Raw genomic sequence first — 57,671 nt, 5'->3', positions numbered from 1 at the left:
CACGCCGCTCTGGCCGCCCTGCCGGAGGCACGGCAGGGGCTGCGGGCCTACGGATGGCGGAGCGTCGCAGCCCTCCTTGGACATCTGTGCCCCACCGTCGATGCCGGCTCGGCCCTTCTGGGGCTCCTCGACGACCGTGTTCCGCCCGACACCGTGGCCGCCGAACGGAAGAGCGCGGCGATGGCCGTTTCCCTGCTGCTCTGGAGCACCTTCGGGCACCCTCAGCGGGAACTCCGCTGGCGTGCGGCGCATTCCACTCGCGAACTACTGGGCGCCTCCTCTGCTGCTGACGCCGAGTCGCTTGTAGCGGACCTCATACGACGCTTGGACGACAATGAGCCGGGAACCTTCCGGGACGCGAGCCTGCAGTTCTACAGCTTCTCGGCGATCGCCGCACTTCTTGCGGCACTTGAGCGGGTGGCAGTGGAGCGTCCCAATATTCTTGCCGCGCACTTCCGTGAGTTCATGCGCGTCGCTACTGATCGAGTGTTCCCGCATGCACAGATCCGTGAACTGGCGCGTCGCATTGGCCTGGCGGTTGCGGCAGCAGCCAATGCCGATCCCACGCAGGTCGAGATGCTTCGCCTGGCCAACCAGCCCTCCAGTTGGTTCGTGGACTACGGACGCAGTTACGCGCGACGCGACAGAACCTCCCGCAACGGTCGCTACGACTTCGATTCCATGGACACCATCCCCTATTGGTACGGGCCACTGGCCGAGGTCTTCGACGTCGAGGTGGACGTCATCGCCGAGACCGCCGAGGAATTCATCATCGACCGATGGGGTTTGAGCACGGACGATTGGTGGACCGATGTCCGAGAGCTGCGCGACGAGCGCTCCTACGAACGCACCGGTCACAGGCACGGAAGCATTCCTCGCGAGGAGAGTCTCCGGCTCTACATCGAGTATCACGCCATGATGGCCACAGCCGGGCACCTCGCTGACGAAGGCCGTCCGGTCCGTGCCGGAACCCTGGCACATGAACAAGATGATTCCTGGGAGGACTGGCTGCTACCACACCTCCCGGCCCCGACCGGCTGGCTCGCAGACCTCGGGACACCGGTCCCGGCCGATCCGGAGTTTCTTCTGCCCCGGGCGCGGTCCGTCACCTGGGATACTGCATCGCTCGCTGACTTCGATCGTGCCCTCGGGCTAACCATCGACGACCGGGTAGGCGGTGTATCGGACATGATCCGTGTGGCGGCGAGTGTACGTCTCCAGGATTCCGGCACCCTCGAGACGGTGAGCGTGGCTTCGGCCCTTGTGGATCCTCGCCATTCCGCCGACCTACAGCGCGCCCTCGCCTCGGCCTCCAATCCGACAGACTGGAAGCTGCCCGACGAAGAAGAGGAAGAATTCGAAGTCGACGAAGGTGCCTTTCACCTCAGCGGATGGATCCTGCGTCCTTACGAGCCCGCGGAATACCTTGACCGGCACGATGTATATGCCTACGAGCTGCGTCGTGAAATTCCCCTGCCAGGGAAGGCATTCAGGATTCAGAGCCGCACGGCAGTCGACGCCGCCCATCTAACGCTGACAGCGCACGACGGAGGCATCGTGGCGCAGGCTCAGCAATGGGCTGACCCTGACCCGGGACGTGACCCAGAATCTACGCTCGTCTCATCTGGCTACCGTGTCCACGTCAGGCGGGACGGATTGCTGCAGTATCTCGCTGCCACAGGAAAAAGCCTGATCACGGAGGTTCAGATTGCACGGCGCCGAACTGGACAACGACGAGACGGGTACCGGATCCCCGTCAGCCGCATCTATCTCCTCGACGCCACCGGAGACCTCGCCGCCAGTGGACTCCGTCGCTGAGCTGGGCGAACGCATCCTGGCCGAGTTCGGCGACGAGCACACCAACAACACCCTGGTCCGGTGGCTCGCACACTACACAGCTCGCCTCGTGACGGAAGCCGATCAGGCGCGTGAGCGGAACGCGCCGGACGCCGCAGCCCGCGCTGCTGAGGCACGGGACGCGATCCTGCGACTCTGGCAGGCCCGGTCCTCGTGGCCCTCCGGATGGCCGCCCCCATACGCGGCGAAACTGGCTGCGACCCTCGATGCGCTACCTGAACCGGGAAACGACAGCTGGTCGCGGCCTACCGTGCGAGCGCGGCTGCACGAGATTCACCACAACGTCTTGGCCATCCTGGTCGACCTCACGACTAACGACGGCCCGGAAGACGAGGCAGAGTGGCTGAACAGGTTCGGCCGCGATCTCACCGAGCAGGAGTCGGCTGTCTTGCGGTATGCGGCCCACTTGCCAAGAAGAGCAGCAGCCCTCCAGCGGAGAGATAAGGTGGAGAACTCCGCTGACGCCGATATCGATGTCGACGAACCCGGCACGGCCGCTGTTATCGAAATGCTTGCCGAACTTGCGGAGGCATATCGAAACACCATCACCGACCTCCTGGGGGCGGTTGTAAAGGCTGCCACCTCACCAGATGACGGCGATCAGGAAGAGACCGCTTCCCCAGGAGAGATGCCCACGTAGGAGGGCCAGTCCTGTCCCTTGAGGGCGACCTCGGTGGCACGGATGCTGGCGGTGCGTCCGAGCCGTAGGCGATGACGCGGGCGTCGGCGCGTTCGGTCACGGCCGTGAAATGGGGCGCGTTGAGGACGGTGAGCCCCGTGGTGGGAAGGGCTTCGGCGATCCCGCCCTTAGCTTGGGCGACCTTGTCCTGCGTGCCGGACTCGGCGATGCGGGCGGTGTCGAAGTCGGGGCTACGGGTGCAAGAATTCAGAGCAGGCGATTAGAAGGCGCCTGCTCTATCCACTGAGCTACGGGGCTGACCTGCGAAAACGCAGCTTCCTTGCGCTGTCCCCCAGGGCGCGGGGGACACATGGGGGAATCGTAGATCCCTGATGGCCGGGGGACGCGTGCGTTCTCCGGGCGGGCCGTACGTAGGGTCTCACACGACCTTCACGCCTCCGAAGCTCCCCGCGGAAACAAACCTGCACCTGATCGGCGTTGGTGATCACCGAGCCGAGGAGGGGAAGGTGGCTGGCCTGAAGCTGTTCCACGCGACGAATGGCGGCGTGACCGAGGTCCCGCCGCGCCTTGCTGAGGTCGAGGCGGACGTGCAGAACCTCATCGAGGCGCACATGGAGACAATGCTGGGCGTGCGGTTCCTGGCGAGCGAGTACGTCATCGACTGTGTTGCTGGCGGGCGGATCGACTCACTGGGAGTCGACGAGAATTTCGCACCCGTGGTCGTCGAGTACAAGCGCGGCACTGATCCGGGGGTGATTCACCAGGGTCTCTACTACATGGCGTGGCTCATGGCCCACAAGGACGCGTTCCGGAACCTGGTCCGCGACCGATTCGGGGCGTCGGCCGCGTCCCAGATCCTGTGGAGCGCACCCAGGCTGATCTGTGTCGCTGGCGACTTCACCCGCTACGACGCGCACGCCGTGAGTGAGCACCGGCGCTCGATCGACCTGGTCCGCTACCGGTACTTCGGCAACGACCTCATCGGCCTTGAGACGGTGGCTTCCGTCAACGGGCATTCGGCTACGGGCAGGCGGATTCGCCGGCGCGGGGCCGGGGTGAGGTCTGCCTGTGTACAGGGCGGAGCCCTGGCGGAGCTGGCAGAGGCGGTCGACGAGGTGCTGCTCGGCCTTGGGGAGGGGATCACCCGGGTCCAGCGCAAGCACTACGCGGCTTATCAGCGACTGCGGAACTTCGCCTGCGTCTGTCCGCCCCAGCAGACCAAGCTCCTCGTCTACCTCAAGGCCGACCCGAAGGCGGTCGACATCGTCCCCGGTCTTACCCGGGACGTGACGGGGCTCGGTCACCACGGCACAGGTGACCTGGAGGTGCAGCTGCGTACGGAGCGGGACCTGGAGCGTGCCCAGGACCTGTTCCGCCTCAGCTACGCCGCGGCGTAAGGCTTCAAAGCCGAGAGGACGGCAAGGCGAGTTATTCGGTTGTGAGTGGTGGTCGTCTACTTCCCTTGCGCATTGGTGGTCACGGATTTGGCGGTGGACTACCAATGATGCTGCGGAGGCCCGGTTTCGGTAACCGGGCCTCCGCAGCTATATTGCGCGTCCGGCACGGCAGTACGGCGTGACGAGGGGCTCGGATTCCGGGCTCCAGCGAGGCTGGCCAGGGTGCCCGGTTGCGTGCGGTGCACCGTCGGTGATCAGTTACGCGACTTCAGCGCGGTCCACTATGCTGCCGATCTCCCCGAACGCGTCAGGAAGCAGGGCGCTTTGTTCTGGTCGTCTGCTTCCACTCCGCCGCCGACCGTCACTCAGTAGGGTTCCTGACCCAGCTTGGTGCGCTTGATCAGGACAAGCTCTTTGGTCGCGGTACGGCAAGCACCAGGGCGGAGTGCCGATATTCGGCGACAGGACCCGGCGGACCCAGCAAGAAGCAGACCGTGACCAGGGTGTGCCGCATCCGTGCGGACCATTGCCCCAACGGCCGAGGCCCCTCAAGCGCCGGAGACGGCGTGCCAGTTCGTCCAGCAAAGGGGGGCGTGCTGCGAAAAGACGAGGCGGACCGCACGGCTTCTGCGGCAGACTGGCCCGCCCTGCGCTGGGTGTATCGCTCCCACGCCGTCGAGATCATTTGGAGGAAGGCTATTGACTGAGTCCGATCACCCAGCGGCCCGGTGGAAGAGCGAACCGATGACGACGCGGCTCATCGCCGCTGTACTCGTCTCGGATCCCGACAACGGCAGACTCCTCATCTTGCGCCGGAGCAGTCACCTGGATTTCGCGCCCGGCGAGTGGGATGTTCCCAGCGGCAAGGGCGAGCCCTGGGAACCGATCACCGCGACTGCGGTACGGGAACTGAAGGAGGAGACGGGCGTTGTGGTTGCCGAGGCGGACCTGCGTCTTGTCCACGTAGTCCATGGCTCCTGGGGAGCGGAGGTCCCGGGGATGTTCATGGCCCTGATCTTCCATACCGACCGGTGGAGCGGAACTCCCCACAATGCGGAACCGCACAAGCACGACACCATCGCCTGGGTGCCACCGGACGACCTTCCGCAGCCCTTCACGCACACGACCCTGGTCGCCGTGCAGCGGTACCTGGACGGGGGCCCGATCCTTTCGTTCGACGGTTGGCCAGAGGCCGCATGACGGTCAGTGCGGGCGGCTGCCGTGGGGGCCTTGCCCGACGTCGCCAAGCTCAGCAATGAGCCGGAGGCGTACGCCTCCCGCAGGAACCGCGTCTACCTGCGCCGCCGCGGGATCCGCTGCACCATCCCGGACAAGGCCGACCAGGCCCGCAACCGCCAGAAGCTCGGCTCCCGCCGGCGGCTGGTGTGATGAGGCAGGGAGAACTGCACGTCGCCTGTGAAGCCGGATGCACAGCTGAGGGTGCTGAGTTCCGCAGTGCCCTCACCGAGTTCCGCTTCTGTTCGGCACTGCCTGAACCGACGTTCGGCCCCACCGGCCGGGCCCTGCTGCGTAGCCTGATCAGCACCCTGTACCTCCGGCCAGAGGACTGATGATGCACCGTGAGCCGATGGGCTACGACCTGTTCGGCGACCCGTACTTCGAGGACGACGTTGCTGTGCCGGAGCCCGAGCAACTGCGCGAGTTCACCCCTCAGACGCTGCCCAAGCGCTTTCGGACGTGGCAGCAGATCCGCGACGTTGGCCTGGAGCCGGTAGGTCCACCTGTTGGACTCCTGTCCTGGACGCCGTCGGGTGCCTGCGCTCCGAAGACCGCCAAGGTCTACGACATCTCCAAGGCCAGGGAGGCCAGCCCCCGCGAACCCGACCTACTTGAGCTCTTCGAGGAAGCCGAAGAGCAGGAACCGTCGGCCGCAGCTGGCGGAGTCGGACGAGTGCATCCGGTGATCAGTCAGGGTGTCCTGGCCTTGGCTGCGTGGTCGGAGTGGGTGCCGTTGGTCGGCGCTGAGGTACCGCGGTTGCCGGGCGTCTACCTTGCCAGGCGGGGCCAGAACGGCCCGATTGTCTACGTTGGCATGTCGGGTGAGCGCCAGGGCGAGGGGCTGCGGGGCCGGATACGGCGGTACACCAGTGGAAAGGCATTGGCCTCTGGGCTCGGCGAGGCGGTCTTCGACCGGGCGCTGGCCGACTTGGACTGGTTGCGCGAGCGCCTTGCGGAAGTCGAGAGCGGTCAGCCGATGCGGGCGACCGCGTGGGGCAAGGCTGCCTTGACGTGGGCCGACCTGTATGTCTGCTGGGCTATCACCGCAGATGGCGAGGCCGCCCGCCTCCTGGAGGAACAGGTCCTAGCGCTGGAGAGCGTCGACTGGTGGAATCGCGCCCGCTGACTGTCCGGACCAACAAGCAGCCAGGAGCACGCACCTCGTCCCTAGCGGCCGCGGTGCGCATGTTCATCTGGGACGGGCAGCGGGAGATCCCGTAACGGGCTGGCTGGGCGCGGGAGATGGCCGTCTCCCGCGCTGTGTAGGGAGGGTCCTTGCCGCTGGCTGCCCCGGCTGAGCGGGGAACTGGCTGTCAGGCGGTTGCTGCTTCGCTGAGTCGCCGTTGGACCTCCTCGATGAAGAACAGAGGCGCGGTCGCGCCCCGGTAGGGATGGGAGTAGTGGCAGTGGCCTGTCTCCTCATCAAACTGGAAGTGCGCCGTCCACGTTCCCCTGCCGGAGTTGGATCGGATCTTTGCTTCCACGGTGAAGCCGCTCGTGGAGACGTTCATGATCTTCCCCACGCTTTCTGCGGCAGCGCGTACGATGGTGGCGAACTCAAGCTCCGCAGGTGTCGGGACCCTGGTATCGAGTGACTCGGCGGTCTCGATGTCCTCGGTGGCGTAGTCCTTCCGGGCGAGCTTGATGAGTAGGCCGCCGACCGTGACGACGGCCACGGCGCCGATGCCGAGGAGGATCTTCTTCTTGGACAGGGGCTTGGCGGTCTCGACGGAGGCGGCGTTTTCGCCGTCCTCGTCGGGGATGCTCGGTTCGGGCACGGCGGCCTCCCTTTCCGGTTCAGAAGATCTGCCGCCAGAGTAGTTGGCTCGGTTCTCGTGTAGCTACGGCCAGGTATCGTCTGCGGGTATCCAACGTCCTGGTCAGGGGCCGGGGCGTCTGTCGCGGTAAATGCCGGATTGCCGCGGCGGAGCCCCTGCCGTGATCATCGCGACCTGCGGCGGGCTCTCCGGCCGCCGCAGACGAGGTGTACGCATATCCCGACGGCCTCCTCGGCCTGATTGCCGGGCTACTCGTCAACGACGTGCCCAAGCGCCCCATCACCCTGCGCTGAAGCGAGCGGCACACCTCTTCGGAGATCCGGGCCACCTGCCCGACCGTCGCGCCCTCCTGCCGGCTTCAGGCGTAACCCGGGCAGACCCCTCGGCCTCGTCACGTGGACGACCCGCCACGCCCGCAATCGTGGCGAGAGCAGAGTCACCCGAGGTCAGCTGGGAGGTGCGACTCCGCGTAAGCCGGGTCGCCGGATCGGGTGTCAGTTAAAGTTCAGTGCTGTCGCATGCTGGCCTGTCCGTGGATCAGGGGACGCCGATGACACAGCAGCTTTGGAGCAGCCAGAGGCATCAGACCGCGATCGGCCGAGTTGGCCTGTCGCTGCCGGCTCGTCGCGCCGTCGGCGACCTCCAGCTGGAACCCGACACGGGAGTACTGGACTACGGGTGCGGACGTGGCGGCGATGTACGGGCACTGCAGCACCTCGGCCTCGATGCCGCGGGGTGGGACCCGGTCCACTTCCCGGACGGGCGGCGTGAGCCGGCCGAGGTGGTCCTTCTCACCTACGTCCTGAACGTCATTGAGAATCCCGCCGAACGACGCGAGACGCTCCTACAAGCCTGGGATTTCGCTAAATCGGTGCTGGTCGTGTCCGCGCGGTTGAGGTGGGAGCGCAACCAGATCAAAGGCGCGGAGTACGGCGACGGCATTCTCACGCAGCGCCGCACCTTCCAGCGCCTCTACGCCGCTGGCGAGCTCCGCGACTACGTCGAGGAGGCCACCGGCGTCCGCTGCGTGTCGGCGGCACCCGGCATCGTTTACGCGTTCAAGGACGATGCGGCCCGCCTGAGTTACCTCGCCCGACAGGTCGCTCCTGACGGGGGGTGGCTGGCGTCCGAGGACACCGCCTCGGCGATCAGCTCAGTCGTCGCTCATTTCGAACAGCGCGGCAGGATGCCTCAGCTGGAGGAAATGCCGCAGCCCATCATCAGCCTCCTTGGCCACCTGCGCCCCGCTGAACTCAAGCGCCTTGCCGAGCAGGAAGCCGACCCCGCGAAGGTAGAACGAAGCGCCGAGCGCGGAGCCCTCGACACACTGCAGTTCCTCGCGCTGGAGCTGTTTCACGGCCGAGGCCCGGTCAGCAGTCTGCCCCTGCCGGTTCAACTGGACATCCGTGCCTTCTTCCCGTCGTACACCGAGGCGTGCCACCGAGCGGATCGGCTGCTGTTCAAACTGCGCGACGACGCATACGTCCGCCGGGCGATGAACGGATCGATCGCCGGCAAGTTCACCGCGACCGCCCTGTACGTTCACCGCCGCGCACTCCACCGGATCCCGGCCGTGCTGCGCCTGTACGAGCAGTGCGCGAGCATTGCCGCCGGCCGTCCTGGCGAGTGGTCCGTCGTCAAGCTCCGCCACCAGGGCCGCGGCGTCAGCTGGCTCGACTACCCCGAGTTCGACACGGATCCCCATCCGCGAATCGCGGCCTCGTACGCCGTCGACCTGAAGACCCTCAAGTCCTCCTTCACCTCGTACGCGGACTCCACCAACCGTCCCCTGCTGCACCGCAAGCACGAGTTCCTTGCCGAGGATGATCCCGACGCACCCAAGTACCGGCGGCTCACCCAAGCCGAAGTCCGTGCCGGTCTTTACGAGAGCCCGCACCTGATCGGCACGGAAGAGGGATGGGAGCGCGAACTCGTTCGCTGCGGGCGGGAGTTGCGAGGCCACCGGCTCGTGCGGCGCACCACCAGCACCTGAGCCTGGCTCCGGCTCTTGGCACCGCGGTGATTGTCAGTGCCGTGTGCCACGCTCCACCCATGACCACCACCCGGCTGGAGGGCTCCTGCCTGCCCTCATACCGAACGCTGTCCACCCTCGCGCTGTCTGAGCCCGAGGACCATGTCCGTGAACTCACCGACTGGGTGGAGCATGCCTCCGCCGTCACAGGAGTCCCCGGCGCACAGAACGGCTGGGACACGGCCTACAAGTGGCTGCGTCTCGCCCAGGGCCTGTGCACGGTGACGTTCGACATGTCCTACGACGACGGCGGCATGTGCTCAGCGGGCCTCGACTTCGACGCCGTATGGACCGAGATGATGGAGGAGTGGCAGCAGCACCAGGTCCGTCTCGGCTACCTGCGCGCAGCCCTCGAAGGATTCGTCCGGCTGCTGTACCCAGACACCACGGAGCCTGGCCTGGCCGTCGAGGCCGCTGAGCAGCGGCTGCAACAACACCCCGACACATGGCCTGTGCACTCACATGCGGTCGCCGAGCATCTGCGGACGCATGCCCCGGACGGTGTGCCGGGCGCTGGCACGCCGGTGGCGGCAGCGGTGACTCAGGCGATTGCCCTGCACGAGATGGCGGTGCTGGGCCATGCGTCCATCCCTGAGCCGGGCAGCGACGCGGACGGGAAGGTCTTTCCCACGGGGCACACCGAGGTCTGCACGGTCAAGGAAGCCTCCACGGTGCTGCTGCTGGGCATGCAGCTGCTGATGGCGGCAGCGGTGAAGGAAGACCGCGTCGCCGTCTTCGACGACAAGTACCTTCTCGACGGCATGTGGATTCCCGACCCCGCAGGCGGCAGCCGATGGGTGGACGAAGAAATGCCCTACGGCGAATACCTCGCCGTCCTCCACCTCCAGCCCGGCGAGCCGCCCGAGCTCTGATTCCGGCACCTGCAGTGCCCTGTGGCGGCCACGTCGGCATCCCAGGGGCAAACGATGGGTGGGCCCGAAGCCATGGCTTCGGGCCCACCCATCGTGGCCTGCTCGGTACGTATCAGGTCATGCACCAGCCGGAGTCACACGCTCCCTCATCCTCATCGACGTCACCTTCCCCCGGGCGCTCATCGGGGATGGCCTGTGTGAGCGGCATGCCGTACCTCGTGAGATAAACGTCATCCCGGCCGAGCGCAGCCCGTCGGCGGTTGATTGCCTCCTCCAGCCGGACCGACCGAGCGAACAGCTCGGGCTCGTGCCTGCGCTGGTGACGCCAGGCGTCGACGGTACGGAAGGGGCAGAAGAAGCAGGAGCTCTTGGGCGGTACCGGCAGGCCGGCCTCGGTGATGATGCGCTCGCAGTCGTCTCGGCGCAGCCCGAGGTCGAGGAGGGGATACTCGATGACCTCGTGGGCTTCCCTCCGCCGACGGTTGGCGCGATGGATTTCGTCGAGCGAAATGCCGATGCCGACCGCCGCCGGTGCCTTCGCGGTGGCGCCACGCTCCCGAAGCCACCGCCCGACCACCTTGATCTTGAAGTCTGCGGTGCAGTTGCGGCGGCCCGGAGCGCCGTTGGCCATACGGACCGGGATGGGGATCGACCGGGTATCTGGCCGGTTCAGCCGCTGCATGAGAGTTTCCGTGGCCCCGTCACGGCGGTGTCGCTTGAGCTCATGGATGTCCAGTCCCGCACGCTCGGCATAAGGGATGGCGATCTCGCGAACGTACGCGAGGGTCGCCGGGTGCTCGCTGTCGTCCCCGACATTGGCGAAGAGGAAGGTGGAGAAGTCGATCTCGCGCTGGGCGGCCAGCACCAGCAGCGCGGTCGACTGGACTCCGCCTCCGTAGGAGATGACCCTCATCGGGCGTTCACTTGACCGGTGACCGGCCAGGTCGAGGTCGGTCCGTGGGCCCGCTTTCGTCGGACTGTCGTGGTGGGCTCCGGGGGTGTGTGACAAGATCGGCATGTGAGAGACAGTATGGACTGAAGAGCGACGCATCAAGTGTTTCTCTCACAGCTGTCGGCGAACACTGCCTGGAGGCGATATCGCGTCCTGGGATCCGTCCCAGTCAGGACGGAAAAGGCCGGCTAAGGTCGCGGCTCGATGACCACAGAGTGTCCCTCTGCCAGGACTGCTGCCAGGAACTCGACCGCTGCCGCCCGGTCAGCGCCGGTGAACGTTCGCGCTGCGGGCGGGGCTTTGTGTGGCGGCTGCGAGAGGGGCGCTCTTTGTCTGCGGCCACGTGGTTTCTGCGGGGCGCGGTGACCTGTACGTAGCAGTTCGACCTCGGACGGGAGGATGGTGCGCTGCCGCTGCTGAGCATCATCCAGGATGGTCTCCAGGAGCCAGAGAGGGGAGCCGGAGAGGGTCAGGTCGGCTTCGGCGATCTGTCGCCGGTTACGCCATCGGGAGATCGCCTGCGCGTCCCGCGCGAGGATGCGGGCGACCTCCTGGATGCCGAGGATGACGGGCAGGTCCTGCTTGTCCTGGACCTCGTAGCCGTGGGGGATGCTGGTCTTGTAGGAGATCAGCTGGTCTTCCGCCACGTGGCGGTCGCCGACGCCGTTGAGCCGCATTACCGTCGCCAGCAGCCAGTACGGGTTGCCGGACGCGACCAGGTCAGGTGCGGCGAGGGCGCCCTCTGTCCGCCATTTCTGCGATGTCTGGCGCTCTACTCGATAGAGGGAGGCGATTTCGGCATGGCCCAGCAGGAACGGGACCCGCACCTGTGCCATGAGGGGGCCTTCCCATCACCTTCGTCTCCGTGGGGTGGCGATGAGCGGGGGAGTTGCTCCGCCCCTCTACGCCGTGCACGCAGATCTTAGGTGTGCTCCCGTCCCGGCCGCAGCTCCCATGAGCCCACCTCGGTGTAATAGCGGCCGAAGTGCTGCAGCCAGGCCGCGAGGGTCTCCGTCGTCCTCCGCGCCTGGTCTTCCGGGTCTCCTGTCCGTTCCACGATGGCCTTCTGGAGCTCGATGTTGCTGAGGCGCTCGCCGACGAGCAGCTTGTGGAGTTCTGGGATGGCGTGCAGCCGAGCTTCGACCGCCGTGTTGAAGTCGTGCTCCGCCAAACCTGCCGGGACATCGAGCATGGCAAGGTCCTGGATGATGCCGGCCTCAACCGGGGAGGTGAATCGTGTTCGCCCGCTGTAGAGCGCGAACACGTTCTCCGGGCGTCTCGTTTCCGGGTACCAAAGAGGGGCGGGTTCGCCCTCGGCCGGAGGCGGGATGCGTTCCTCCTTCAGAAGTTCTGCCTGCTTCCGGACAAGGGCGGCCACCAAGGGTGTGGCAGCTGTCGAGCGGGACTCGATCAAGCTGAGGACGCGCTGCACTTCGGGATGCGTGACGGGCGTTTCCAGCAAGAGCTCCACGTTGGCGTTGGGGACTCGGCCGGTGGCCTTGCCGGTCAGGTTCGCGGATCCGACCAGGCATCGGACGTCGGCGACGTAGATCTTGGCATGCAGCGACGGGCAGAGAGTGATCTGTACGCGTTCGTCCCGCTCCGCCGCCTCGATGATCTCGGGGTCGGAGACTCCGGCGGCTACTTCCGCCGGAGTCCAGCGCGTGACACATTCGATCGTCTCCACCGAGGTCGGCACCGAGGCGAGGGTCTCCTCGAAGACGGCCTTCTTGATGAAGGGCGCCACGAGGATCACTCGCGTGGTGGCGCCCTTCATCAGGTCGGCTATCTGCTGCCAGACGTGGTCCGGCTGCGTCACTCGTCATCGCTCCCGTCTTCGATGAAGTCGCGGGCGTAGCGGCCCCAGTCGCGCCGGGCGTCCGAGATCCTGGCGCGGTCCCGCTTGTTGGGGATCTCGTCCTCCATGCGGGCCCAGGAGAAGACGAGGAGTTTGAAGGTGTCGGAGGCGCGGGCCAGGCGTTGGCGGAGTTCGGTCTCGCTCGCGTCTTCGGGCACGTCTTCAAGGACGGTCATCAGCTCGCTGTGCAGCGGGTGTTCGGTGTTGAAGATCACCTGCAGCATGCCGGCCATGAGGTCGATGTTGAAGAACGCCGTGGAGTCCTGCGGGCTGGAGATCCAGCGGACACGCCAGTCTTTCTCCAGCGCCTCGTCGACCATGGACTGGGCGGTGTCCTCGTCGAGGTGGTGCCGCTCGGTGAGCGCCGCGAACTGCTCCTGGCGCTTGTCGTTCTCGGTGGCCTCCTCTGCAAGGCGGTCGGTCGTTCCCGTGTGACCGTCCTCCTGCCGGCGCTTCACCGCGTCCGTGGCCTTGGACGTGACGACGTCGTCGTGGCGCTTTTTGCCTCCCCGGTTGCCCAGCGTGTGCTGCTTCAGCTTCCGCCGCATTTTGGGCAGGAGGTTCTTCTCCAGGTAGAGCGCGAGATCGATCAGGGGCAGGCGCGGGTCGCCGAATTCGGCGATGCGGTCCTTGAACGCCTTTGGCGTCTCGTCGCCCTCGGCCTCGGCCGTCCAGTCGAAGTGGGCGAGAGACGAGAAGACCGTGGCGGTCTGCTTGTTGTTCGTGACGCCGAAGATGTCGTCGAGCTCCGGGGGGAATTCCACCTCGATGCCCCACCAGCGCTCGACGGGGTCGTACCCGATTGCCCACTTGGAATCGAGGTCGAGTTCGCGCCCCTGCCGGACAAGGGAGATCCCGATGTTCCGTCGAGCATGCTGACCCCACGGGTGGAAACCGGCGTCGCGGTTGGGGTTCGCATTCTCGGGCCACGGGTGACCTTCGACGTCGGCGCGGCGGGCCTCGGGCCGGGCGATGGATGCCCGCACCTTCACGTTGTACTTCGTCCCGTCGACCGTGATCGGGAAGTAGGCGACCCCGGGTTCCTTCTCGTTGCCCATGTCGAAGGGTTCGAACATGGGCTTGTTCCCGAACGGGGGCGGCGTCCCGGTTGAGCCCATGAGGTACAAGGGGTCGTTGGGCTCGGCGAAGTACGCCCCGTTGTCTCCTTCGAGGACCTTTCCTTCGCGGACCGGCGCCATCTTGATCTCCACTCTGCCGTCGTGGAGGTAGTGCCGGTACACACGGCCGATCAGCTCGGCAGTGTTCCGCAGGGTGGCGCCGGCGCCGTGCCATTTGACCCGGTCAAGGTCCGACCAGACCACGAGGGTGCCGGTGGTGCCCAGGGGCGCCTCGCTGAGGTCGCTCCAGTACTCCGGTACAGGGCGGTGTACGGGGCTGGGGACGTCGTCGAGTCCGCCGTTGATCTCCTCAAGATCGAGGTAGGTGTACATGGCGTTCGGGGACCCATTGGTCCAGGACCAGACCTCGACCTTGGTGCACTGGGACATACTGGAGTTGGGAAGACCCATGCCGAAGCGCCCGATGCGGTTGCGGTCGCCCCCGAGGCCGTCGCCGTACTTCAGGGCGCGCCGCAGGAGTTCGGCGTCCATGCCCTTGCCGTTGTCGAGGACGGCTATGGCGTCCACCCGGTGCCTCGTCTGGGTGGTGCCCTGCACCGGGCTCTCACAGGCGAAGACCTGAACCAGTGTGGCTTCCGCGTCGATGCTGTTGTCGATCAGCTCGGCGAGCGCGTAGGCGGTGTTCTTGTAGCCGCTGTCGCGCATGGCCTTGACGGTCAGCGAAGGGCTGACGATCCGGTATTTGCTTCCCTCGCCGGTCACGCGGTCTCCCATACGTCTTCCCAGTTGGTGAATGCCTCGGCCACGTCTCCGAACCCGGGCAGCTCCGGGTCGACGACGGTGACGATCTCGCAGGTGGCGGTTCCGCCGGCCTTGGGGCCGCGGATGACCCGGCCGACCATCTGGCTGTACAGGACCAGCGACTTGGTCGGTCGGGCGATGATGGCAGCACTGGCTGCCGGGGCATCGAAGCCTGTGGTCAGGACCCCGAAGTTGCACAGAATCATGGGGCGTCGGCCGGCGCCCTTGAAGCGTCTGATGGCATCGTTCCGGTGCCGGGCAGAGGACTCGCCGGTGACGAAGTCGGCATCGAGGCCGAGCGCCGACAGGACGGCGGCGATCAGGCGGCAATGGTCAACGGAGGCCGCGAATACCAGGATCCTGCGGTGCTGGCGTTCCAGTAGCTCCAGCACGGTCTGGACGACCTTGAGGTTCCACTGCTCGTCGCTTGCCAGCGACGCGATGATGTCCGACGGGATGTCGAAGGACTTCGCGAGCAGCTGCTGATCGCGCGCGGACAGATGCAGGCCGGCTTCGGAGGCGACGGTCTTCATGATGGGCTCGGCCAGGTAGCCCTGTTCGATGAGGGCGGTTACCGGGTTGCTGTATCCGTCGATCTGCAGCATGACCTTCTGGCGGGCGAAGAAGTCCGACAGCCGCTCATCCTGGGTGACGTCCGCCCAGGTCCGGCCGGGGGTGGCCGTCAGGCCCAGCAAGCTGGCATCGGGGCGGATGGTGAGGGCGTCCACCACTCGCTGGTAGGTCGGTGCGATGATCTGGTGAGCCTCGTCGAAGACTGTGAGAGTGCTGCGCGATGCGAGTTTGCGGAGAAGCTCCGGATCGCTCTTGTCCGCGGAGACGGCCTTTTCCAGCCCCAGGATGACAAGGCCGTCTGTCAGCGCCTCCACATTGGTGGGCGCCTCGCCCCACATCCGGACGACCGTAATCGGACGGTCGCCAAGTTTGGACCACGCGCGCTCGAACTCCGCAGCCGCCTGCTCCAGCAGTTCCTGCCCACGCGCCAGCCAGACCACGAGCGTGGGCTCGTGCTGCCGCAGATGGTCGGCGATCAGGTTCATTCCGGTGCGGGTCTTGCCCACGCCTGTCGGCAGGTGCAGGACAACCCGCCGGGGTCCGTCGTACAGCAACTCCTTCACGCGTGCGGCTGCGCGCCGTTGGTGGGGGAACAGCCCGTACTCGGGTTCGGCGTCTTGCCGAAAGAGCGGGGGCGGCGCGGGTGCCCTGTCGACGCTGAAGCCGAAGAACTCCAGTAGCTGCCGCTGTTGCTCACTCGCCCACTTCAGGCCGTTCAGGTAGGCCAGGGCATCGGTGCCCGCGCCATCTGTTCCAAGACGTTGGGCAAGCTCTGTCTGCTTGTCAGTGGGCAGGAGCCGCAGCAGCTCCTCGCGGTCTGTCTGGTTGGAGACGAGCTTCTCTGCGTCCACCGCCACGGCGGCGACTGCTCGGAGCCGCTCATCGCCGGCGCTTCCGCCGTCGATGAGGTCGAGCAGAGCGCACATGTGCTTGCCGAGCCGCTCGCGGATGTACGGCATGGGGGCGCTGTCCAGCACGGCTTGGAAGGACAGGCCGGGCGACCACGCTGTCATCGATTCACCACCCCTGTGAGACAGGGGAGATTTCCCCCAATGCCTGAATAACCGTCAACTTGCGAAGCCCCCGCCTCAGTTCTGTGCATGCAGAGCTGCCCGCAACTCTGAGTCGCCCCAGAGTTACAGTGCCTGATCACCATAAACCCACGCACTGACACTCGGGTCTCTGCGAGCGGTATTCGCAGTTCAGGGATGCTGGTGAGGTGCGGCAGACCCCATCGAGGATCCCGTGCGGCCTCTGAGCTGACGCCCTTTTCCGATATGGGTTGCAGCCACCCAAGCGATGGGGAACATTAGTTCGAGTTACAGTTTGCGTTCCGGGTTGAGTGTCGGTTTCGCGGACTGATCGATCTCGATCGCTACGATCGCGACTCACTCCTGGTGCCGCCCCCGGTGCGCACGTCCGGGTTCCACCAGGAGTAGATTGTGTGCGGTGCTGAGCGAGACGAGGTGGGGCATGAGGGATGAGTCTGATGGGCTGGTTTCGGCGTATCTCGACTACAATGCGACGGCGCCAATTCGGCCCGAAGCGTTGGCGGCCGTTGTGGACGCCCTGCAGGCCGTCGGTAACGCGTCGAGTGTGCATCACCCCGGCCGCGACGCCGCCCATCGTGTAGAGGTCGCTCGTCGGCACCTTGCTGACCTGCTCAACTGCTCACCCGGGGAGATCATCTTCACGTCGGGGGCAACCGAAGCGAACAATCTCGCGCTGCGCGCGGCTCACCGTGGCGGGGCGCGGATCGTGACGAGTGGTGCAGAGCACCCCGCGGTGCTGGAGACCGCCCGGGATCTGGCCCAAAACGAGCCCGGATCGCTGACCGTCTTGCCGATGCGGGCGGACGGCCTGGTGGAAACCGTGGCCCTGGAGGAAGAGCTCGGCCGGGGCGGCGTCGGTCTCGTCTCCCTGATGGCGGCCAATAATGAAACCGGGGTTCTCACCGACCTCACGCCGGTCGTCAAGGCGGCGCATGCCGCAGGCGCGCTGGTCCACACGGATGCCACGCAGATGATCGGCCGGCTGCCCCTGGATCTTTCCGAAGTGGACGTCGACCTTCTGTCCCTGTCGGCCCACAAGTTCGGCGGCCCTCAAGGCGTTGGCGCACTGTTCGTACGCCGCGGCACACCGCTGCCGTTCAGGCCGCTGATCACCGGTGGCGGGCAGGAGAAGGGGTGGAGGGCCGGCACGCTCAACGTGCCCGGGATCGCCGGCGCCGGAGCTGCCGCGGCGGCCGTCAGCCGGGACCTCGCCGACGACGTCGCCCGCGTGACCCAACTGCGCGATCAGCTCGAGCACATGGTGACCACGGCTGTGGACGGATGCCGCATCAACGGCCAACAAGCCCCCCGCCTGCCGGGCGTGGCGAGCATCACCTTCGCGGGTGTCCCCGCCGACGCAGTCATGGCCGCCATGCCGCACATAGCCGCATCCGATGGAAGCGCCTGCGCCTCGGGAGCCCCAACTCCCAGCCACGTCCTGCTCGCCATGGGGCTGAGCAGGGAGGAAGCAGAGTGCACTGTGCGCTTCTCCCTCGGCTACGCCACAACCGCAGACGAGACCGCCGCAGCTGCCGAGGCAGTGGTGCGTGCGGTCCACCAGGTGCGCGCCGCCATGGCAGCGACAGCCGGCGCGGCTGCTCACTGACTCCAGCATTTCCCTTTATCTCTTCTTGCATTGAGAGGCCCTTCGTATGGCAGACAGCAGGCTCGCGGAAGCCGCACATTCCAGCTTCGCGCGCCATGAGACCTTCGCCCCCCGCTTCGGCTGGCTGCATAAGGCATACATGCAGGTCAAGGACAATCCGGCTGCTTTCCTTGCCGAAGATGCTCCGGTCCTGCTCGGCGTGGGTAAGAACATGGTCCATGCCATGCGGTACTGGTCAAAGGCGTTCAAGCTCACCCGCGAGCACGCCGACCCGGCGGGTAAGACGAAGGCCCAGTACGCGTCCCCGACTTGGGAAGCGCGGTGGCTGCTCGACGAGAAGGATGGCGCCGATCCCTACCTTGAGGAACCTGGCAGCCTGTGGCTGTTGCACTGGTGGCTCGTGTCGTCGCGGCCGGGCGCCAAATGCTGGGCTCCCGCTTGGTATACGGCGTTTCACCTTGCCCCGTTCTCTCGCTTCACCATCGCGGATATGACGCAGGTCGTGACGCGGCACGTCAACTTCTCCTTCAGCGATGGACCGGTTGAGGCGTCCATCACCCGGGATGTCGAGTGCCTGACCAAGATGTATGCGCGCACGCCGGTCGAACAAAGCGGTTCCCGCGCCACCTATGAAGACCTCTTGGCCTGCCCTTTCCGTGAGCTGGACTTGCTGACCTCCGTGGGCACGCGGGGAAAGCAGGAGTGGCAGTTCACCACTGGCACGCGCACCTCTCTCCCGGCCCACGTTCTGGTCTACGCCTGCCTCGACTACGCCGCCCGCGACACCCAGGGGCCCGGCTCCATCTCTCTGGCGCGGCTTGCCAACGAGCCCGGAGCGCCCGGCCGGGCCTTCCGGGTCCGGGAGCCTGAGATCGTCGCCGCCCTGGACAAGGTCGCCGTGGGCCGCCCGGAACTCAACCGGGTGGATGCCGTCGGCCAGCGGACCATGTCCTTCTCCAGCGATCCGATGGCGCTCGCCTGGGAGATCCTCGACGAGCAGTACGACCACGTCACCCGGCGCCCCGGCTTTCCCACCCGGGACGAATGGAGCGCGCAGTACCCGCAGTTGGCCGAAGCAGAGGAGGCCGAGAAGGCCGAGAAGGCCGAGAAGGCTGAGCGCAAGTCCCAGGACCACCAGCAGCAGTTCACGACTAAGGAGAACGCGTGACCACCGCAGCTCCCACGCGGACCTCCCGCACCCCGCAGGACGAGGCAACCCCTCAGTTCCCGGCCGGAATCGAACTGGTCGGCTCTCAGATGCGGTCGACCAACCTCGAACGCGACGTCGAGGACGAACTGCACGGACCGTATGTCGGCGCGAAGGCAGTTGACGTACTGGAGCGCATCGCCAACGCTGTCAGCGACCTGCGGCGTCCCCGAGCCTGGTCCTTCACGGGACCCTACGGCTCCGGGAAGTCCACGCTGGCTAACCTGATCGACGCGCTTCTCGGCCGTGACGAGGGCCGCTGCGACGAGGCTCACCGGATCCTTGCGGACACCAGCCCAGCCCTCGCCGAGCGTCTCGCCACAGCTCGGGCTGAGCGGACGGGAACCGGGTTCCTCGGGGCCGTGGCCACCGCGCGGCGGGAACCTCTGGTGGCCACCGTGACCCGTGCGCTGGACACCGCGGCAAGGCGCCGCTGGGGCAAGCGCATCCCGAAGAACGTCGTCGCAGCACTCGCGGCCTGCGAAGACCCGACGACGACCGGGCCGAAGACGAAGCAGGTCATGGCCGCCATCAAGGCCCTGACCGACAATCAGCAGCCGCTCTTGCTGATCATCGACGAGTTCGGCAAGACCCTGGAGCACCTTGCCGGACACAACGAATTCTCCGGCGCCGAGAACGATCTCTTCCTCCTGCAGGAGCTTGCCGAGCACAGCGCCGGGCCCAACGGCCTGCCCGTCTTCCTGGTCACCCTGCAGCACCTGTCGTTCATGGACTACGCGTCGCGTTCCAGTGAGCTCAAGATCCGCGAATGGGCAAAGATCCAGGGCCGCTTCGAAGACGTCACCTTCGTCCCGCACCACGGCGACTCCCTGGAGCTCCTGCGCCGGCGTCTGGACCACTCCGCTGTCGACGCAGCGGGCCAGGACCTCATCCGCGCCTCGGCCCAGGCATCGGCCCTCGCGTGGAAGAACCACGGCCTGAACGTCCTTACCGAGCTTGCCAGCGACGACTTTGCCAACCTGTACCCGCTGCACCCTCTGACGGCGATCGCTGCGCCTATCCTGGCAGCGCAAATCGGCCAGCACGACCGCAGCCTGTCGGGCTTCCTCAACAGCGGAGAGCCCAACACCGTCCGCGACTCGCTGGCCGCACACTCCCGGCCGGATGCCGAACGTGCCAGCACGGTGCAGCTGCCACAGCTGTACGACTACTTCCTCAACTCCGGCCGGACCTCTCTGCTCGCGGCCTCAAACGCCGGCCGCTGGATCGAAGTCGACGCGCGCATCAAGGAAGCCAACGGGCTGCCCGACGCCGACCAGGCACTGCTGAAGACCATCGGCGTTCTGAACCTCATCGACGCCGACGGCGCGCTCAGCGCCACCAGCGACATGATCCACCTTGCGCTCCACGACCCCACCGACCTGGACGACGCAAGCGCCTTCGCCCGCCTTGAGGAGGAGCTCGCCGACCTCGTCCGCCGCGGCTTCCTCGTCCACCGGGAATTCAGCGGTGAATACCGCGTCTGGCAGGGCACAGACTTCGACATCGACGCCCGCCTGAAGGAGATCATCAGTCACCTCGACGATGCCTCCATCGTTCAGCGCCTGGGCGCACACCTCCCCAGCGCCGTGGTCGCCGGCCGCCACAGCCAGGTCACCGGGATGATGCGGGTGTTCCTCACCGCCGTCAGCGGCCCAGAGACCCGCGAAATCCAGGCGCCGGACGAGCTGAAGGACCCGGCCGACGGCCTCCTCGTCTTCCACCTCGGCCCCCGGGACCAGCTGCCTACCGTCAACTCGACGCTGCCGGTGATCCTCGGAACAACCACCCACCCCGACGTGGTACTCAGCTCCGCCACGCACCTCATCGCCCTGAAAGAGCTGCTCGAAGACAAGGAACTCGATCACGTCGCCCGGCGCGAGGTCACCGACCGAGCCGTCCAGGCGGAGGCCGAGCTGCGGGAGGTCATCCAGACGGCCTTCTACCCGCCGACCCAGGACGCCACCTGGGACCTGTGGAACGCCGGCCTGGCCCCCGAGGCGTCCCCCGACAGCTCGAGCCTGCCGGCCCGCAGCCTCAGCGGCCTCGTCTCCCTCGCCTGCGAAAATGTCTTCCCGCACACCCCGCACATTCGCAACGAGATGCTCGGACGGCACTCACTCACCAGCAACGCCGCCCGTGCCCGAAGCGATGTGCTGGATGCGATGCTCACCCGCTCCGGCGAGCAATACCTGGGCTTTGACGCGACGGCCGGAAGATACGGTCCAGAGCGAGCCATCTACAGCGGCGCGCTGGCCTACCTCGGCCTGCACCGGGCCAACAGCACCATCCAGGCAGAGAATTCCCCCAACAGCCTGCTGCCGTACGGCTTCTCCGCTCCAGGCGAGGGCCATGAGCACGCCCAGCCCGTCTGGGAGGCGCTGCAGGAGGCGCTGGACGCAGCAACCCGGCGTACCAGCCTCGACCAGATCATCCGGGTCCTGATGAGCCCGCCCTACGGGGTGAAGGCCGGTGTCTGGCCTCTGCTGGTCGTCACCGCCCTGGTGATCCGCCGACACGATGTCGCCCTCTTCGAAGAAGGCTCCTACCTGCCCCGGCTGACGCCGGACGTCGTCGACCGCATCCTCGCCGCCCCCGCCCGTTTCGACGTGAAATACACGCCGGTCGGACAGGGGCAGCGCGCCAGCGTGATCAAGAAGCTCCTGGTGTCTTTGAAGGTCGAACCACCACGCTCACAGGCACTGCGCAACCCTGATCTGCTGTCCGTAGCCAGGGCGTTGCTCGAACGCGTCATGGTTTTGAACAACTACGCTCGCAAGACCAAGCGCATCTCGCCGGATGCACTCGCCGTGCGCAACGCCCTGGCAGACTCCCAGGATCCGGACGACCTGCTCTTCAGGGCTCTGCCCAAGGCGCTGGGCCTCGCCCCCATCGAAGCCGGCACCCGCGCGAACGCGGCAGCCGCCACGGAGTATGCCGACCGGCTGACCGCAGCGGCAGACGAGATCACTGGAATCGAACGCACGCTGCGGGAAGAAGTGGTCGCGGTTCTCGCCGAAGAGTTCCGTCTGCCTACGACGCTTCCCGAACTGCGGTCGACACTCGCGGCGCGGCTGAGTGGCTTCGCCACGGTGTCACTGAACCCGGAGCTGCGGGGCTTCGTCGACTTCGTGCTCAGCGAGAGCCTCGCTGACGAGGACTGGCTCGACCCGATCGTGGTCCGTCTCACCAGCAAGGCACTCGGAGACTGGGATGACCGGGACGCAGGCATCTTCCCTCGCCTTGCACGCGAGATGTCCGCATCCCTCGACCGCGTCGCCCACCTCTACCAGGACAGCAGCGAGACCCGCGAGCAGGAAGTAAATCTGGAGACGCGGCTGTTGACCTTGACGGACAAGACAGGAGAGGAACGACGGACGCTGATCTACGTGCCGGAACAGTCCCGCGGCCAGGCCGACCAGCTCGCGGCCGACGTACTGCAGCAGGCTGAGCAGGCCCTCGGACCCGACGGTGCACGGATCCTGCTCGCCGCTCTTGCACAACGCGTTGCCGACGGGCCGGCTGTCACAGCAACTGAAACGAAGGAGGGGGCATGACGGATCCAGTCACCCAGGAGAAGGTTCGCCACGTCCTGGGGATCTCAGGCGGCAAGGACTCGTCGGCGCTTGCCATCTACATGCGCGATCGCGTGCCGGAGATGGAGTACTTCTTCTGCGACACCGGTGCTGAACTGCCAGAGACATACGAGTACCTCAACCGGCTGGAAGCGGCCCTCGGTAAGCCCATCGAGCGACTCAACGCCGACCGGGACTTCGATCACTGGATGGAGGTCTACCAGGGCACCCTGCCCAGCCCCCAGATGCGCTGGTGCACCAAGAACCTCAAGATCAAGCCGCTGGAGGAGTGGGTCGGCGACGACAAGGTCATCTCATACGTCGCGATCCGGGCCGACGAGAACCGCCTCGGCTACGTCAGCACCAAGCCGAACATCGATGCCGTCTTCCCCTTCCGCGAGGACGGTATCGACAAGGACGGCGTGATGCGCATCCTCGACGAGGCCGGCATTGGGCTCCCCGGCTACTACGAGTGGCGCACGCGTTCGGGCTGTTACTTCTGCTTCTTCCAGCGCAAGCACGAGTGGGTCGGCCTCAAGGAGCGCCACCCCGACCTGTACGACAAGGCCGTCGAGTACGAGGACAAGGTCCGGTTCCGCCACACGGCCATGAAGGGCCGCAACTACACCTGGTCACAGGGCGAGTCGCTCCCGGAGCTCATAGAGCGCAAGGACGAGATCGAGGCCAAGCACCAGGCGGCCCTGGACCGCGCGGCCAAGCGCGTCAAGCCGAACAGGCCCCTCCTGGAAGTCCTCTCAGACGCACTTGACTCCGACGACGACGAGGCCGGCTGCTCCGTCTGCCACCTCTGAGGCGTAGATACAGGTAAGTGGCCCGGCTCGGTCTGCCCAGCCGGGCCACTGCTCTTTCCGGGTAGTTAGCGCACGCGAAGCCGCCTGTGCCCCGGGCCGCGAGCGGTCAGTCAGAGGGCGGCGGAACCAGTGGCAGGACCACTGCTCAACTGGATGTCGCTCTGCCCGATGAGGCAGGTTGTGGGCGCTAGGTGTATTGCCCTGAGAGGTTGGGGACGCGGCTGGCGGGTGGCTGGCCTTTCAGCGCGGTGTGTCCGCGGTGGTGATTGTAGGTGTGCAGCCAGTCGGGGAAGGCGTCGCGTCGTTCGGCCTCTGAGCGGTAGGGGCGGGCGTAGGCCCATTCGTCGAGCAGGGTGCGGTTGAAGCGTTCGACCTTGCCGATGCTGATCGGAAAATCGATGTCCGGGAGGGCAGGCGGCAGCATCCGGGCCGCTTGCGGACCGGATGACGGTGAGACGGGCTGGTCAGGCTGATGTCGGTGTGAGGGCGACCTGGTGGCCGAGGGCCTGGAGCTGGCGGACGAGGTCGCGGGTCTTGCGGGCGGGGTCGAGGTGGCGTCGGTGCCAGTCGGCGCCGAGCTCCTGGTAGGAGGCGTTCGGGTCGTTGATCAGGTGCCAGGCGATGACCAGTATCGAGCGGGCGACGGCGACCAGAGCTTTGGCGTGGCCGCGGCGTTTGACGATGCGCCGGTAGCGGGCGCCGAGGAAGGTGTCGGTGCGGGCGGCGGCGTTGGCAGCCTCGCCGAGCGCGCCCTTTAGCCAGGGATTGCCCTGTCCGGCTGGTCCCGCGGTGTGCTTTGCTCCGGACTGGATGGTGCGGGGGCACAATTTGGCCCAGGAGACCAGGTGTTCGGGGGTGGGGAACCGGCTCATGTCTGCGCCGATCTCGGCGAGGATGATCTGTGCGGTGGCCGGTCCGATCCCGGGGACGGCGTCCAGCTTCTCGGCCAGAGCCCGTGCGCTGACCGTCGTGGCGGACTCGCTGCCGGTGCCCGAGGAGTCTGGCGGGGTGGCGATCTCCTCCAGCGTCCGGGCGATCAGCCGGTCGAGTTCGCCGATCTGTGCGGTGAGGTGGTCGACGGTGCCCAGCAGCACCCGCAGCAGGCGGGCGTGGTGGTCCTCGAACTGCCCGGTCAGGGCCTCGATGAGGGCCGGCTTCTTCTTGACCAAGTTGCCTTTGGCGAGGTCGGCCAGTGTCCGCGGGTTGCGTTCTCCGGCGACCAGGGCATCGAGCATGGCCCGCCCGGACATGCCGAACAGGTCCGAGACGACGCCGGACAGTTTGATCTGTGCGTCCTGCAGAGCCTTGTCAACGCGGTGCTTGTGCCGGGTGCGTTCTTGGACGAACACGGTGCGGGTGCGGGTGTAGTCGCGTAGCTGCCTCACCGGCTTCGGAGGGACGAACGAGGCGCGGACCATGCCGCGTTCGGCGAGTTTGGCCAGCCAGACCGCGTCCAGCTTGTCGGTCTTCGGTCGCCCGGGGACGTTCTTCACGTCACGGGCGTTGACCAGCCAGCAGTCCAGGCCGCGGGCCTCCAGTAAGTAGAAGAACGGGCGCCAGTACGAGCCCGTCGCCTCCATCACCACCCGCTCGACGCCCTGACAGACCAGCCGGTCGCCGAGCTCGAGGATCGTGTTCGTGGTCGAGGCGACCGTCCAGACCTTCTGAACGCGCCGGCCCTCGATGGTGTCGTGCGGGACGCGCAGGCAGACCATCCCGGACGCCTTCGCGATGTCGATCGCCGCGACCCTGGCGACCGTGCCGTCGTCGTGGTCTTCTCTCAACTCCTCCATGACGTACCCCCAGTTGTGATCGTGCAGGCAGGGGCTGCCCGGGAAGCCAAAGGGGTAACGGAGAAGCTGATCGGCGTGCTCAAGGCGACAGTGTGCGGCCCCCTCGGACGGCTCCCTCACCAGACTCCTATGCGGGCTCACAGCCCAAACATCAAGCGGCGTCGGCGGACAGCCCCTGTACCGATTTTCACGCCTGCGGGGCGTCGCCGCAGGCGAACGGTCGACTCCTATAGCTGTCAAGGAAGGTCAGGCTGCGGTTGCCAGATCGTCGCGGGCAGGTGGCTGTGCTTGGGTGCGCGGGACGAGTAGGCCGTAGACCTCACGGGCGATGTGTCGTTTCAAGCAGCGAATGATCTCGGTCTTCGTCTTGCCTTCGGCTGTTCTGCGGGCCACGTAGGCGCGTGTGCGTGGCTCCCAGGCCATGCGGCTGACGGTGATCATGTAGAGGGCGTGGTTGGCCTGACGGTCGCCGCCGCGGTTGAGGCGGTGGCGGCTGGTCTTGCCGGAGGACGCGGGAATCGGGGCGACGCCGCAGAGGTGGGCGAAGGCAGACTCTGAGCGAAGGCGTCCTGGGTTGTCGCCGGCAGCGACGAGCAGAGCTGCGACGGTCTCGGCACCGAGTCCTTTGACGGCCATGAGTTCCGGTGCCGCCCGGGTGACGAGCCGCTGCAGGTGGCGGTCCAGCTCTGATATCTCGTCGTCGAGCTGCAGGTAGCGGTGGGCGATGGACTGCATGGCCAGTTTGGTGACCGTGGTCAGAGTGTCTGGTTCGGCCCCTGGGCGCCACCGTGTGACTGTGCGGATCAGTTCCATTCGGTGCAGCCCGCGGATGTGTTCGCGAAGGAGGTCAGGAGCGGTGACGATCAGGGCTTTGAGCTGGTTGACGGCTTGCGTGCGTGCCTTCATCGCACTGCGGGCGACCCGCAGGGCCCGGATCATCTCGACAGCGCCGTCACCGGACTTCGGGGTCGCTGTCGCGGTCCCGGCCTGCACTGCCCGTGCGGCGGCTTCGGCATCGACGACATCGGACTTGCCGCGACGGCGGCGTGTCTGACGGTCGGGGCGGTTGACCTCGACGACACGGTGGCCGTGTTGCCGCAGCCACCTGGACAGGCCGGCGCCGTAGCAGCCGGTGCCTTCCAAGCCCACCTGCTCGACGGTGCCGAGACCGGTGGCCCATGCTTCCAAGGATGCGTAGCCAGCTGGTGTCGAGGGGACAGCGAGCGTGCCCAGCCGCCGCCCGAGCTGGTCGAGAGCAACAGCGACATGGACGTCGGCGTGGGTGTCGACTCCGAGGGTCACGCTCGTGCCGGAACTGTTGAGCACCTGTCCTCCTGGCGGTCCGCGGGGCTGGAGCCGCACCGACGGAGCACCGGTGTCGGCGTACACACGGAGATGCTCCGCTTGGTACTCGGGAATGTGCGCCGCTCACCATGCCGAGCGCGGCTGGCCTATGGCCCGATGCTCTGGTTCTGAAGGCCGCTACCGGATTGAGTCCATCGGCCCGCGCGTGGTCTCATCGGCGCCTCGCGGTATCGGGGTGGGGCATCAGGTCTTGGCAGTGGCGTGCTCGCGCTGGGTGTGGACTTGGCGGTACCAGCGGCAGTGGACGACTGGCTCGACGGACAGCATCGCTGCCCCCGCCGCCGCACCGACGGTGAGGGAGGTCCAGCCGCCGCCGTTGAGGAATGCGGCGAGGCAGGCGGCGGCGATGGCCACTGGGCGCAGGAGGGTGAGCGGGCCGAGTCCGATGACCATGGCGAGGGTGCTGGCACGGAACGGCAGGAGGAAGTAGGCGGCGAGCGAGAGCAGGACGGCGGCGGCGTAGATGGCGAGCGGAAGCAGGTAGCCGAGGCCGCCGGCGGCCAGTGTGGCGTAGGCGCGGGCCGGGTCAGCGGCGGTGAGCAGGCGGAGAACGGCAGCCAGTGCGGGAACGAGTAGTAGGACGACCCCGACCGCCAGCCCGCGCAGTGCGGCATGCGTGTTGGCGCGGCGTTTGCGGATTCGCGCGTCGCGGCCGGCGAAGGCACGAAAACCGCTGAATGCCGCGTCGACCAGGCCGAGTACGGCCAGTGGCAGGGCGGGCGTCATCGGGCGGCCTGCGCGAACTGCTCGGGGCCGAGGAGTCGGCGGGAGGCGCGGCCAAGGGCCTGGCGCAGGGGCGCCTCCAGTTGCGGTCGCAGGCCGAGGACCGGACGCAGGGTAGTGCAGAAGGGGTTGGCGGCTCGTCGGGGCTCGTAGAGCAGTGGGCGCATGCCCGAGGCTGCGGCGGCGCGCAGCAGGGTTTCGTCGCTGTGGGCCCGTCGGGCGGAGGCGACGCCGTCGTGTCGGCCCAGTGGGTGGCGCATCCGGGCCCGGTGGAACATCCACGCGCCGATGGGGGCGAGGCCGGTGGCGGCGATGTCGTAGTGGCAGAACGCCAGGGCGGGGGAGGCGCCTTGGGCCCGGAAGAAGTCCGTCAGCGCGGGCTCAGGTAAGTGGTGCAGCACGCCGGTGGAGACATACACGGTGGCGGCCTCCGGCAGCGTGAAGGCGTTGCCGTGGACGAAGCGGCAGTTGAGTCCTTCGGCGTGGGTCAGGTGGTCTGCCTCGCCAACCAGCGCGGCGTCGAGGTCGACTCCGACCAGCTCGACCTCCGGGGGGAGTGCGCTGGTGGCCGCCAGCCAGCGGACCAGGTAGCCCAGCCCGCAGCCGATGTCGACCAGGCGGTACGGCCCAGGCTGGCCGGTGGCCCGGATCGCGGTGAAGAGTGGGTCGAGCAGGTGAACGAGGCGTTCGCCGATGCGCAGCTCCTCGCTCAGTCGCTGGAGCTCGGTGTGAACGCTGATCAGCAGGTGGTCGACGGCGCCCGCGTCCAGGACCCCGTCCCGGTCGGCGGGCAGCCCCGCCACGATCCTCGCGGCCCGCCCGTCGCCGTTCGCGCGAAGCTGCTCGACGACCTTGGCGCGCCGTACCGGCAACCGGTGGCCGTCGGCCGGGTCCACCGCGGTGATCAGGTCAGAGATCTCAAGCTGAGGCACACGCGGCACTCTACGACGCCACTTCAAGGCCCACTCCTCGCCTGAACCAAGCCGTGGCGCTTGGGCACACCGGCTTCCTCGTACCGGGCCCTCCGTGGGCCCACCAAGACCGGTGCACGTAGCTCTGTACCTTGTGGAGCACATACGGGAGTACGCCGACAACCGGGGACACAACTGCGATGAGGCGTGGTGCCAGGCTCTTATCAGGTCACATCCGACGGTCCGCCGGTGCAGCCGCATGCGCCCTCCCGGCCGGCCGACGCATCGGCAACAAGGCACGAGCGGCCGGTTGGTCTGTGGGTCAGACCGGCCGGATGAGCGCTTGCAGATCCTCGCAGTTGGTCTGGGGGCGGTAGGGCCGGGTTCGCTTGTGGGTGATCCCGGCCGCCGCCAGGGCGTCTCGCCAGTCGCGTGAGCGGTAGCAGGAGCCGTTGTCGGTCAGGACGCGTTCGACGGTGATCCCGCAGGTGGTGAAGAACGCGTGGGCGCGGGTCCAGAAGCCGGTGGCGGTCTCCTTCTTCTCGTCCGTGTGGATCTCGCTGTAGGCGAGGCGGGAGTGGTCGTCGACGGCGGTGTGCAGGTAGCTGTAGCCGGCGTTCGAGCGGTTCTTGCGGCCCGCGGCCCGGCCGAGGACCTTGTGTCCGCCGCCGTCGGGGATGTTGCCGAGTTTCTTGATGTCGACGTGGACCAGTTCGCCGGGGCGGTCGCGTTCGTAGCGGCGTATGACACGGCCGGTGGCCCGGTCCAGATGCGCGAGGCGGGCCAGGCCGAATCGGGTCAGTACGCGGTGCACGGTGGAGGGCGCCAGGCGCAGCAGGTGCGCGATGCGGGCCGGGCCCCAGCGGCGCAGGATGCGGACCTTGATGATCCGGCGCTCGGTGCGGGTCGGGGTGCGGCGCGGGCTGGTGTGCGGGCGGGAGGAACGGTCGGCCATGCCCGCCTCGCCGAACGCGCGGTAGCGAGCGGCCCAGCGCTGGGCTGTGGTCGGGGAGACCTGGAAGCGTTCGGCGGCCCGGCGCAGGGGCCAGCCGTCCTCGACGACGCAGCGGGCCAGGCGCAGGCGTCCGGTCTCGGTCAGGGGTGCATTACGGTGGGGCATGAGGGCCTTCTGATCGTTCCGTGTAGATGTCGCAATCCACACCGAATCCGGAAGGCCCTCACTCGTTCAAGATCACTCTCCAGTGATCGCTGTCACCAACCTCCGTGGACAGAACAGCTAGGGCGTGTATCGAAAGTGGATCTTGAACGTGCGATGATCTTGGCTCGTGGCACGTGGAGACCTGACAGACGCGCAATGGACGGTGCTGGAACCGCTGTTGCCGAAGAGCAAGAAGCCTGGACGGCCGCCGATGTGGGCCAGGCGGCAGCTGATTGACGGCATACGGTTCCGGGTCCGCACTGGCATCCCGTGGCGGGACCTCCCCGCCGAGTACGGGCCGTGGGGCCGGGCGTACGACCTGTTCCGCCGCTGGCAGCGGGACGGCACCTGGCATCGGATCTTCACCGAGCTCCAGGCTCAGGCCGACGCGCAAGAGCTGATCACCTGGGACATCAACGTCGACTCCACGGTGTGCCGGGCCCACCAGCACGCCGCCGGGGCCCGCAAAAGGGGGACCTTCAGAAAGAGCCGCCTGGCGGCATCACCGTCGAGCCGGACGACCATGGGATCGGGCGCTCGCGCGGCGGCCTGACCACCAAGTTGCACCTGGCCGTCGAACAGGGCCAGAAGCCCATGTCCATCGTGATCACGGCCGGGCAGCGGGGCGATTCCCCGCAGTTCGAGCCCGTCCTGAACAAGGTCCGTGTCCCGCGTCTTGGGCCGGGCAGACCGCGCACCCGGCCCGATCGCGTGCGCGCCGACAAGGCGTACGCCTCCCGGAAGAACCGCGCGTACCTGCGACGACGCGGGATCCGCTGCACCATCCCGGACAAGGCCGACCAGGCCCGCAACCGCAAGAAACGCGGCTCGCGCGGCGGTCGGCCGCCGAAGTTCGACCCGCAGGATTACAGGGCTCGGCACGCGGTCGAGTGCGGCATCAACCGTCTCAAGAGGCACCGGGCGGTGGCTACGCGATACGACTGTGAGGATGTTGGGGTGCCGCCTTGGGCGGTGGTCTGGCCCGCGATACGACTGGCCCTGGTGCCTTGCGTTTGATCTGCCGACTGCCGTCCGAGGTGGTACATGCTGCCACCGAAACGGTGGGCGTGTCCCGATAGGGGCCTTCGCGACAGGCACCGTCACAGTCCTGACCGCCACACCGTTCCGCGTCAGCCACCAGCGTTTCCCGAGGCGATCAGGAGACAGGCGACCATGCCCAGCATGACTCAACAGAGCCATCCACGTCACGACACAACTGATCAGCACGAACAGGTCCTGCTCGGAGTCGATACGCACAAAGATGTCCACGTGGCTGCGGTCATCACCAGCACCGGACTCCTGCTGGACACGCGAAGCTTCCCCACGACCCGGGAGGGCTATCGCCAGCTCCTTTCCTGGGCACGTGCTTTCGGGCAGTTACAGCGGGCCGGGGTGGAATGCACCGGCTCCTACGGAGCCGCCCTCACCCGCTATCTGCACCACGAAGGCATCACGGTCATCGAGGTCAACCAACCCGACAAGGCCGCCCGACGCCGACACGGCAAGTCCGACTCCATCGATGCGGCAGCCGCCGCCCGGGCGGTTCTCTCCAGCCGGGCCACAGCCACCGCCAAGACGACAGACGGACCGGTGGAGACAATCCGGCTGTTCAAGATGGCCAAGACCTCCGCGGTCAAGTCCCGGTCCATGGCCATCAACCAGCTCAAGGCCGTGCTCGTGGCGGCAGAGCCAGCCTTGCGTGAGTCCCTGGCAGGGCTGAGCAACCCCAAACTCATCCGCCGGTGTTCGCAGCTGAGGCCCGCGCCCGGCACGGGGCCGCAGGCGGCATCCCGCCACACGCTCCAGCTCCTGGCCAAGCGGATCCTGCATCTCACCGAGGAGATCAACGACCTCACGGCCCGGATCAGCACAGCGATCAATGCCTGCGCACCCCAGCTCCTGGATCTCTACGGCGTCGGTCCGGACACGGCTGCGGCCTTGCTGACTGCAGCGGGCGACAACCCCGACCGCCTGGCCAGCGAGGCATCCTTTGCCGCCCTCTGCGGCGTCAGCCCCGTGGAAGCATCGTCTGGAAAGACCCAGCGCCGCCGACTCAACCGCGGCGGCGACCGCCAGGCCAATTCAGCTCTTTACACCATCGTCATCGCCCGTCTGCGCTGGGACACCCGCACCCGTTCTTACGTGGAACGACGCGTCACCGAGGGCAAGACACGACGCGAAGCCATCCGATGCCTCAAACGCTACGTTGCCCGCGAGATCTACCAAGCCCTGCTCACATACAGAAAGCAAGCCCCGGCACCAGTCCCCGCCGGTTGACATCCATAGGGGCATCAAGCTTGCCGTCCGCTACGAAGCCACCGTCCTCATCGCCGCCATCAACGAATGGTTGTAAACGGCCGTGTTGTGGCGGCGCGTGAGCTTCTTCGAAGCCAAGCGTTCTGCTGTCGGCCAAGACAGTCGCGTCTCCGATGGCATGGGCGACAGGATCGTCACATGCAGCCGATCTTCGTTCTCGTGCACAGTCCGTCCGTGGGCCCCTCAACCTGGCACCCTGTGGCCGAACACCTGACGGCGGCGGGATACCAAGTACGGGTGCCGTCCCTGCTGAACGTAGGCGCCGGTGCTCCACCCTTCTGGCCCCGCATCGTCAACGCCGTCCGCGACGACCTCCGGCAGGTCCCTGCCGGAGGCCCCGTCACGTTGGTGGCACACAGCAACGCAGGCTTATTTCTCCCGGCGATCCGCTCGAGCCTCGACCATCCGGTGACCAGCTCGGTCTTCGTCGATGCCGCACTGCCGGCCCGGAGCGGACCGACCCCCGTCGCCACACCCGAGTTGCTGGAGTTCCTCCGCCCGATGGCGGTGAACGGCAGGTTGCCGCGCTGGACCGACTGGTGGGACGAGGCAGACGTCGCACCCATGTTCTCCGATCCGCTGGTGCGCCAGACAGTCGTTGAGGAGCAGCCCACTCTGCCGCTGTCCTATTACGAGCAGCACATCCCGGTCCCCGACGGCTGGGACGACCATCCCTGCTCCTACCTGCTGTTCGGCCCTCCGTATGACGACTTTGCCGCCGAGGCGCGCGAACGCGGTTGGCATGTGGCACACCTGCCCGGCGCACACCTCCACCAGATCATCGATCCTGCCAGCACAGCCCGGCACCTCGTCGAACTCGCCACTACGACCTGATCCACTTCCGATACACGCCCTAGTCGGGCCGTAGGGAGGCAGGTCCGAAGCGCCGATCTGGGCGAGGCGAACGTCAATGGCCAGCCCATGTGGATCCCGGAGCCGATGTCTAGGATGGAGTCTTTGGCGTGTCATCCCATTTCCGCCCCTCATCCGCCAAGTCGGCAAGTTCCCACGCAGGTTGAAGAGGCCCACTGCTAGGGTATGGGCTCGACTTCCGGCAGAGCGAGCGGATCCGCGCGTCCGTGCACCATGGGGGGATGGGTGTTCACTGCGTTTGAAACGCGCGTGCTGAACGTTCGCGAGTACTTGGCGATGGGACGGGAACGTTCCGAGCTGATACCAAGAGTGCCTGGCATCTATATCTGGACGCTTGACTTCACTGATATCGGAAAGACAGCACTCGAGCGGGAACCGGAAGACGTATTTTCTGTCGTCCAGACAAGAATCAGTGCGCCCCGTGGTGAGCCGCTCGAAGTTGGAATGGTTGGGCGGTATAGAAATGTCCTGATTCAGGATGTCCCGCCTGAGCTGACGCGTGCTTCAGCTGTCCGAGTAGAAGAGATGATAAAGGCTCGCAACCTGCATCTTGAATGGGCTTTTCTGTGTGCCACGCTGTTTCAGAGGCCGCTGTACGTAGGTAAGGCCGTCAACTTGTCGGCGCGCCTGAAGGCGCACATGAAATCGGACTCCCATCTCAGTGGCGAGCTTGAACGCCTGGGGCTGACGGTAAACGACTGTGCGGTACTCATGCTACCTGTTGCATCACCCGACAATATCGCGGAGCTTGTGGCAGCTGAAGAAGAACGTGCTCGTGCCTTGCGGGCGGCCGGCGCGGCCGAACCAACCGCAAGAAATATCCTCAGCGCAGGAGAGGATGACGGCGCAGACGAGGACGATGACGGGGGTAACGATTTGGACGCCGAAGACGATGACGCTCTCTTCTCGGACTCCGAACTTGACGCCGCGGCAGCCCCCGAGTTGAGACAAGTTGATCAGCTCGTGCGTTTTGCTGAGTCGCTGACCATTCGCGCCGCCCACCCTTTGCTGAATATGAAGATGGACTAACCCATGAGCCTTTCGTCACTGAGCCGTCGTCGCCCAGCCTATACCGACCAATACTCCTACGTCCGGGGCGAATATGCCATCGGTGATGAGAAGGTCCCCTACTTCTCCATCTCGATGACCATCAGGGAAGCAGACCAGTACCTGCGCCTGGCTCGGGAGCTAGCATTTAGTGACGACGAGCCCGTGAACCTGGAGGAACTATTTCAGCGAACGGTTGACGAGGACCGTGCCGCCGGCCCGATCGCTACTTACTTGAGGCAACCCGGCTCACTCAAGTTTTTCAATGCCTTCACCGTTGTTCTTCTACCAGTCGATCCCGACAAGGCTGACACGGTCGCTGAAAGTTACATTGAAGACTCAGCCGCCCCGGCCGAAATCCCGGATGGCGACCTTAAGCGTACGTCGATCGGCCCCGTTCAAATCGACAACTTGCCCGGAACGGATATCGGGTTTATTCGGTGGAGCACTAAGCGTGCACGTGCCGTGATTCTCGATGGCCAACACCGCTTCCTGGCCCTGAAAAGGATCCTAGACTCACCGCAGACCAATCTGCTCAAGCCGGATACCACGAAGATTCCTGTACTTCTCTTGGTTCTTGACGAGAGAGCCGGATTCGTTCCTGCTCGAGATCAGGATAGGCTACTTCATGCCTGCAGGAGCATTTTTGTCGCCCTGAACAAGCATGCCGTGGCGGTCTCAAAGACGCGCACGTATCTGCTCGACGATCAGGACATCGTGTCCGTGAGTATGCGCCGTCTCTTGACGTCGGAAGTCGGAGACGGTCGCAATGGCCAAGATTCGATTGATCGAATCCCGCTGGCGCTCGTCGATTGGCACTCGGATCAGGCAAAATTCGATCGGGGTCTTCATCTTACGAGTGTCCTCGGATTGCATGAAACCATCCGACAGATCTACCCGAATCGTTGCGACGAGTCGGACTATGAGGGGCTGCGCGAATATATCACCAAGGTGAGTGCGCTCATCGGCCCTACAGATGATTCGCGCTGGTCGGAGCTCGCCCTGCGTAATAGAGTGAGTAAGTACGAAGACGACGCATTGCCTTTCATATTTTCTGCTGAGGAAGTCTCTGCAGTTGCGGATGCCTTCGCGAACGGCGTTGGGCAGGCGATCGTGCGCCCCCTCCTGCAGCTGGAGCCCTACAAACAGCTGAGGGAGGGCTATCAGGCGGCAGGGCTGATTGGCGGCCCCCTGGAGCTATGGCTTGGTTTCGATAAGTACGGAAAGCAGGCATTTCAGACCCGCACGGGGAATGATCCGAGTGACCTCGCCCGTAGTATCGCCGAGAATGTGAAATCTGGCGATAACGCATTTGCTGTGATCTTTCAGCGCGGCATCCTCCTTTCGGTGGTCAGGTTTGATATCGCCCGGTCTGACTTTGCTGGCGAGTGGGAATGTTCATCGGATCGATTCGCTGTCCTTGACCGCTGGATCGAACGAATGAACGCACGTATTGTTCCCCATCTCGCCAACCCTGATTTCTGGCTAGGGGCCGGAATTAAGGGTGACCGCAATGTCAACTACACTAAGGTGGGTGCCAACGGCGTCAAGGGATTGGTGTCCCTTGCGACCATGTGCCCGATTGCTGAGCTGAGAGGGGATGCGGCGGCGCTCGCCGAACGGGGCATCTCTTCAGAGGTCCTGACAGGCTCTGAACAGCTGGCCTGGAAGATGATCTCAGATCCTGACAGCCCTTACTTGCGAGACGATCGAGTGATGGCGGACGCCGCAGAACCCAGTCTTCAGTTTGCGGCATATCGCTGGCTTGCGCGGCAATTCGAAACAATCGGTCGCGGACGGGCGCGGGGCGTTGTGGCTGGCGTGACCCGACAGGCATGCATCGAATATCGAAATGCGGCGAAAGCGTATGTCCAGAGCGAACTCCGTGCATCGGGCGTGCCAGCAGACGAAGAGGTCGTACTGCAAGGGGTTCTTGTCCTCGGCGCCCGCCGCCTGGCCCAGATCGCGCAGGCATCTGTGTGAACCCTCTTCAGTCGACCCGTGAGTGGCTGCGCACGGCATCGCTCTGGGGCGTCCCGCACGCCCCAGTCCCCCATCGTGAGCACGCCAGTGGGCAGTTCCTGATTACCCGCGTGCATCGGTTTGTGCCGCACGCGGGTGTCCCGGGTGTGGGTCCGTAAGTCGCTTGGGTGTAGCTGGAAGCCCTCTCCGACGCACTCGAATCCGACGATGACCAGGGTGGCTGCTCCATCTGCCATCTTTGATGAGCCAGTACGCGAAGGCGGCCGATCTGCGCTCATCGGTCGGGCCTCTGGCTGCTCTGTGCAAGGAGTCGGGCGCGCAGGCACGTGCAGGCAACTCGCCCAGCGCCTGCGCGACAGCTTGGGATGGATGGCCTCTAGGTCCAGGGGTCCGCTGGCGGGATCAGGCACCGTTCAGCTTCCCGCAGGGCGCGGCGAATAGGGGTGCACGCTGTCACGTACGCCGCCCGGGCGTCGTCGTCCGCGGCGTCCAGCACGGTGAGGGAGGGACCTCCTAGGGCAACGGCGGGATCTTCGGGCAGGCGGGATAGAACCGGGATGCCGAACCGTGCGAGTTCGGCATCCACTTGTTTGGTGAAGTCCGGTGACGGGGTGCTGTCGGCGCGGGGGGAGGACTGTCGCAGGACGAGGCCGGAAATGGGGACACGGTCCAGAGGAATCCCTGTGAGGTATTGCTGGCGCCAGGCCATGGCCGATGCGGCCGGGGTGACAGCCACTTCATGGTGCTCGGCGACGCCGTTGCGTGCCTGCGCGGTCACGAAGCTCTCGGGGTATCCGGAGGAATCGACCACGACGAAGTGGCAGTCCACTGATCGTTCGATGTAGGGGCCCATACCGAGGTTGTCGTTGCAGTCCACAAAGATGGTCCAGTCAAAATGCACGCGTGCCTGCTGGAGCAGGGCGCCCACGTCCGTACGGGAACCGCACACCGTGTGGGTGAAGAGCGCGCCGCCGCCGGGAACCAACCTGCCTCTGCGCCAGGGCAAGGACGGAACAAAGGTCGGGCGGTCCGGGATGGACCATCCGAACACGTCATGCTCGTACAGGCGGCGCACCTCACGGTCGGCGTCGAATGAGTGGGTCACGACGAGGACCGTGCAGCCGTCCAAGGCCCACGCCGCGCCGATTTTCATGGCCATACCCGTCAGTTCCCACTGGCTTCTGCTGAGTCGAGGAGCTAGCAGCTGGGTGGAGCGGCCTTCCGTCGGCTTGTTGTCGTCGGAGCCCCGGGTGCGTTGAGAACAGTGGCGCTCGGCGGGTGAGGTGTGAGGAAGGCCGCCGTGGCTGGGGAAGGCGGTCTCGTCGAGTGCGGTGAAATGGCGTGGCCGCTGCGGCACTGGCGGTACCGGGGTGCTCGCTGCAACGGTTTCCACCCGCAGGAGGCCGCGCCAGCCGCTCGTGCGGTCGGCTGGCGCGGTGAACTCCATGACACAGGCGTCGCCATCACAGTGGTGGCCTTCCCCATCGGTGACCAGACCTGGCCCGGCCACGGGGTCGCTGAGAATCGCGGCGAGCCGGTCGTCATGGAGGGAGACGCCCTGGTGGACCTCGCGCACGATGTGCCAGTCCAGGCCATGGTCCGCGGATGTGGCCGACACCTTCAGACCTGCGTGGCCGGACAGCCGGTCCCATAGCCGGATCCGGCGTAGCACGGCGCTGGGCAGCGCGACCGCTGGGCGGTGGTCGTCGATGATCGTCCGGGGCTGGGGCTTGCGGCGCCGACCCCCAGTGCGGAGTTTTTCGGGCGGAAGCGCGCCGGGGGCAGCGGTCCACAGGGGTACATGCCGCTGCGCAGAAAGGGAAGCTTCGTACGTGGAGAGGAGTCCTTCGACATGGTCGGACCGGTCCAGTGTGGTGAGAGCGATGACGCCTGCGGCAGGGTGACGTGCGAACGCGATCTCGATGCTGCTGCCGACCGTACGCGCCCACAGCCCGGGAGTGCCGTGAATCGTCCGCTGGCCCCGTTCACGGTAGGGGAGCATCTCCAGGGCGGGACGCACCAAGTCGGAGTGCTCGAAGCGGATGTCCAGGCGGCTCGATGTTGGAACGACTTCGGCGATCCCGAGTGGGAAGCGGCTGGAGCGCTGCGGGTGGCCGATATGCTGCAACAGGACCGATTCCAGGAGCAGTTGGGTGTCCGTGCCGCTCGGAACGAGCGTCCTCCAGCTCGGCATTTCCTTGACGCGCAGCCGTACGGCACGCAGTGATTCACCCGTCAGCTGCTGCCTGGCGGCGGCGACTTGCTCCTCGATCAACATCATGCTCCTTCTGGTACGTGCCCCGACCTGGCACAGAAGGCTCATGAAAGCGTTCGACGAAGTGGTTGATCTTTAGATCGTCGGAGAGGGTTGTCCGGCAGTGCCAGGGTCGGTTCAACGGCACTCGGAGCTGGCCGCTTCCAGGGGCCAGGTGGTCCCACCCCAGCTCATGTGGGGCCTCGGTGTCAAACACCGCGAGCGCAGCCGGAGCGTCGTCACTCCATCGGGGGAACCGGGCCCGAGCGCGGGGTCATCGGTGGGCCCGTGAGGCAGGCAGTGCAGGCTGGAGCGGCGGACTGGTCGCCCGGGGCGGTGGCCCGGCGCGTGCCGACGGCCTGCCTACAGGTGCGGGTGCCGGTGTGGTGGCACGGTTCCAGCGGGTGCCCAGGGCGTTGAGGTCGGCGAGGGCGCGACGGCTGCCGGTGATGAGCTGATGGGGGGTATTGGCGGGGTCGTCGGTGTAGGCGGTGATCCGTGCGGCGACTGTCTGGGCGCGGGCGAGGAGGGCGCGTTTGACGATCTTCTCGCCCCAGTACTCGGGGGAGCCGGCGGGCGTGGAGACCAGCGCCATCACGTCCTTGGGGGCGAGGGAGCCGGTGAGAAGACCGCGGTGCTGGGCCTCGCCGAGGACGGTGACCGGGTCGACCATGTCACCGCGGTGGACCAGCGCCGTGATGGACTGCCAGAGCGCGGCGTGTAGCGGCAGCAGGAAGTCCGCCTCGGTCAGCCACCGCATCTGCTGGACCGCCGCCGGATAGGCGGTGGCCGTCGCCAACAGGAGACGCTCTTCGTCGAGGTCCTCCTCGCCGACCTGCCGCGGGACATCCGCGGGGAGTGCCGTGCGGGGGAAGGAGCCGGGGTGCGGGGCGAACTGTTCGGCAAAGGCGTCCAGGACGTGGCCGATGTCATCAGCCAGGCCGAGCGTCGAGGCGGCCGGGTTGGGCAGGCCCGGGTCGGTAGCGGTGGACGCGAGGCGCTCGGCGTGCCCGCGCAGGACCCGGCGGGCGTTGTCGGCGCGGATCATCCTGGCGTACGCCGCAGCGTGCTTCGGCTGCGGGCAGAACTGGATCAGGCTGTGAATGTAGGAGGCGCTCAGGCCGGGAGCGTGCGGACGCGTGTGCTCCAGCACGGCGTTGAGCCAGGCAGTGTCCTTTGCGTGGTCGGCGGGGTCGGGCGGCGGCAGCGTGCGGATCGCGGTGAATAGCGCCGCATGGGTGTGGCTGTCGAAGTGGTGGGCGATCAGAGGCTCGGTGTCGGCCAGACGTGCAGGTTCGAGGAGAAGGGCGCCGAGCAGGGCCTGCTCGGCATAGTGGACCGGCCTCGGCGCCGGCGCGAGGTCGAGGTCGTTGTCCTCGTCGGGTTCGGGGGCGTGGGTCATCAGGCGGCGAGAGTGAAGTCGTCGGGGTTGAAGGGCTTGTTGAGGTTCGGGGCGAGCAGGTGCGCTGCCAAGCGCGGGGGGACAGCGTTGCCGATCTGCGAGAACATCTGGCCTTTGTTGCCCTGCCACGGTTATCTCTAGGTCGAAGTCGGGGGCTGGTACGTGGGTTTGGGCCGTAGCCCTCTGGTGTGCCTCGTTGGTATCCACTAGCTCCTTGCTGCGTTGGTTGCATGTGATTTACAGAGCGGAGAGGGCGATCTCTCCTGCGGGCGGCAGCGTCCAGCGGGTGATCGTTGACGAGACGTACACCATCCACACCGAGGGCTCGGCCTACCTTGCTGGGCTGCGAGCGGCGGACCGGTCGCCGAACACCGAGCGCGTCTACGCCAGTCGTGTTGCGCTGTATCTGACGTACTGCATGACGGTCGGCATCGACTGGTGCCGCCCGACGTTCTTGGAGCTAGGGCGCTTCGCCCAGTGGCTGATCACCGAACCGCTGCCGCCGCGCGGGCCACGGTCCACCGCCGTGAGGTTCCGGACCAAGAAGTCCGCTAACGCCGTGCTGACCACGGTGTTCGAGTTCCTGCGGTTCGGCACCGCGCATGGCTGGGTGCCGGCCGACGTGGTCGATCGACTCTCTGATCAGAAGTACCTTTCCTTCCTGCCCCCGGGCTACGACGTGGGTGAGGACGCCCAGTACCGCACGGTCAACGGCCGGACGATCAAGTTCCTGGTGGCTGACGACGGCATCGAGTGGCTGGCCGACGCTCAGATCGAGCGGTTGCTGGAGCTCACGCCGCGGGCCCGTGACCGTTTCCTGATGGCCCTGCTGCGGTGCACGGGAATCCGCATCGGTGAGGGCCTGGGGCTGCGCCGGGAGGACATGCACTTCCTGACCCGGTCGGAGATCTTCGGCTGCCAGATCACCGGCCCGCACGTGCATGTGAGGAGGCGGCTGAACCCCAACGGGGCCTTGGCGAAGTCTGCGTACTCCCGATGGATCCCGGTCACTGAGCAGGTGGTCGGCCTCTACGCGGACTACCAGTACGAACGCGACCAGGTCGCGGCGGCCGAGGTGAGCGACATGGTGTTCGTGAACCTGTTCCGGGCGCCGCTGGGCCGGCCGATGACCTACCACAACGCCAAGGATCTGTTCGACCGGCTCGCCCGCCGGGCCGGGTTCGCCGCACGCCCGCACATGCTGCGGCACTCGGCCGCCACGAGCTGGATCCGCTCCGGGGTGCCCGAGGACGTGGCCCAGCACCTTATGGGCCACGTCTCCCGCTCCTCGATGCAGCCCTACCTGCACCCCACTGAAGGCGATATGCGCGAGGCCGTGGAATCCACCGCCCGGCGAACCAGGGAGGCACGACGATGACGACGTCAACAGCACTTGCACCGCTGGCGCCCAGCCTGCCGCCGCCCGACCTGAACAGCTGGGTCGAGTGGCTGAAGGGCGAGATCGACCCTGTCTGGCGACCAGGTGAGTGGGAAGCGGCGAACTGGTTCTTCAACGGCGATCCAGACAACGAACGCACGGTCGGCTGGAGGTGCCCGACCCGGGCCTGTCCCTCGATCAGCAACAGCCGAGGGATGTGCAAGTCCTGCATCCGCGAACATCGCGCCAGCGGCCTGGACCGCGAGACGTTCCTGGACACCCACGTCCCCGAGGAGCGGAAGTACGCACCGGGGCGCCCCCAGGCACGCTGCCTGGTCGAGCGCGACGGCCGACGCTGCACGCACGGCAAGTACTGTCGGCGGCTTTGCCTCACCCACTACCGCGCCTGGTGCACCAGCGGCGGCCCGGACGTCGAGGTCTGGGCCCGCACCGGGCCACTGCCGCTCACCGACACCCTGCCGGCCTGCGCGATCGCCCGCTGCGAGCAAGAGCGGTCGGGACTGAAGACGCTGTGTTCGTATCACCTCGCCAAGCACCGGCGAGACTCACCGGACGAGCCCGTCGAGGAGTGGGCTCCGCGGCAGACACCGTTCCTGCGCGGCCACCAGTTCTCGCTGATCCCCTTCCAGCCGGTGATGCGCTGGGAGATGCTCTACGCCCTCCAGCAGCGCGATGCCCGCGGCGGAAAGATCGACCCGACCCTGGTCAGGATGCTCGCCGGCCTGCTGGGCGACCGACCGTATCTGCTGGGCGCTGATCGCAGCGAGCTCATGGCGCTCGCGCACACGAAGACCTGCACCGGCGCTTCGGCGCACATCAACGAGATCGAACGAGCGGTCCACGTCGGCCACGAGGAGATGCGCGGAATTAAGCCCACCGACAAGCTCGTCTGGCACCTGCCTTCCATCAAGGCGCCGTCCCGGAAGTCCAAGACCGGACGGGCCCGGTCCACGCACGGCGAGCTGGACTTCACCGCCATCACCCAGCGATGGCTGCGGGATCTCACGCTGGAGTGGGCCCGCCACATCGACCCCTCGCTGGAGGTCCTGCGTGACACCTTCAGGGTCGCCGTGCTCGTCTCCGGCGCCTTGAACCAGCGGCCTGGGGGTGCAATGGATCCGGCTCGGCTCACCGCCGCCGACATGGACGCCGCGGTGGATGCCATCCGCAGTGCCCGCCGCAAGGACGGCGGACTCTTCACGCGCAATAGTGCCCGCAGCATGGCGCACAAGTTGTTCGCCCTGCTCGACTTCGGCCGCCGGACGGGTTTGATGGCCGATGTCCCCACCGCCTTCGCTCGCCACCACCGGCGGCACAGCGTCGGCCACGACGATGAGGACGAGAACGGCAAGGCCATCCCGGAGTGGGTCATTGCCCAGCTCGACGTTCACCTGGAGACTTTCGGCGCGGGCACTCCCTATGGGTACCTCACCGACGACGAAGTCCGGCACATGCTCCGCACCGTCTATGTGCTGCTTCGCGACACCGGCCGCCGCCCGCGCGAGATCTGCAGCCTGCGTTCCAACTGCCTGGATCACTCCGGCGACGACTACGAGCTGATCTGGGACAACTACAAGAGCAAGCGTCACCGGCGCCGCCTGCCGATCACCAGGGAAACCGCCCAAGCCGTCCATGACTGGCTGCCGGTCCGCAGCCGGCTGCGGACGCCGTCGGTCAGCGAGGGCCATCTCTTCCCGACGATCACCGGGGATCACATCGATCCCTACCTCAACCCCAGTTACCTGTCGAGGTATCTGCGGCGCTGGGTGGACGCCATCCCGAAGCTCGACTCCAACACCACCGGCCCGGACGGCAGTCCGCTGCCTTTCGACCGGACGCTCATCTACCCCTACGCGTTCCGGCACTCCTACGCCCAACGTCATGCCGACGCCGGCGTCCCGATCGATGTGCTCAGAGAGCTCATGGACCACCGGCAAATCGGCACGACCATGGGCTACTACAAGGTCTCGTTGAAGCGGAAACGCGCCGCGGTCTCCACGATGCGCCTCCACGTCATCGACCGCGCAGGTGTCCCCGCCCCGATGAGCTCCAACACGGGATACGAGGCCCGCTCCGTCGCCGTCCCGTTCGGCAACTGCATCGAGCCGTCGAACGTCAAGGCCGGCGGAAACGCCTGCCCGATTCGCTTCCAGTGTTCCGGCTGCGGCTTCTATCGCCCGGATCCGTCCTACCTCCCCGCGATCGAGGAGCACATCAACTCCCTTCGTGCCGACTGCGAGACCGCACAGGCGATGGATGTCGACAGCTTCGTCATCCGCAACCTCACCGAGCAGATCGCTGCGTTCCAGCAGGTAATCGCCACAATGCAGAACGAGCTGGCCAGCCTGCCCGACGACGAACGGTCCGAGATCGAGGAAGCCAGCGCGATCCTGCGGAAAGCCCGCGCTACCCACGGCCGCACGACGCTGCCGCTGACCGTTATCTCCCGGAGCACCTCATGATCCAACAACATTCCTCACCCGCTGCCGACAGCTCTGCCAGCCGAACGCCGGCCCAAGTCCTGCGCGACGCCCGCCGTCGAGACAGCCGCACGAAGCGAGCCCGCGTACTGCAGGCCGTCCAGGACATGACGCGCAACGGCGACTGCGTCACGTTCGCCGCAGTCGCCCGCACCGCCAACGTGTCGACCTGGCTCACCTACTCCGACGGAGTACGCGAGCACATCGAGTCAGCCATCCGTCAGCAGACCGCGCGGCCGCAACCCACCAAGACCGCTCAGCCCAGCCCAGCCGGTCTTCGCACGGATCTTGCGCTCGCCCGGGAGGAGATTTGCAGGCTCCGCAGTGAGCGCGACCAACTGCAGCACACCGTCCGCCAGAACCTCGGCCAGCAACTCGACCAACTCGGCACCCGAGACCTCGCCACCCGCGTCCAAGAGCTCACCCAGGCCAACGTGCACCTGGAAACGCGCCTGCACGAGACGACCACAGAGAAGTCCGGCCTGGAACGCCGTGTCACCGAGTTGGAGAACGACCTCGCTGCCGCCCGAACTAGCCTCCGCCGAATGATCAAAAACCAGAGCACAGGAGCTACGCCGCCCACGTGACTACCCAGATCGGCACCTGCCCTGACATGATCACCTTTGCCATGTGAAAACGGGTGACCTGCCCACGCACCGATCATGAATCGTCCCCGACATGGCGTCCTTCATCCCCGGACTAGAGCTCTCCCCGCGTTTCTACGTCCGAGCCTGCGTCCTGTGTTGGACGAATGTGCTCCCAAGATCGTGCACTCAGGGCCCTGCAGTTATCCCGTCGGTGAACGAGGCGTCGTAGGCCCGTCTCCATTCAGACCTGGGGCGGCTGTTCTCCACTGGCCTCAGGGAACTCTCTCAGTCCGCCGAGCCAGCGATCTCCCATGGCCAGGAGTAGCCGTTGTAGTGCGTGAGTTCGGTGAGCGCCTCATAGCACACGGCCGCAAGAACCGCGAAGATGGCCGCCCAGAAAATCTCCGCACGATGCCGCTTCCAGTAGCTCTCAGGCGGTTGGGGCCCGGCGGTCTCGCTGTTGGACGCCAGGTCCAAGTCGTTGGGTCGGCTGGTGAGGTAGTCCTTCCACTCGTAAAATAGGTCCGATGGCCAGGTACGCACGAAGCTGAAAAGCACCGCCATCCAGGTGAATCCGTGCTCGCGGCGCAGCCAGAATGCCTCCAGTGCTCCAGAGAGCCACTGACGACGAGCATGCGCCGGGAAGGCGGCCGCCGGAACTGCCAGCACCACTGTTCCCACCAGCGGCAGTAAGGGCGCAGCCCACCCCCTGAGATCTCGTGTCGCCCAAGAAATCAGCGCAACCATGTCGCCGAGCAGCAGTAACAGCAGCGGACCGAGACCCATTCCAAGGGTCCATGTCCACTTCACACCGATGCTGGAATTGGCCACCGGGGATTGAGGTGATCCCCAGATGGACGAGACCGGCCCGCACGCTACGGTGCCCGCGAGCGCGAGGCGCACCATCCTGGTCTCAGAGTCGCGCGTAAACCGCACCACGCTCGAGATCCAACTCACCCTTCCACCCTCCCGAATTCGGGCCCGGAGTTGGGCGCGGGCATCGGATGAGACGCGGGGCGTGAGGACCGCCGCGATGAGCGTTCCCGGGCGTCAAGCTCGGCGACGCGCTGGCGGACTGCGCCGAGTTGGTCCGGGTTGATTCGGTAGTAGGTCCGCTGCGGCCTGCCCTTGGTACGCACCTCGTCGGCTCCCTCCTCACGAACCAGTAGCCATTTAGCGGTTACGAGTCGGCGCAGGATGGGGTAGATGCTGCCGGGCCCGTAGTTGAGCGCTTCAGCAGCCTGGAGACCGTAAAACTCAAATTTCTGGTCTGCGAGGTGCTGCTCGCACACATAGCGGGTGACGTCGATCGCCACTCTCGTCCACCTGTTGAACGGTTGCATGCTTTCAAGATGCCCGTATGCAGTACAAGCTAATCGGATTGTGTGGGCCGAGCTCGCGCAGTTGGCGCACCATCTCACCCAGCGCCTGCAGCACACCCGTCGAGACCGGCGGTCGTCGAGACCCGGGCGCTGAACAAAAGTGCCCAACGTGACAGACGCAGTACATGGCGATCTATCAGGAGGTCTACTCGCCCACCCCTAGATAACCAGGGATAGTCGGCGGGGAAGCTCTGCAGCACGCCCGCTTCCCGAGCAGTGATCTTGATCGGGGCTGGCGCCGGTCGGTGCTCGCCGTCCGGCACGCCGGAGGCGGTGTCGGCGACCCAGGTGCACTCGTTGGCCCGGTGGCCGAAGAACAGCGTGCCCGCGGGCTCGTCGGCACGGCGCACGGTCGCGTTGGACTGGTTGTTGCTGCGCAGTGACCATGACCAGCGGTGCGCCTCGGCGGTGAACGTGGGGGCCGGAGCATCTGCGGGGCGGTTCTCGCGGGCACCGTGCCGGGCAGCCCAGCCGGAGCCCTCCCGGCGGGAGGCCAGGACGATCTCGGAGTCGGGATGCGGTGTCCAGGCGCCGCGGGCGCGGGCGTCGGTTAGGGTCTTACGCGAGCCGGAGGGGAAGGGTTCGGGGCCGCCTCCAGGTCCGCCGCCGGCGCACACGGTGGGCACGGGCCGGTCAGTGGCGCCCCAGCCCAGGGCCTCGGCCATGGACACCCACCGGTCACGGCCGGGTCCGAACAGCGACTCCGGCTCGGCGGCCGTCGCGTGAGTGGGCGGCGGGGGCTGGGCGGTGCGTACGCGGGAGGCGAGCAAGATCGCTCGCTTCCGGGTCTGCGGGACGCCGTAGTCGGCGGCATTGAGGATGCCAGTCCAGACGGAGAATCCCCAGGTCCGCAGGATGGCCGCGTACTGCCGCCACAGCGGCAGGACGTCGGGGACTTCCTCCATGACCACCCACTCGGGCTCGCCCACCAGGTTCAGGGCGTGCAGATAGCGCATGGGTTCGGCCGCGAGGAGAGATCTTCCGTCCGCACACGAGCCGAGGAGCTCCTCGCGGGTGTCGCGTCCGGCGGCGAGGTCGGCGACGGCCTGGTGGACGAGCGGCTGGTCGACCAGACCAAGGCGCTTGCCCGCCATGCTCCATGCCTGACAGGGAGGGGAGGCGATCAGCCCGAGGATCCGGCCGGAGAAGATCCACGCCGGATAGCGGGCGACATCGGTCCGGATCGTCAACTGCCCGGCCCGAGCACGGGTTTTGCAGGCCCACTCGTCCCACTCAAGGCCGATGTCCCGCGCGCCGAGGACGGTGAGCGCGTGGCTCCAGCCGCCGGGGCCGGCGAACAGGTCGAGGATGATCCGCCTCAAGAAGCCATCCCGAAGTCGTCCTGCACCGGCTCGACTTCACCCCGGCAGGTCCAGGGAGAACAGCTGTCGACCACGCAGTACTCCATCGCCTCGACCGCGACCGCCCGATTGCCGCTTTGCAGCAGGCCGGGTAGTGCGTCGTGGCGGCGGGTGTATGCGGTGCCGAGGGCCAGCAGGCGATCAGGGGCGCCGTAAGACGTCACCGGCGTGCTCCCTGCGCCACGGCGGCCTTGGGCGCAGTGGCCGCTGCGGTCGTCAGCGCGGCCCGGTGACGCGGCTGCGACAGGGCCCGGTGCCCGTCCTCGGTGACGGTGATCTTCTGACCGTGGTACAGCGAGGTGTTGTTGTCGGCGGTGACGAGTCCGCGTTTGGCCAGAGCCCGGTAGGTGGCGATGGAGACGCGCGTGCCGTCGTCGGTGGCGACCCGGGTGACGCCCAGCCCGCGTTCAGAACTCTCATACAGCCGTCCGCCTCCCAGGAGGGACTTGAGGGCGTCGTACTGGGCGGCGGTGAGTGCGAGGCCGGTCGTCTGCTGTGCGGATGCCGCCGTGTGATCTTGCATGGATGCCAGGTCTTCGGTGATGCCGTGGGCGAGGTAGTGGCATCCAGTCGCGCTCAGGTCGAGCTGGTGGGCGGCATCGTCGAGGTGCCCGGTCATACGCGGAATGGCCTCGGCGTGCCGTGCGGTGCGCACCGCCTCGTCGTCGGCCACGTAGCCAGAGAACTGCGCGCCCTCGTACGGGTTGGCGAACAGCGCGTTGGCGATGTCGTTGCTGGCGAGCGAAGAAGCGGACACGACCGAGGCCAGCAGCTCCAGGCCGGCGCGGCTGCCGGCGATGTTGGTATACGTGCTGTTGTCGAGGGCAGTCAGGCGCAGCAGGGCGGTGGCCGTGAGGTTCTGTGCCTGGAGCAGGAGAGGGCTGATTCGGTGCAGCGCATCCGTGCCGGGTGTGTAGGAGACGTCGCGTACGCGTGTGTGGAGGGCTTCGAAGTCTCGGGCCAGTTGACGGAGCTGTCGGACTTGTTCATTCAGGTCGAGCGGGGGCGTGGAGATGGGATGGCTCCTGGGGACGGCGGTTCAGCGGCTTCGGGTGGTTGCCTGCGTGGCGGTGGGGATCGGACGGGGCGTCGTGCCGGGGGCGGTGCCTGGCCCTATCGGGGGTAGCCCGATGACGGAGGCGAGGGCCGTTATGCCTGCTGGTGTGAGGCGCACGCGGTCCTGTGGCGGGCCGCCGATGTAGGCACCAAGAGCGGAGTTCGGGGTCCGTTCGGCAAGGTCCTTCGACTCCAGGGCCCGCAGCGTGCTCATGAGCACCTTGGGCTCCCGGGAACGCGTGAACTCCCGCCCCAGGGAGCTGCTGGCCACGACATGCCCGCAGGCGATCTCCGCGAGGGCAGTGCCCTGGGTGGCAGTGAGCCGTTCATCCGGTGCGATGGCCGCCGACCAGTGACGGCGCCGTGTCTCTGCGGCGAGAGCTGCGGCGCAGCCGACCGCGGCTTCGGGAGCCAGGGCGGTCAGCTCACGAGCCGCCTGGACGCCGTGGTCGGCTGACGCGGTGCTGAGATAGGCGAGCTGTTTCAGCCGCACCACGGTCTCCGTCAACTCGGGGCTCTCGTAGAGCCGTTCATCCTGGATGGCTTTGACGGCGATGCAGGTGTCGGACGCCAGGTGCTGCGCGGAGGCGACGTGGGCCTGCGGCTCGGGTTCCGTCCCGGTGCGAAGGAGGATGTCGAGCGCGTCGTTGTGCCGGGTGTATTGATCGGCCAGGCGGAGCAGGCGCTCGACGGGCGTCAGCGGTGGAGGCACGTCGAACAGCAGGGATTCGGTGGGCGGCGTGGTCATGAGCGGCGCCGCGCGGTCAGGGCGGGCACGGGTACGGAGGCGGTCGCGCTCGGCGTCGTGGGACGACAGGGCGCACCAAGGCAGGCGCGGGCCGCTGCCAGGGCTTGACCGGCGTCGTCGAGGTGGACGCGCAGGCGGCTGTGCTGGTCGATCGCGTCGAGCTGTTTCTGGAGCGTGGCCTGCGCGCGGGGCTGGGCGAGGGTGATCAGCGGGGCGAGGGCCTGGGTGTAGTGGGCGATGGCCCGTCCCAGGTGCCCGGTCGTCTGCCCGAGGGCCTCGGCCCGAGGGAGGCCAGCGATGTTCGGAGCGAGCTGATATTCGGCGTCGGCGGCCATGCGGGCGGCGAGATGGCAGAGCAGGCCGATGTGCCGGGTGGCGGTGAACAGGCCGCTTCCATCACCGGTGATGCGGTGGTCGCGCATGTCGGCGATGACGGCATCCGCGGCTTCGTGCGGCTCCATGTCTTCCAGGTCGGCGGGCTCGTAGGTGTGAATGGGCGCCTCCGTGGGCGAGTTGAGTGGGGAGAAAGGGCGCCCGGACTAGGCGGCGGTGCCGAAGTCGGTCTGCATCGGGGCGGCCTTGGCGACGGCGCGTTCGGTGATGCCCTTGGCGACGGCGCGTTCGGTGATGCCCTTGGACGCGCGGGCGGAGGCGGCGGAGAGGCCGCCAGCGCCGGGCTCGAGATACCAGGGGCGCAGGTCGAGCATGGCCGCGCGCATGCCGGTGGCGAAGCAGAGGGCGGTGCCCTTGGGCAGGGATCGGATGGCGTCGGCGGCCAGGATGCGTTCTTGCCGCATGCTGACGGACGTGGACTTGCCGGACTCGGAGATCGAGGTGGAGGTGGTCTCGACGTCGTGGTCACCGATCAGGCGGGACAGCTTGTCGGCGAAGTCCGGATCGTCGATTCCAGACCCAATGACCTTGATCGTGGAGGCGCTCCACATGGCGTCCATTCCGGCGTCGCCCCAGACCTTCTGGCCCTGCCGGTAGCTCTGCAAGATCGTGATGGGAATGATCCCGCGGCTGCCGAGGTGGGAGTAAAGGTCCGGCAAGTCCGAGATTTTGCAGACGTTGGCGGCCTCGTCGAGGATCGCCAGCATCGGCGGGTCGAGACGTCCGCCGGCGCGTTCGGCCTGGGCGGTCGCGGCCCGCATGACCGAGTCCGCGCACGCGGCGATGAGGGCCGAGGCGCCGCCACCACCGTCCTTCGACAGCAGATAGAGCGTGTCCTTGGAGGTGACAAACTCGCTCGGCTTGAACTCCGCCACGTCCTTCTGTGGCGTCACCCATGCTGCGATCTCGCTGTTGAGCAGGGCGGCGGCGTACTGGCGGGCGGTCTCGTAGATCCCGTCGCGGGTCTCCGGCGGGCCCTCCACAGTGCCCTTCAACTGCGCGGCGACGGCGGCGAACCCGTGGTCGCGCAGAATGTCCAGCGGGGTCCGGTCGGCAGGGAAGGCCAGCCACTGCATCACGTCGGTGATCGGCCGCTTCGCGAGCGCAGCTGCCAGGAAGAGCTGCGAGAGGATGTTCGATCCGGCCTTGGACCAGAAGTCGCCCTGCTGGGAGGCGTCGACGCTGGCGGCGAGAAAGTGGCCGGCGAGGCGACCGGCGCCGTCGAGGGTCTTGGCGTCGGACAAGGGGTTCCACCACATGGCCCGTTCGGCGTGGGCGATCTGCTGCGGGTCCATCGACCAGGTCCGGCCGACGGCTGCCCGCGCGTCGAGCGTGGCCGTGTAGGCGTCGCCTGCGGCCTTGTTGGAGGTGAGCAGGACGGGGCCGGGCGCGTTGAGGATAGAGGGGATCGCCAGCGACGTGGTCTTGCCGGAGCGCGGTGCCATGATCGCGACGGCGACGTCCTCGTACCCCATGCGTACTTCGTGCTTCGTGCCCTGGAGGTTGCCGAGCAGGATGCCGGTGTCGGCCGGGTTGAGATGCTTGGCGCCCTTCAGACTCGGGCGCAAGGAGCGGGCCTTGGCGGTGATGGCCTTGGACATCAAGGGCTCGATGTCCCGGTGCTTGGCCATGCCGACAACGCGCTTCCTGCGTCCGCCGCTGCCTTCCTTGTGTCGCTTGTACAGCACGGAGGCCGTGATCCCGAGTGCGAGTAGCACGGTGCCGGGCAGGATGCGCGTGCCCCACAGCAGGGACGTTTCGCCGAGGCGGGGCCACAGCTGATCGGGATGGAGCAGGGCCTGTACGGGCTGATAGGGCGCGCGGGGATCGGTGTCGGTGGCCCAGGCGGTGAGGTTGCCGCCCATCCACGCCAGATTGGACAGGGGGACGGCGATGGCGAGGACGACGCCCAGGACGCGGAAGGCTATGTCGTAGCCGTCGGTGGACGAGGTGGAGGAGGGCTGGGGCAAGGGCTGTTCCAGGTATGTGGGTGAGGAGCGCGGCGCGGGCGGGGCCGGTCAGCGGGTGCGGCGCGGCGAAGGGCTGAGCGGCGGGGGCGGGGCAGCGCTCGCTGGGCGGTGCCGGGCGGCGAGGGCGCTGACACGTCGCTCCAGGGCGAAGGCGATGTCTGGCGCAGGGACGTGACGGGTGTGCACGGTCATGCGGTCGCGGGCCAGGCCCGGGATCCGGCTCGGATCGCGGGGGATGGGCGTCCGGTCGGCGAGCGACTGCGTCACGGCGGCGATCAGGTTCAGCGGGGTGGTGCCGGTGAATACGGCACGCCAGATCGTCGGGTCCTGGATCACCGCGGTCTCGATGCTCCACAGATCCCGGCCGGGGGCGCCGATCCGCCAGACGTGCGCGATGTTGTCGGGGGAGACGAGGCTGCCGAGGTGGGGCGGCGTGTGCCAGCCGGCCTCCCGCAGCGGGGTGCAGGGATCGGGCGCTGCGGTGGGCGGGCCGGATGGATCGGTCAGGGCGTCGGTGAAGGCGGCGATGATCTCGACGGGGGTGCGGGCCTCGAAGGTGGCCGTCCAGCCGGGGTGATCCGCGGTACGCGCGTGCCGGATGGTCCACCAGCCCGGATCGTCCGGGTCGGGGTCCAGACGCAGCTGGGTGAGCTGGTCCGGGCTGGTGAGCAGGACGCGTGGCATCAGCGGCTCGTGTCCGTAGCTCCAGCCGGCGGCGCGGTGCAGCGGCATGGTGATCCAGCCGGGATCTCCGCCGCCCGCGAGATGGCGCGGGGCGATGAGCGCCTGCTCGACGGTATTGCTCACGCGCACCACCGCCGGACCGCGGACGACGCTGCGGCGGCCTTGGGCACGGGCGGCGCCGTGACCAGGGCTGGTGGGGATGCCTTCGGCTGCTTCTGCGCCAGCGCGTTGATGGCGAAGATAGCCTGGCCGTGGATCGCCCACTGGTCGAGGTAGTGCCAGGCTTCCGCGTAGCTCTCGGCGAGCGGTTCCTCGAACGCCTCGGTCCCGGGCCGGGCACGCGCGGGCAGTGCGCGGCGCACGGCCAGCCAGTCGTCGTGGACGGCGTACAGCCCCTTGGTGCTGTCACGCAGTTCTCGCACTTGCCAGGCGTAGCGCCGGGTCCGGGCGGAGGCGGGCAGCTGGGCGAGTTGCTGCTTGGCAACGTGCACTAGTTCGTCGGCGTGGTAGTACACCCGGCCGAAGGCGCTCAGGGTGTCGGAGTCGCGCTGGCGTTGGCGCAGACCGTACGCGTCCTCGTCGTAGGGCTGGTGCGTGTCGGGGTCGGAGTGCTGGTCGGAGTAGGCGTCCCAGGCGGCGAGAATCTGCCTGCTTTCCCGCAGGTAGATGGCGAGTTGGCTCAGATAGAGCTGGTGCGCCGGGCTCGCGGGTTCGAGTGAAATCGTCAAGAGGGGCCTTTGGGCATGCAGTTCTGATGAGGGTGCGGCGCGGCCGGGGGCCGGGCGGCGTGGTTCAGCGGCCCCGGGCCACGGCAGCGGCCGTCTCGGTGGCGGGTGCCAGCGCGGGGCGCGTGGTCGGCGCGCTGCTGCGGCGGGCCTTGCGGGCGGCGGCCCGGATGGCTTTCAGGCGCGCGTCGTGGGCGGCGGCCAGCTGCTCGCCTTGGGTGCCGCGTTCCACCTGGGTGACCATGTGGGAGTGCGGGACGTCGTAGTGGCCGCGCGGCACGGGCGCGGGGTCGGTGAGGGCGGTGGCGAAGGCGGCGAGCAGGTGGCGGGGCGTGCGGTCGTCGAAGTACGCGTGCCACAGCCGCTGGTGGCCGCCGAGACCGGTGGGGAGCGCGACTTCGGCGGTCCAGCTGAAGTAGTCGCTCGTCAGCGTCGCCCGCCGCTCCATGGTGGTGACGCTGTCCGGATGGCGCGCACTCTCATTGCCCCGCTCGTCGCGCTCGTAGGTCCAGCCCGCTGCTTGCAGTGTCGGCCACACGTCCGGCTCCGCGACCGGGGCGGGGAGCAGGAGGGCGTCGGTGAATCCGGCGATGATTTCGGCGGGCGTGTTGCCGCCGAACGACGCGTGCCAGCGCTCCGAGGAGATCCGCCACCAGGCGGAGTACGTGTCCGCAGCGGGCTCAAGCACGAGCGTGTGCCGGAAGTCGGGGCTGGCCAGGACGACATGGGGAAAGCCAGGGTCGGCGTAGTTCTTCCACCCGCCCGCCCGCAGCGCCTGGGTGACATGGCGCGGGTCGCCGGGCCCGGCGAGATGACGGGGACTGGTGTCGAACCAGATACGAGACCAGGGGTCGTCGGCCTTGCTGAAGATGTAGGGGCGGGTCACGGCGTCGTCGGCGGACCTGCGGGCGCGAACGCGTGGCCGCTCACGCGCTGCATGTCCCAGTGCAGGACGTGCCAGTCCGTGGCCTCCTGGGCGGCGTCCCGGAGCCCGTCGACGATCAGGCGGATCTCGTCGGTCTTGGGGCTCGCCTGCTGGGAGACGAGGCGCGCGGCGCTGCGCAGGACGTCGCCGAGCAGGATGGGGACGCTGGTGTCCTCGTCGAGGAGGCGAGCAAGCAGCGGCAGTACGTCGGCGACGGGCGGATGGGTGCGCAGGTAGTCCTTGACTAGGGTCAGGGTTGCTGCCGCCTGCGCGATCTGGTCGGAGCTGGGGGGCGAGGGGTTGGGCATCAGCGTCCTTGAGTGAACGTGGTGGTGAGCCGGGCCAGGCTGTGGACAGCCCTGTGGATATCTCCCGTGGCGAGGGCGTCGTCGCAGTTCAGACGGGCAATGAATCTCCTTGCTATCGAGGGAAGTTGGGGACAGGGTGGCGGGCGTGAAGACCCGAGGCCGGTCAGCGGCGTCGGCCGTCGGACGTCGCGTACGGGCGAGCACCGGGGCTGGAGCGAGCTCGGTTGGTGGCGAAGGAGCTACGGGCCCATGTGGCTGCTCTGGCGGCGGTGATCCGGGCCTGCTGCCACGCGCTGAGCTGGGACGGTAGGACGGACACCGAGGTGGTGCGGATCCGCTGGGAGGGCGGGATGTGGCCGAGGGGCCGCATCACCGGCTGCGGGTCGGCGAGCGCCGTGCTGAATGCCTGCACCAGGTGCATCGGTGTGGTCGGCGTGAACATTGCCTCCCACACACAGCCGTGTTCGTTGCGGGTACCGGCCCACCAGTGCGCCTGGCCGGGGCCGGACTGGTGGAAGCGGACGAAGGCATTGCCGTCCGGGCTGCGGGCGGTGAAGTGCTGGCCTCGCTCAGTCTCCCAGCCCTGTTGCTGCAGGGGCTCCCACACGTTGGGGGCGTGCGCCTTGCGCTCCTTGAACAGGGCGTCGGTGATACCGGCGACGATTTCGACGGGCGTCTGCCGGCCGAAGGTGGCGTGCCATGCCTCTTGGTGCGCGGTCTGCTTCCCGCTGATGGTCCAGCCGCCGGGCTGGGTGAACGGGTCGTATCCGATGCGCACGGACTCGTCCGGGCTGTCGAAGACGATGGGGCCGCCGCTCTTGGACTTGTCCTTCCACCCGGAGGCGCGCAGGTACTCGGTGACGTGGCGCAGGTCGCCGCCGCCGGCGAGATAGCGGGGCTCGACGAGGTAGTGCTGCTGGGCCTGCTGACCGGCGGCGCCCCAGCCGGACCACTGCTTGTTCTGTCTCACCGGTGCCGTCTGACGACCATCGCAGCTTCGGCGGGCCGCGCAGCCGGGCTGGTGGACGGGGTGGCGGGCGTGGCGAGCTGTTTGATCGTGCCGGTGTGCTCGTTGAGGTCCTCGCCCACGCTGTCGAGTTCGTTGGCCGCGCGGCCCAGAGCCAGCCACACCTCGGGGTGCAGGATGCCGCGCTGGGAGTGGTCCTGGGCGAAGCGTGATCCGGTGGCGACCAGTTCGGTGACTCGTCCGAGCAGGCCCTCGTTGTAGTCGAGGACTCTGCCGAGAATCTGGGCGGCTTCTTGTGTCGGTGACTGGGCCAAGAGCTGTGTGAGATAGCCGAGTTGGCGTGCGATGTCGTCGGCGAGCCGTACCGAGGTGAGGGGCGGGGGGTTGGTCATGGGCCTCCTGAACGGACCAGGTTGGGCTGCTAGTTGTGGTGGCGGATGTGGTGGCTGTCGACGAGAGGGAACATGTCCCGGCGACGGGCTTCGGCGAGGGCCGCTTCGGGGTGCCCGCCGGCCAGCAGGTTGGTCCGTGTGCGGCTGCCGGTGGTGACGGCACGCAGGTAGCGGCGGAAGAGGGCGGTGGCCAAGCGCGGCTTGCGGTCGGCTGTGATGGGCGGTGGGGTGCGGTCGGTTTCGCGGGTGACGGGGACTCCAGGTGAGGGCTGGGCCGGCCCCCGTGCGGGGTCGGCGCGGTGGGTGGTCAGCGCGTACGGCGAGGGCGCGATGCGCTCGGGGCAGGCACTGCGGGCGCGGGTGCCGGCCGGTGTGCTGGGGATGCGGCGAGGGCGGCGCGGTAGGCGGTGCCGCCGAAGAGGCCCGCATCGATGGAGACCTGGAATCCGCGGCGGGTCAGCAGCCACGCAGCCTGATCGGCCATGTCCTTCATGGCGATCTCGTCCATCTGCTCGGGGACTTGATGCCAGATCTCGCCCTGGCCGCCGTGGCGGTCGAGGCCGAGGCCGTCGAGCAGGACGAGCAGCTGCTCCGGGGCGCTGGTGCGGGTATCGACGTAGATCGTTCCGTCGCGGTGATAGAACTCGACGTCGACCTCGTGCTCGTCCGCAAGGCTCACGAGCGGGACTCCTTTCGATCGTGTCACCGCTGACGAGGTGTCGCCGGACTGCCGTGGGCCCGGATGACGGAGGTGGTCGCGGTGTGCGGCGCGGCTGCGGAGCCGGGCTGGCAGCGCATACCCTCTGCGGCCTCCTGATAGGCGGCGGCGTCCCAGACGGCGTTGGTTATGTTGACCAGGTATCCGGCCACGAGCAGCGAGGGAACGGCGCTGGTGGCGAGCCTCTTCTTCTCGGCCTCGGTGAGGCGGTCGGGGACCTCGTGCCAGACATAGACGGGCCCGGCTGTCGTCAGGGTCTTGCGTTCGAAGCCGAGGCTGTCGAGCAGGGCCAGGGGTTCCTCGGGCGCATCGGTGGGGGTGTCGGCGTGGACCGTGTCGGTCAGCGGTCTGATGTAGATCTCGACGTCGGTGCCTTCGTCGTCGGCGCGGTTTCCCACGTACGAAATGCTCCTGTTCGGGGATCGGGTCAGCGCTGTCGAACGGCGGGCGCAGCCAGTGGCGAGGGCGCAGTGGACACTGGGCGGGGGTGGGTCTGTAGTGCGGGGCCGGTCCGGTCGACGTCGTTGCGGACCTGCTCGATCTGCCAGGTGAGGGTGGACAGTTTGTTGACGATGGCCCCCAGCTGCATCGCCACCTGCGGGTCACGGCCGGTGTCCTTGAGACGCTGGCCCCACGATGCCCAGGTCGCAAGCAGCGACTGCGTAAGGCGGGGTAGCAGGCCGTCGTCGGGTGCCGCGATCTCGGTCAGGACCGCCGCGACCTGCCGGTCATTGTCGGTATCGCTGCCGAGTGAGGTGAGCTGTTCGAGATGGCGGTGGGCGGCTTGCCGGTCGCTGCCCTGGGTGGCCAGGGTGTTGAGCGTAGGGTCGAGATGGACGCTGTACCCAGCCAGAAGCAGGGCATGGGCTGCGGCGGTGGCACCCTGACGCTGCTCCTCGACGGGCAGGGCGTGCGGCAGGCGGTGGTAGTCGCCGCGTGGGCCTGGGGCGGAACGGAAGCCGCCGGCGGTCTGCAGGAGGCCGGCCGCGCGCTGGTCGCCCCCGATGGCAACGACCAGCGCGGTCTTAGGGTCCCGGGTGATGGTCACGTAATCCAGGACGAGGAACGTCGGCTCGTCCCCGTGTGCGAGAGTCACCGGCCCCGGTGTGGAGAGGTGACTGGCGGGCTCGGAGGCGCTACCGCGGTGGTGCCCAGGGCGGGCCGGGCGGGCGGATTACGTAGAACGACGCCGACGCCCAGCTCGGACAAGCGGTGGCCGGCGGCTCGTACGGACGCGGCCTGGTGCGCGGAGTCGTCACCGGACAGGACGAAGACGTCGTTTTCCGCGTCGAGGGCGAAGCCGTAGTCAGTCAGGGCCTGGACGATGTCGTCGCGGTCGGGCTTGTCGACGACGAGGGCGTCGCCGGACCAGGTCAGCACCACGTGTTCCAGCTCGGCGGCCGGCGGCGTTGTGAGGCGGGCGGCGTTGGTGCGGACCTGGGCGAGGGCCTTGTCGTACCGGGGCAGCAGGTCGTAATGGATGTCCTCGGCGGCGCTGAACGGATCGGCGTCCACCGCGATTCCGTCGGGCTCGCGGACGCCACGGAACGCTTCGGCCGGTGCGTCGGTGGGGGCCATAGCGGCGATCAGGTAGCCCTCGCCGTGCCCGAGCGGGTCCGCGACGAACAGACGGCTGCCGTCGTCGCGGGTCAGCACGGCGCAGTGGTCCACGGTGTGCTTGGCCAGGGTGTCGGCGACATCGTTCATGTCCCACACGTGGTCGGTGAGGGCGTCGTGATCGTTGTTGCCGCCGCGGTGGTACGTGCTGGTCCAGGCGCCGGGCAGTTCGCCGGCGAGGACGGCAGCGAACGAGCCGAGAGTGGTGTCGGGGGTGGGGTCGTGCATGGTCTCCTCGAAGGAAATAGGGGGCGGGGGTCAGCGCCGCCTGTTTGCCGGGGCTGCTGCGGTGGGTGTGGCGGCGGGGCTGGTGGTCAGGCGCGGCGGGGGTGCAGGACAGGCGCAGATGGCGGAGGCTTCGCGTTCGTCCGGCCTGACGTCGGCGGTGCACGCGCGGCGCTGGGGGTGGTTCTGGTGCCGGTCGGCGAGGTCGTTGCGCATGTGGGTGAGGTCGGACCGGATGACGCCGAGCCGGTGCTCGCCGAGGTACTGCAGCCGCCTCGCGGTGTGCGGATCCGGGGCCTGGCCCAAGCCCTGGTAGAAGGCGGCGGTCGCGGTGAGGACTTCGCCCAGCGCGATGAGCACTCCGTCGTGGGAGGCGGTCAGTTCGGTCAGCGCGTCGGCGACCTCGCCGCTCGTGGTGGCTTCACGGATCCGCTCGGCGAGGTCGGCGACCAGCGAGCCGAGTGGCTGGGAGTGCGCCTCGCGCGTCTCGGTGTCGAAGGCGTCATCGGCGTCGACGTGGTAGCGCACGGCGCGCAGCCGGGCCACGGCGCGAGTGGCGAGACGTTCCTCCTCGGCTA

52 protein-coding genes and 3 pseudogenes (2 of these 55 cut by a window edge) are annotated in these 57,671 nt (G+C 67.3%); 20 read left to right on the top strand and 35 right to left on the bottom strand.

Annotated features, from left to right (window positions below; genetic code table 11):
- From ACIRP7_RS28425 to ACIRP7_RS28400, 6 genes are all read left to right on the top strand, one after another.
- Positions 1–1,818 carry the 3' portion of an AAA family ATPase gene (locus ACIRP7_RS28425; protein WP_403664950.1) on the top strand. The gene continues 4,494 nt to the left of window position 1, outside the view, so only the last 1,818 of its 6,312 coding nucleotides appear in the window; its start codon lies beyond the left edge, outside the window; it ends in the stop codon at positions 1,816–1,818.
- The gene (locus tag ACIRP7_RS28420) at positions 1,802–2,497 is read left to right on the top strand and encodes a hypothetical protein (RefSeq protein ID WP_403664948.1); all 696 of its coding nucleotides are present in this window, start codon (positions 1,802–1,804) and stop codon (positions 2,495–2,497) included. The genes ACIRP7_RS28425 and ACIRP7_RS28420 overlap by 17 nt, the downstream gene beginning before the upstream one ends.
- A gap of 506 nt (positions 2,498–3,003) precedes the next feature.
- A complete protein-coding gene (locus ACIRP7_RS28415) occupies positions 3,004–3,894 on the top strand; it encodes a DUF5655 domain-containing protein (protein ID WP_403664946.1) in 891 nt (296 codons plus the stop codon).
- Positions 3,895–4,638: 744 nt separating this feature from the next.
- Positions 4,639–5,094: an NUDIX domain-containing protein gene (locus ACIRP7_RS28410; RefSeq protein ID WP_403664944.1), complete on the top strand. Its 456-nt coding sequence runs from the start codon at positions 4,639–4,641 to the stop codon at positions 5,092–5,094.
- A 30-nt stretch (positions 5,095–5,124) separates the two neighbouring features.
- Complete coding sequence (locus tag ACIRP7_RS28405; protein WP_403664943.1) at positions 5,125–5,283, top strand: hypothetical protein; 159 nt, start codon at positions 5,125–5,127, stop codon at positions 5,281–5,283.
- A gap of 199 nt (positions 5,284–5,482) precedes the next feature.
- A complete protein-coding gene (locus tag ACIRP7_RS28400; RefSeq protein WP_403664941.1) occupies positions 5,483–6,259 on the top strand; it encodes a hypothetical protein in 777 nt (258 codons plus the stop codon).
- A 187-nt stretch (positions 6,260–6,446) separates the two neighbouring features.
- On the opposite strand, the gene ACIRP7_RS28395 is transcribed toward ACIRP7_RS28400, so the two are convergent.
- Positions 6,447–6,911: a hypothetical protein gene (locus ACIRP7_RS28395; RefSeq protein ID WP_403664939.1), complete on the bottom strand. Its 465-nt coding sequence runs from the start codon at positions 6,909–6,911 to the stop codon at positions 6,447–6,449.
- 532 nt (positions 6,912–7,443) lie between these two features.
- Here ACIRP7_RS28395 and ACIRP7_RS28390 point away from each other — a divergent pair.
- On the top strand, positions 7,444–8,904 hold the full coding sequence (locus ACIRP7_RS28390) for a DNA phosphorothioation-associated putative methyltransferase (protein WP_403664937.1): 1,461 nt from the start codon (positions 7,444–7,446) through the stop codon (positions 8,902–8,904).
- Positions 8,905–8,963: 59 nt separating this feature from the next.
- Positions 8,964–9,815, top strand: coding sequence for a hypothetical protein (locus ACIRP7_RS28385; protein WP_403664935.1), 852 nt, complete (start codon positions 8,964–8,966; stop codon positions 9,813–9,815).
- A gap of 112 nt (positions 9,816–9,927) precedes the next feature.
- On the opposite strand, the gene ACIRP7_RS28380 is transcribed toward ACIRP7_RS28385, so the two are convergent.
- From ACIRP7_RS28380 to ACIRP7_RS28360, 5 genes are all read right to left on the bottom strand, one after another.
- Entirely contained in the window at positions 9,928–10,728 is an 801-nt protein-coding gene (locus tag ACIRP7_RS28380; RefSeq protein WP_403664992.1) for a phosphoadenosine phosphosulfate reductase, read from the bottom strand.
- 227 nt (positions 10,729–10,955) lie between these two features.
- Positions 10,956–11,603 carry a hypothetical protein gene (locus tag ACIRP7_RS28375; protein ID WP_403664933.1) on the bottom strand — a complete coding sequence of 216 codons (648 nt, stop codon included), beginning with the start codon at positions 11,601–11,603 and terminating at the stop codon, positions 10,956–10,958.
- An 86-nt stretch (positions 11,604–11,689) separates the two neighbouring features.
- Positions 11,690–12,586: a phospholipase D family protein gene (locus tag ACIRP7_RS28370; RefSeq protein ID WP_403664931.1), complete on the bottom strand. Its 897-nt coding sequence runs from the start codon at positions 12,584–12,586 to the stop codon at positions 11,690–11,692.
- On the bottom strand, positions 12,583–14,478 hold the full coding sequence (locus tag ACIRP7_RS28365; protein WP_403664929.1) for an ATP-binding protein: 1,896 nt from the start codon (positions 14,476–14,478) through the stop codon (positions 12,583–12,585). The genes ACIRP7_RS28370 and ACIRP7_RS28365 overlap by 4 nt, the downstream gene beginning before the upstream one ends.
- Entirely contained in the window at positions 14,463–16,037 is a 1,575-nt protein-coding gene (locus tag ACIRP7_RS28360) for a DEAD/DEAH box helicase (protein WP_403664927.1), read from the bottom strand. The genes ACIRP7_RS28365 and ACIRP7_RS28360 overlap by 16 nt, the downstream gene beginning before the upstream one ends.
- A 514-nt stretch (positions 16,038–16,551) precedes the next feature.
- Here ACIRP7_RS28360 and ACIRP7_RS28355 point away from each other — a divergent pair.
- From ACIRP7_RS28355 to ACIRP7_RS28340, 4 genes are read left to right on the top strand one after another with little or no spacing between them, the layout of a single operon-like run.
- Positions 16,552–17,736 (top strand): cysteine desulfurase family protein, encoded by a 1,185-nt coding sequence (locus ACIRP7_RS28355; RefSeq protein ID WP_403664925.1) that lies wholly within the window; start codon positions 16,552–16,554, stop codon positions 17,734–17,736.
- A gap of 46 nt (positions 17,737–17,782) precedes the next feature.
- Positions 17,783–18,904 (top strand): DUF4007 family protein, encoded by a 1,122-nt coding sequence (locus ACIRP7_RS28350; protein ID WP_054243597.1) that lies wholly within the window; start codon positions 17,783–17,785, stop codon positions 18,902–18,904.
- Complete coding sequence (locus ACIRP7_RS28345) at positions 18,901–22,500, top strand: ATP-binding protein (protein ID WP_403664923.1); 3,600 nt, start codon at positions 18,901–18,903, stop codon at positions 22,498–22,500. The genes ACIRP7_RS28350 and ACIRP7_RS28345 overlap by 4 nt, the downstream gene beginning before the upstream one ends.
- A complete protein-coding gene (locus ACIRP7_RS28340; protein ID WP_126272101.1) occupies positions 22,497–23,330 on the top strand; it encodes a phosphoadenosine phosphosulfate reductase family protein in 834 nt (277 codons plus the stop codon). Before ACIRP7_RS28345 ends, ACIRP7_RS28340 begins: the two co-directional genes overlap by 4 nt.
- A gap of 187 nt (positions 23,331–23,517) precedes the next feature.
- Here the strand turns inward: ACIRP7_RS28340 and ACIRP7_RS28335 are convergent.
- The 6 genes and pseudogenes from ACIRP7_RS28335 to ACIRP7_RS28310 all read right to left on the bottom strand — a co-directional run.
- A pseudogene (locus ACIRP7_RS28335) lies at positions 23,518–23,721 on the bottom strand (integrase core domain-containing protein); the annotation flags it as partial.
- A gap of 73 nt (positions 23,722–23,794) precedes the next feature.
- Entirely contained in the window at positions 23,795–25,123 is a 1,329-nt protein-coding gene (locus ACIRP7_RS28330; RefSeq protein WP_403664921.1) for an IS110 family transposase, read from the bottom strand.
- A gap of 246 nt (positions 25,124–25,369) precedes the next feature.
- Positions 25,370–26,449 carry an IS110 family transposase gene (locus ACIRP7_RS28325; RefSeq protein ID WP_403664919.1) on the bottom strand — a complete coding sequence of 360 codons (1,080 nt, stop codon included), beginning with the start codon at positions 26,447–26,449 and terminating at the stop codon, positions 25,370–25,372.
- A gap of 222 nt (positions 26,450–26,671) precedes the next feature.
- Positions 26,672–27,214, bottom strand: coding sequence for a hypothetical protein (locus ACIRP7_RS28320; protein WP_403664917.1), 543 nt, complete (start codon positions 27,212–27,214; stop codon positions 26,672–26,674).
- Positions 27,211–28,143, bottom strand: coding sequence for a class I SAM-dependent methyltransferase (locus tag ACIRP7_RS28315; protein ID WP_403664915.1), 933 nt, complete (start codon positions 28,141–28,143; stop codon positions 27,211–27,213). The genes ACIRP7_RS28320 and ACIRP7_RS28315 overlap by 4 nt, the downstream gene beginning before the upstream one ends.
- Before the next feature lie 337 nt (positions 28,144–28,480).
- Positions 28,481–29,242 (bottom strand): annotated as a pseudogene (locus ACIRP7_RS28310) (IS481 family transposase); the annotation flags it as partial.
- A gap of 166 nt (positions 29,243–29,408) precedes the next feature.
- On the opposite strand from ACIRP7_RS28310, the gene ACIRP7_RS28305 reads away from it, so the two are divergent.
- The 5 genes from ACIRP7_RS28305 to ACIRP7_RS28285 all read left to right on the top strand — a co-directional run bounded on the left by ACIRP7_RS28305 (position 29,409) and on the right by ACIRP7_RS28285 (position 35,500).
- A protein-coding gene (locus tag ACIRP7_RS28305) for an IS5 family transposase (protein WP_403664913.1) occupies positions 29,409–30,298 on the top strand; the annotation gives its coding sequence in 2 pieces (ribosomal slippage) (positions 29,409–29,799 and positions 29,799–30,298; 891 coding nt in all).
- Positions 30,299–30,463: 165 nt separating this feature from the next.
- On the top strand, positions 30,464–31,558 hold the full coding sequence (locus tag ACIRP7_RS28300) for an IS110 family transposase (protein ID WP_403664911.1): 1,095 nt from the start codon (positions 30,464–30,466) through the stop codon (positions 31,556–31,558).
- A gap of 276 nt (positions 31,559–31,834) precedes the next feature.
- The gene (locus ACIRP7_RS28295) at positions 31,835–32,431 is read left to right on the top strand and encodes an alpha/beta hydrolase (RefSeq protein WP_403664909.1); all 597 of its coding nucleotides are present in this window, start codon (positions 31,835–31,837) and stop codon (positions 32,429–32,431) included.
- A gap of 264 nt (positions 32,432–32,695) precedes the next feature.
- A complete protein-coding gene (locus tag ACIRP7_RS28290) occupies positions 32,696–33,499 on the top strand; it encodes a GIY-YIG nuclease family protein (RefSeq protein ID WP_162948093.1) in 804 nt (267 codons plus the stop codon).
- 3 nt (positions 33,500–33,502) lie between these two features.
- Complete coding sequence (locus ACIRP7_RS28285) at positions 33,503–35,500, top strand: DNA sulfur modification protein DndB (protein ID WP_403664906.1); 1,998 nt, start codon at positions 33,503–33,505, stop codon at positions 35,498–35,500.
- Between the two features lie 376 nt (positions 35,501–35,876).
- On the opposite strand, the gene ACIRP7_RS28280 is transcribed toward ACIRP7_RS28285, so the two are convergent.
- The 3 genes and pseudogenes from ACIRP7_RS28280 to ACIRP7_RS28270 all read right to left on the bottom strand — a co-directional run.
- Positions 35,877–37,781 (bottom strand): hypothetical protein, encoded by a 1,905-nt coding sequence (locus ACIRP7_RS28280; protein ID WP_403664904.1) that lies wholly within the window; start codon positions 37,779–37,781, stop codon positions 35,877–35,879.
- A gap of 247 nt (positions 37,782–38,028) precedes the next feature.
- Positions 38,029–39,156, bottom strand: a complete 1,128-nt coding sequence (locus ACIRP7_RS28275) for a DnaB-like helicase N-terminal domain-containing protein (RefSeq protein ID WP_403664902.1) — start codon at positions 39,154–39,156, stop codon at positions 38,029–38,031.
- A pseudogene (locus tag ACIRP7_RS28270) lies at positions 39,156–39,287 on the bottom strand (DNA cytosine methyltransferase); the annotation flags it as partial. The gene ACIRP7_RS28275 and the pseudogene ACIRP7_RS28270, both read right to left, overlap by 1 nt.
- Positions 39,288–39,442: 155 nt before the next feature.
- Here ACIRP7_RS28270 and ACIRP7_RS28265 point away from each other — a divergent pair.
- The 3 genes from ACIRP7_RS28265 to ACIRP7_RS28255 all read left to right on the top strand — a co-directional run bounded on the left by ACIRP7_RS28265 (position 39,443) and on the right by ACIRP7_RS28255 (position 43,622).
- The gene (locus ACIRP7_RS28265) at positions 39,443–40,534 is read left to right on the top strand and encodes a tyrosine-type recombinase/integrase (protein ID WP_403664900.1); all 1,092 of its coding nucleotides are present in this window, start codon (positions 39,443–39,445) and stop codon (positions 40,532–40,534) included.
- Entirely contained in the window at positions 40,531–43,017 is a 2,487-nt protein-coding gene (locus ACIRP7_RS28260) for a tyrosine-type recombinase/integrase (protein WP_403664898.1), read from the top strand. Before ACIRP7_RS28265 ends, ACIRP7_RS28260 begins: the two co-directional genes overlap by 4 nt.
- Positions 43,018–43,142: 125 nt before the next feature.
- Positions 43,143–43,622 carry a hypothetical protein gene (locus ACIRP7_RS28255; RefSeq protein WP_403664896.1) on the top strand — a complete coding sequence of 160 codons (480 nt, stop codon included), beginning with the start codon at positions 43,143–43,145 and terminating at the stop codon, positions 43,620–43,622.
- A gap of 285 nt (positions 43,623–43,907) precedes the next feature.
- Here the strand turns inward: ACIRP7_RS28255 and ACIRP7_RS28250 are convergent, their stop codons facing one another.
- The 20 genes from ACIRP7_RS28250 to ACIRP7_RS28155 all read right to left on the bottom strand — a co-directional run.
- Positions 43,908–44,528 (bottom strand): hypothetical protein, encoded by a 621-nt coding sequence (locus tag ACIRP7_RS28250; protein WP_403664895.1) that lies wholly within the window; start codon positions 44,526–44,528, stop codon positions 43,908–43,910.
- Between the two features lie 47 nt (positions 44,529–44,575).
- On the bottom strand, positions 44,576–44,938 hold the full coding sequence (locus ACIRP7_RS28245) for a PadR family transcriptional regulator (protein ID WP_403664894.1): 363 nt from the start codon (positions 44,936–44,938) through the stop codon (positions 44,576–44,578).
- A 101-nt stretch (positions 44,939–45,039) separates the two neighbouring features.
- The gene (locus ACIRP7_RS28240; RefSeq protein WP_403664990.1) at positions 45,040–46,317 is read right to left on the bottom strand and encodes a DNA cytosine methyltransferase; all 1,278 of its coding nucleotides are present in this window, start codon (positions 46,315–46,317) and stop codon (positions 45,040–45,042) included.
- 5 nt (positions 46,318–46,322) lie between these two features.
- On the bottom strand, positions 46,323–46,529 hold the full coding sequence (locus tag ACIRP7_RS28235) for a hypothetical protein (RefSeq protein ID WP_391179814.1): 207 nt from the start codon (positions 46,527–46,529) through the stop codon (positions 46,323–46,325).
- Positions 46,526–47,122 (bottom strand): hypothetical protein, encoded by a 597-nt coding sequence (locus ACIRP7_RS28230; protein ID WP_403664892.1) that lies wholly within the window; start codon positions 47,120–47,122, stop codon positions 46,526–46,528. Before ACIRP7_RS28230 ends, ACIRP7_RS28235 begins: the two co-directional genes overlap by 4 nt.
- Positions 47,123–47,404: 282 nt before the next feature.
- Positions 47,405–48,169 carry a hypothetical protein gene (locus tag ACIRP7_RS28225; protein ID WP_403664890.1) on the bottom strand — a complete coding sequence of 255 codons (765 nt, stop codon included), beginning with the start codon at positions 48,167–48,169 and terminating at the stop codon, positions 47,405–47,407.
- Positions 48,166–48,630, bottom strand: coding sequence for a hypothetical protein (locus ACIRP7_RS28220; RefSeq protein WP_403664888.1), 465 nt, complete (start codon positions 48,628–48,630; stop codon positions 48,166–48,168). Before ACIRP7_RS28220 ends, ACIRP7_RS28225 begins: the two co-directional genes overlap by 4 nt.
- 78 nt (positions 48,631–48,708) lie before the next feature.
- The gene (locus ACIRP7_RS28215) at positions 48,709–50,532 is read right to left on the bottom strand and encodes a TraM recognition domain-containing protein (protein WP_403664886.1); all 1,824 of its coding nucleotides are present in this window, start codon (positions 50,530–50,532) and stop codon (positions 48,709–48,711) included.
- A gap of 48 nt (positions 50,533–50,580) precedes the next feature.
- Complete coding sequence (locus tag ACIRP7_RS28210) at positions 50,581–51,339, bottom strand: DUF317 domain-containing protein (protein WP_403664884.1); 759 nt, start codon at positions 51,337–51,339, stop codon at positions 50,581–50,583.
- Positions 51,336–51,944: a hypothetical protein gene (locus ACIRP7_RS28205; protein ID WP_403664883.1), complete on the bottom strand. Its 609-nt coding sequence runs from the start codon at positions 51,942–51,944 to the stop codon at positions 51,336–51,338. The genes ACIRP7_RS28210 and ACIRP7_RS28205 overlap by 4 nt, the downstream gene beginning before the upstream one ends.
- 64 nt (positions 51,945–52,008) lie before the next feature.
- Positions 52,009–52,827, bottom strand: a complete 819-nt coding sequence (locus tag ACIRP7_RS28200) for a DUF317 domain-containing protein (RefSeq protein WP_403664881.1) — start codon at positions 52,825–52,827, stop codon at positions 52,009–52,011.
- A complete protein-coding gene (locus ACIRP7_RS28195; protein WP_403664879.1) occupies positions 52,824–53,174 on the bottom strand; it encodes a hypothetical protein in 351 nt (116 codons plus the stop codon). The genes ACIRP7_RS28200 and ACIRP7_RS28195 overlap by 4 nt, the downstream gene beginning before the upstream one ends.
- Before the next feature lie 163 nt (positions 53,175–53,337).
- Positions 53,338–54,144 (bottom strand): DUF317 domain-containing protein, encoded by an 807-nt coding sequence (locus ACIRP7_RS28190; RefSeq protein WP_403664877.1) that lies wholly within the window; start codon positions 54,142–54,144, stop codon positions 53,338–53,340.
- Positions 54,141–54,533 carry a hypothetical protein gene (locus ACIRP7_RS28185; protein WP_403664875.1) on the bottom strand — a complete coding sequence of 131 codons (393 nt, stop codon included), beginning with the start codon at positions 54,531–54,533 and terminating at the stop codon, positions 54,141–54,143. The genes ACIRP7_RS28190 and ACIRP7_RS28185 overlap by 4 nt, the downstream gene beginning before the upstream one ends.
- Positions 54,534–54,562: 29 nt before the next feature.
- Complete coding sequence (locus ACIRP7_RS28180) at positions 54,563–54,727, bottom strand: hypothetical protein (protein ID WP_156100452.1); 165 nt, start codon at positions 54,725–54,727, stop codon at positions 54,563–54,565.
- A 113-nt stretch (positions 54,728–54,840) separates the two neighbouring features.
- Positions 54,841–55,212 carry a hypothetical protein gene (locus ACIRP7_RS28175; protein ID WP_403664873.1) on the bottom strand — a complete coding sequence of 124 codons (372 nt, stop codon included), beginning with the start codon at positions 55,210–55,212 and terminating at the stop codon, positions 54,841–54,843.
- Positions 55,213–55,235: 23 nt separating this feature from the next.
- Positions 55,236–55,649: a hypothetical protein gene (locus tag ACIRP7_RS28170; protein ID WP_403664871.1), complete on the bottom strand. Its 414-nt coding sequence runs from the start codon at positions 55,647–55,649 to the stop codon at positions 55,236–55,238.
- Positions 55,650–55,678: 29 nt separating this feature from the next.
- Positions 55,679–56,347 carry a hypothetical protein gene (locus tag ACIRP7_RS28165; protein WP_403664870.1) on the bottom strand — a complete coding sequence of 223 codons (669 nt, stop codon included), beginning with the start codon at positions 56,345–56,347 and terminating at the stop codon, positions 55,679–55,681.
- Positions 56,344–57,096 carry a hypothetical protein gene (locus ACIRP7_RS28160; protein ID WP_403664868.1) on the bottom strand — a complete coding sequence of 251 codons (753 nt, stop codon included), beginning with the start codon at positions 57,094–57,096 and terminating at the stop codon, positions 56,344–56,346. The genes ACIRP7_RS28165 and ACIRP7_RS28160 overlap by 4 nt, the downstream gene beginning before the upstream one ends.
- Positions 57,097–57,126: 30 nt before the next feature.
- Positions 57,127–57,671, bottom strand: the 3' portion of a protein-coding gene (locus tag ACIRP7_RS28155; protein ID WP_403664866.1) for a hypothetical protein. It continues 166 nt past the right edge of the window; 545 of the gene's 711 nt are visible here — the last part of the coding sequence; the start codon falls outside the window, past its right edge; its stop codon occupies positions 57,127–57,129.

Origin of the sequence: Streptomyces sp. NPDC102270 (assembly GCF_044766405.1) — a bacterium.
Taxonomy (GTDB): Bacteria; Actinomycetota; Actinomycetes; order Streptomycetales; family Streptomycetaceae; genus Streptomyces.
The sequence above is the reverse complement of the archived record's forward strand: the minus strand, read 5'-3'. Positions and strand labels throughout refer to the sequence as shown.

What these genes read in the sequence shown, in the direction of transcription:
- ACIRP7_RS28385 (WP_403664935.1), top strand. Translation starts at nt 8,964, where the DNA reads ATGACCACCACCCGGCTGGAGGGCTCCTGCCTGCCCTCATACCGAACG.
- ACIRP7_RS28360 (WP_403664927.1), bottom strand. Translation starts at nt 16,037, where the DNA reads ATGCCGTACATCCGCGAGCGGCTCGGCAAGCACATGTGCGCTCTGCTC.
- ACIRP7_RS28285 (WP_403664906.1), top strand. Translation starts at nt 33,503, where the DNA reads ATGAGCCTTTCGTCACTGAGCCGTCGTCGCCCAGCCTATACCGACCAA.
- ACIRP7_RS28340 (WP_126272101.1), top strand. Translation starts at nt 22,497, where the DNA reads ATGACGGATCCAGTCACCCAGGAGAAGGTTCGCCACGTCCTGGGGATC.
- ACIRP7_RS28320 (WP_403664917.1), bottom strand. Translation starts at nt 27,214, where the DNA reads ATGACGCCCGCCCTGCCACTGGCCGTACTCGGCCTGGTCGACGCGGCA.
- ACIRP7_RS28160 (WP_403664868.1), bottom strand. Translation starts at nt 57,096, where the DNA reads ATGCACGACCCCACCCCCGACACCACTCTCGGCTCGTTCGCTGCCGTC.
- ACIRP7_RS28275 (WP_403664902.1), bottom strand. Translation starts at nt 39,156, where the DNA reads ATGACCCACGCCCCCGAACCCGACGAGGACAACGACCTCGACCTCGCG.
- ACIRP7_RS28280 (WP_403664904.1), bottom strand. Translation starts at nt 37,781, where the DNA reads ATGATGTTGATCGAGGAGCAAGTCGCCGCCGCCAGGCAGCAGCTGACG.
- ACIRP7_RS28410 (WP_403664944.1), top strand. Translation starts at nt 4,639, where the DNA reads ATGACGACGCGGCTCATCGCCGCTGTACTCGTCTCGGATCCCGACAAC.
- ACIRP7_RS28380 (WP_403664992.1), bottom strand. Translation starts at nt 10,728, where the DNA reads ATGAGGGTCATCTCCTACGGAGGCGGAGTCCAGTCGACCGCGCTGCTG.
- ACIRP7_RS28255 (WP_403664896.1), top strand. Translation starts at nt 43,143, where the DNA reads ATGACGCGCAACGGCGACTGCGTCACGTTCGCCGCAGTCGCCCGCACC.
- ACIRP7_RS28220 (WP_403664888.1), bottom strand. Translation starts at nt 48,630, where the DNA reads ATGGAGCCGCACGAAGCCGCGGATGCCGTCATCGCCGACATGCGCGAC.
- ACIRP7_RS28225 (WP_403664890.1), bottom strand. Translation starts at nt 48,169, where the DNA reads ATGACCACGCCGCCCACCGAATCCCTGCTGTTCGACGTGCCTCCACCG.
- ACIRP7_RS28365 (WP_403664929.1), bottom strand. Translation starts at nt 14,478, where the DNA reads ATGGGAGACCGCGTGACCGGCGAGGGAAGCAAATACCGGATCGTCAGC.
- ACIRP7_RS28350 (WP_054243597.1), top strand. Translation starts at nt 17,783, where the DNA reads ATGGCAGACAGCAGGCTCGCGGAAGCCGCACATTCCAGCTTCGCGCGC.
- ACIRP7_RS28400 (WP_403664941.1), top strand. Translation starts at nt 5,483, where the DNA reads ATGGGCTACGACCTGTTCGGCGACCCGTACTTCGAGGACGACGTTGCT.
- ACIRP7_RS28185 (WP_403664875.1), bottom strand. Translation starts at nt 54,533, where the DNA reads ATGACCAACCCCCCGCCCCTCACCTCGGTACGGCTCGCCGACGACATC.
- ACIRP7_RS28260 (WP_403664898.1), top strand. Translation starts at nt 40,531, where the DNA reads ATGACGACGTCAACAGCACTTGCACCGCTGGCGCCCAGCCTGCCGCCG.
- ACIRP7_RS28250 (WP_403664895.1), bottom strand. Translation starts at nt 44,528, where the DNA reads ATGGTGCGCCTCGCGCTCGCGGGCACCGTAGCGTGCGGGCCGGTCTCG.
- ACIRP7_RS28300 (WP_403664911.1), top strand. Translation starts at nt 30,464, where the DNA reads ATGACTCAACAGAGCCATCCACGTCACGACACAACTGATCAGCACGAA.
- ACIRP7_RS28330 (WP_403664921.1), bottom strand. Translation starts at nt 25,123, where the DNA reads ATGGAGGAGTTGAGAGAAGACCACGACGACGGCACGGTCGCCAGGGTC.
- ACIRP7_RS28355 (WP_403664925.1), top strand. Translation starts at nt 16,552, where the DNA reads ATGAGGGATGAGTCTGATGGGCTGGTTTCGGCGTATCTCGACTACAAT.
- ACIRP7_RS28195 (WP_403664879.1), bottom strand. Translation starts at nt 53,174, where the DNA reads ATGCCCAACCCCTCGCCCCCCAGCTCCGACCAGATCGCGCAGGCGGCA.
- ACIRP7_RS28375 (WP_403664933.1), bottom strand. Translation starts at nt 11,603, where the DNA reads ATGGCACAGGTGCGGGTCCCGTTCCTGCTGGGCCATGCCGAAATCGCC.